The following is a 41204-nucleotide window of genomic DNA, read 5'->3' on the forward strand; positions in this document are numbered from 1 at the left end:
ACCCTCATCACCCTCCTCACCGACACCACACCCACCACCCCAACCCCCCAACCCACCCACCACCACCACAACCGGACGACACCGGAAGCGGGGCTCGTGGCCTCGGCGGCCTGATCACCGGGGCGTGACACGGGGGGCGGGGGGGGGGAACGGCGGCACGGGCCGGAACCCGAGGAGCTCCGGCTGGTCGACCCGGTCGACGTCCGGGGGCGCGACCAGCAGCGCGGCGCGGACGGACGCCGTGGGCGTACGGGCGGCCCAGTGCGCCAGGGTGGTGCAGCCCAAGCTGTGGGCGACGAGCACCGGCGGCCCGGGGCACGCGGCAACGGCCTCGTCCAGCGCGGCGTACTGCCTGATGGGCCCGGGCTCCCACGCCCCCCGCTGACCATCCCCTCGGCCCCGCTGCCGACCCGCACGGGCTGAGGCGCCCGCTCAGGCGCGGCCGTGGGCCGGGGGGAGTCCGGGAGTCGGGGGGTAGCCGGGGCGGGCCGGTATCCGGGGCAGGGCGGGGGGCGCCGCGGGCGGGGGCGGGAGCGGTGGGAGGGACGGCTCGTACAGCCAGGCCGCGAACAGGTCGTCGAGCGGCTCGGCCGCGTAGCGGGACACGTGGGCGGTGAAGCCCGTGGTGGTCACCACGCCGTAGCGGTGCACGGTGGCCCATTCGCGGAGCATGCGGAAGAACGCCTCGTCGCCCAGGGCGCAGCGGATCGCGTGCACCGTCAGACCGCCGCGCTGGTACAGCCGGTCGTCGAACATCAGCTTGCGGCCCGGGTCGGCCAGCCGCAGGTCCTGCGGCTGGAGGGACAGCAGCCGGTGCGCGGTGGCCGCCAGCTCGTGCGCCGTGCGGCTGCCCGAGCGCTCCGACCAGAGCCACTCCGCGTACTTCGCGAACCCCTCGTTCAGCCAGATGTGCCGCCAGTCGGCGATGGTCACGCTGTTGCCGAACCACTGGTGCGCGAGCTCGTGGGCGATCAGCCGCTCCGACCCGCGGACGCCGTCCACGTGGTTGACGCCGAACAGGGAGAGCCCCTGGGCCTCCACCGGGACGTCCAGTTCCTCGTCCGCGACGACGACCCCGTACTCCCCGAAGGGGTACGGGCCGAAGATCTCCTCGAACAGCCGCATCATCGCGGGCTGCCGGGCGAAGTCGCGGGAGAAGCGCGCCAGCAGGTGCGCCGGCACGTGGGCGCTCTGCGGGACGCCGCCGAGCCCGGGCTCGCCGAGCAGCACCGTCTGGTACATGCCGATGGACAGGCCGACCAGGTAGCTGGAGGTCGGCGCGGACTGCTCGTACACCCAGGTGGTCGTGCTGGCCCGCGTCGTCCGGGTGAGCAGCCGGCCGCCCGCCACCACGGTGTAGGGGGACGGCGTGTTGATCGAGATCTGGTACGAGGCCTTGTCCGCGGGCCGGTCGTTGCACGGGTACCAGGAGGGTGCGCCGATCGGCTGGCTGGCCACCAGCGCGCCGTCGGTGAGTTCCTCCCAGCCGATGCCGCCCCACGGGCTGCGCACGGGCTTGGGGTTGCCCGCCCACTGCACCTCCACGGTGAAGGCGGCGCCGGCGGGCAGCGGCTTGGCCGGCCGGATGCGGAGCTTGCCGCCCCGGTGGGCGTAGTGCGGGGCGCGGCCGTTCACCAGGACCCGGCCGACCCTGAACTCCGCCAGGTTCAGGTGGAACTCCGTGAGCGGCGCCCGTCCGGCGATGGCGCTGAGCCGGGCCGTGCCGGCCAGCCGGTTGGGGCCGGGGCGGTACTCCAGAGCGAGTTCGTACCGGTGCACGCGGTAACGGGAGTCGCCGTTGGCCGGAAAGTAAGGGTCCGATACCGCTGTCTTCTGGCCGCTCACTGCCGCTTCCGCTCCCTGCGCTGTGCTCGTACGACGTGCCGGTGTGCCTTGGTCGCCGCTGACGTACCCGGCCTCCGCGGACCGCCCGGAAGCGGGGCCCCGGACCGTACCGGAACGGGTCCGGGACCGCCCCGGGGCCGCCCTTCAGTACCGCCACGCCTCGATCGGATTGCCCAGCCAGCGGGTGTCGGCGGGGACGGATTCCCCGGCCATCACGAGAGAGGCGGGACCCAGTGTGCTGCGGGCCCCGATCGTACTCCCGGGCAGGACGATTCCGCCCGGGCCCAGGGTGGCGCCCTCGCGGAGGACCACAGTATCCGTCCTCAAGATCCGGTCGTGGAAGAGGTGTGTCTGGAGCACGCAGCCGCGGTTCACGCTGACCGCGTCGCCCAGCACCACCAGGTCCGTCTCGGGCAGCCAGTAGCTCTCGCACCAGACGCCCCGGCCGATGCGGGCCCCGAGCCCGCGCAGCCACAGGGACAGCAGGGGTGTGCCGGGTACCGCTCCGACCAGCCACGGCACGGCCAGTACCTCGACGAAGGTGTCGGCCAGCTCGTTGCGCCACACGAAGCCGCTCCACAGCGGGTGCTCCCCGGCCCGGTGCCGGCCCACCAGCAGCCACTTCGCGGCCACCGCGACCCCGCACGCGGCGAGGCCGGCGGCCAGCAGGACCGCCCCGGACAGCAGCGCGCCGCCCGCGATCCCCGGGCCGGCCGTCATCAGCGCGCAGAGCGCCGCCGCGGTCAGGACGGCCAGTGCGGCCGAGCAGAACACCGGGAGGAGCCGGCACAGCTCCACCAGTCCGCGCCCCCACAGCAGCCGCGCGGGCGGGTCGTACGTACGGCTCTGGTCGGAGTCCGCGGCGGAGCGCGGCAGCCGGACCGGCGGCAGGCCCAGGTACGAGCTGCCCTTCTTGGCCTTCTTCGGCGTCGCGGACAGGACGCCGACCAGCCCGCCGTCGGGCACGCTGCGGCCCGGCGCGGTCATCCCGGAGTTGCCGAGGAACGCGCGGCGGCCGATCTCGGAGTGCCCGATCCGCATCCAGCCGCCGCCCAGTTCGTACGGGGCGGTCAGGGTGTCGTCGGCGAGGAACGCCCCCTCGCCGACGGTGGTGAGGCTCGGCAGCGCGAGCACGGTGGACACCTCCGCGCCCCGGCCGATCTTCATGCCGAGCAGCCGGAGCCACACCGGGGTGATCAGCCCGGCGTACAGCGGGAACAGCGTCTCCCGGGACAGGTCCATCAGCTGGGTGACCGTCCAGGCCTGCCAGCCGATCCGGCTGTGCGTGGGGTGGCTCCCCGTCCGCAGCCCGAGGCTGAGCAGCCGTACGGAGACCAGCAGCAGCAGCGCGTACGCGAGCCCGAAGGCGAGCGCCCCGGGCACGACGGCGAGCAGCGCTCCCCGCAGCGCCGCGCCGAGCCCGGCGCCGGAGGGCACGAACCGGCTCACCACGAGCAGGGCGGGCAGGGCGGCGAGCACGGGAAGGGACGTGAGGCAGAAGCCCGTCGCCCCGTACACGGCGCGCCAGTGGAGCGGACGCGGCGGCCGTCCGTCGGGCCAGTTGTGCTTGGCCTTGCCGAGCTTGCCGGCGGGCGCCCCCGCCCAGCGCTGGCCGGTCGGCACCTGTCCGACGACGGCGGAGCCGGGGGCCACCTCGGCCCGCTTGCCCACGCGCGCGCCGGGGAAGAGGATGCTGCGGGTGCCGACCACCGCGCCGGGGCCGACCTTGACGGGGCCGATCACGAGCCGGTCCCCGTCGAGCCAGTGCCCGGAGAGGTCCACCTCGGACTCCACCGCGCAGCCGCGGGCGAGCTTGAGCATGCCCGTGACCGGCGGCAGCGAGTGCAGGTCCACCTCGGGGCCGACCTTGGCGCCGAGGGCGCGGGCGTAGCGCTCCAGCCAGGAACCGGTGAGGGAGGTCGCGCGGACGCACTCGGCCAGCCGCTCGGCCGTCCACAGCCGCAGGTGGACGCTTCCCCCGCGCGGATGGCGCCCGGCCGTGACCCCGCGCAGCAGCAGGCGGGCGCCGCCGGCCGCGATCGCGAGCCGGCCGGGCGGGCTGAACAGCAGTGTCGCGCCGGCGGCGACCAGCCACCATGAGGCGGTCGGCGCCCAGGGGTAGGCCCCGAGGGTGTGCAGCACGTTGCCGAGGGCCAGCAGCGCCACGGTCCAGCGCAGGCCGACCAGGGTGTACAGCGGGAGCAGCAGGAGCGACTGCACCACCTGGGACCGCAGCGGTACGGGCGCGACGGTCCGGGCGGCGCCGTCGTCCTGTACGGACTTCTCCAGCCGCCGGGCCAGCTTGCGCAGGGTGGGCTGCTGGTAGACGTCGACGACGGCCGCGCTCGGATAGCGGGTGCGCAGCCGGGTGGTGAGCTGGGCGGCGGCGAGGCTGGTGCCGCCGATGGCGAAGAAGTCGTCGGCGGGGCCGGAGACGGCCACACCGAGGGTCTCGCTCCACTGCTCGGCGAGCCAGGCCTCGGTGCCGTACAGCTGCTCGGTGGGGCCGGTGGTCTCCAGGTCGGGCAGCGGCCAGGGCAGCGCGTCCCGGTCCACCTTGCCGGAGGTGCGGGTCGGCAGTTCGCCGACCGGGGCCAGCAGCGGTACGAGGGCCGCGGGCAGTTCGGCGCGCAGCCGCGTCACGGCCGCCGCCTGGTCCCAGCCCTCCTGGGTGACGAGGTAGCCGACGAGCAGCTGGTTGCCGCTGCGCGCCGTACGGACGGCGGATGCCGCGCCGGCGACGCCGGGCAGGGACTGCAGGGCGGCGTCCACCTCGCCCAGTTCGATCCGGCGGCCGCCGAGCTTGATCTGCTCGTCGCCGCGGCCGAGGAAGACCAGCCCCTCCGGTTCCGCGCGGACCAGGTCGCCGCTGCGGTAGGCGCGCTCCCAGCCGAGGGATTCCAGCGGGGCGTACTTCTCGGCGTCCTTGGCGGGGTCGAGGTAGCGGGCGAGGCCGACGCCGCCGATCACGAGCTGGCCGCTGCCGCCCATGGGAACCGGTTCGCCGGACTCGTCGACGACGGCGAGCTCCCAGCCGTTCAGCGGGAGGCCGATCCGGATCGGTTCCTCACCGGTCAGGAGCGAGGCGCAGGCGACGACGGTGGCCTCGGTGGGGCCGTACGTGTTCCAGACCTCGCGGCCCTCGGTGACCAGGCGCTGGGTCAGCTCGGGCGGGCAGGCCTCCCCGCCGAAGATCAGCAGCCGGACCTCGCCCAGGTCCTCGGGCTCCCACAGCGCGGCCAGGGTCGGCACGGTGGAGACCACGGTGATCTCCTGGTCCACCAGCCAGGGGCCGAGGTCGGCGCCGCTGCGCACCTGCGAACGGGGTACGGGTACCAGGCAGGCGCCGTGGCGCCAGGCCAGCCACATCTCCTCGCAGGAGGCGTCGAAGGCGACGGAGAGGCCCGCCATGACCCGGTCGCCGGGGCCGATCGGCTCCTCGGCGAGGAACAGGGCGGCCTCGGCGTCCACGAAGGCGGCGGCGCTGCGGTGGCTGACGGCGACGCCCTTGGGCTTGCCGGTGGAGCCGGAGGTGAAGATGATCCAGGCGTCGTGGCCGGGCCCGGGCCGCCCTTCCCCCGCGGGCGCGGAGGCCGGGGCCGGGGCGGGGGCGTCGGCGGCGGCGGTGACGTCGATGCGCCCTCCGGCGCCCAGTACCGCCCGCACCCCGGCCTCGCCGAAGACCAGCTCGGCCCGCTCGTCCGGGTCCTCGGCGTCGACCGGCACGTAGGCGGCGCCCGCGGCGAGGACGGCGAGGACCGCCGCGTACAGCTCGTTCGTCCCGGACGGCACGCGGACGCCGACCCGGTCGCCGAGCCGGACCCCGGCGGCCGCCAGGGCGCGCCGGCGGCGTTCGACCTCGACGGCGAGCGCTCGGTAGGTCAGCCGTTCCGTGCCGTCGTCCAGGGCGAGTTCGTCGGGGTGGGCCCGTACGGAGTCCTCGAAGACGTCGACGAGGGTGCGCGGCGGGGCCGCGGGCCCGGCGGAGAACCGGGCGGACTTGCCGGACTCCTCGGGCGCGTCTGAAGGGTCGGCCTGGGACACCGCCGCACGAGCGACCCGGGGCGCGTCCGCCGGGACTGCCTGGGACACCGCCGCACGAGCGGTCTCGGACACCTCCGCGGGGCCGGTCCCGGGTGCCTCCGCCGAGTCGGCCCGGGACACTGCCGCGCGGTCGCCCCCGGACACCCCCGGGCGGTCCGGCCCGGGGGCCTCCCCGGCGTCGGCCCCGTGGGTTTCCACGCTGGCCAGCAGGGCGGGTTCACCGCGCTCAGGTGTGGCTGCCATCGGCCCTCGCGTCTCGTTCCCGGAGTCGGTCCGGGTCGCCGTCGGAGCCCGGGTCTGCCCAGGTTGTTCCGGTTCAGCGCCAAACAACCCGTCAGTCTAGTGCGCCATCGAGAATCTTCCGGTCGACGTCTTGCCGGTGGCCGGGAGGGAACGGTATGCCGTCGCCTGCGGTCCGACGGTGTACGCGGGCGGGGACACGCGGCGCATCGCTCCGCGAAACGGGCGGCGCCTGGTGAAATGCCTTCCTCAGCGGGCCGGGCGGAGGGACGGGGTGACGAGGGCGTCGTGTCGGAGGACCCGAACGGGCTGGAGGGGCGCCTGCGCGCCGCGGAGGAGGCGCTCGAGCGGATCGGCACGTCCGGCGACGAGCGGGAGACCTGCCGGGAGCTGGCCGGTTTCCTGCTCCGCACGCTGTGCGACGCCGCCGCCGTGGACCTGGTCGTCCGCGGCTCGGGCGTCAGCCGCGTGGCCGAGGCCGGCGCCACGGGGCTGCTGCCGGCGGGCCCGGCGCCCGGCCCGGCGCCCGGGGCGCCGGCCGGGGACCCGGACCGTTCCGCGCGGGCATGGACCGGGCGTACCGCCGGCGGCGGGACCGCGTACGTCGTATCGGTACCCGTGATCGGCCGGGGCGAGGTCTACGGGACGGTCCTCGCCGTGCGGGCCCGCGAGGCGTTCGGCCGCCACGAGACGGCGGCGCTGCACTTCGCGGCCCGCGTGGCGGGGATCCACATCGGGCACGTGAGGCGGCTGGCGGCGACCGAACGGACCGCCCTCGCACTCCAGCGCGCCCTGGTCGCCGAGCCGGGCCGGCCGCACCCGAACGTGGAGATCGCCAGCCGCTACCTGCCCGCCGGAGCGCGCGCCCTGGTCGGCGGGGACTGGTTCGAGACCGTGCGCCTGCACTTCGGCCGGACGCTGCTCGTGATCGGCGACGTCATGGGGCACGGCCTGGACGCCGCCGCGGACATGAACGCCTACCGCGCCACCCTGCGTGAGGTGGCCGCCACCGATCTCGCCCCGCACCGGGTACTGGGCCGGCTGGACGCCCTGGCCGCGGCCGACGGGACCCGGCGCCCGGCGACCTGCCTGCTCGTACGGATCGACCCGGCCCGGGGCAAGGCCGACTACGCCAGCGCGGGCCATCTGCCGCCGGCCGTCTTCACCGGCGACGGCCGGGGCGAGCTGCTGGACGTGCCGGTGGGCCCGCCCCTGGGCACGGGGTTCGGCGGCTACGAGGCGTACACCCGGCCGATCGCGGCCGATCACACGCTGGTGCTGTACACGGACGGACTGGTCGAGCGCCGGGGCGAGGACATCGACGTGTCCCTGGCCAGGCTGGCGGCGCTGCGGATGCCCGCCGGGGTCGCGCCGGCCGGGGTGGTGGACGCCGTGTGCCGGGACCTCGACGCGCCGCACGCCGAGGACGACGTCGCGGTGCTCGCCGCCCGGCTCCGCCCCCGGCCTGCGCCCGGGAGTCCCGAAGCACCGGCCGCTCCCGCCGGGAACTGACGCGGGCGTCAGTGCGGTGCGCCCGGGTCCCGCAGGATCCGGGCGGTGAACGCGGCCAGGCGCGCCCGCATCTCCTCACGCGTCATCCCCTCGTGGCCGACGAGGTGTTCGACCAGGTCGGCGCGGGTGGCGGCGAGCAGGGCATGCGCCGTGAAATCACCGTCGACGAGTTCCGGGACCCGCTCCAGCGCGGCCCGGAGCAGGCCGTGCCAGAGCGCGTAGTGCCCGGCCGCGTAGGGGCTGTCGCCCCCGATGACCGCGTCCGCCGACTCCGCCGCCACGACCTCCTCCACGCCCTTGGGCCCGCGGCGGCCAGCCGGGCGGCGACGCGGCTCCCGGTGGTGCCCGTCGCTCCGATGACCAGGGTCACCACCGGCTGGCCGCCGAGATGCCCGACGGGGTCGCCGCGATGCTCGCCGGCATGGACCGGTCGATCGCCGAGGGCGCCGAAGACCGTACGACCGACACCGTCGAGCGCCTCACCGGCCGCCCCGCGGGGACCTTCCACGCCTTTGCGGAACGGGAATTGACGGGTGGTCACAGCAGCCCTGACCTTCGCGCGGCGGCCCGGCGGCGGCGGAGCGGCGGGACCACCGGTCCCGAGGTGCCGAGTACGACGGGCGCGACTAGCCTTTGTGAGTGAGAGCCGCGATTGCGGAGCACGCCCGCGGTTGCCGGAGTTCCCGCACCCTGGGGAGCCGAGGGGCCGCAGCCCCCTGAACGCGCGTGGCACACCGCTGCGCCATCGGCGGAGGCGTGCTCGATCCTCGAACGCATCAAGCACGCGGCACCGCACACGACCCGCGCCGCGCATTCCGACTGCGGCCGCGGCCACCCCCTCATGCCCCGGAGAGGCGCGCGGGAGGGTGGAAGGAAGGGCTATTCCATGCATGCACAGAGAGCGAAGCGTCTTTTCGTGGTCTCCGCCGCCGGTCTTCTGATGGCTGGTGGCGTGGCGCTCGGCACAGCAGGCACGGCCTCGGCGGCAACTCCCACCGCGGCCGTCAGCTACCTCAACGGCGGCGGCTGCGGCGATGACGACGACTACGGCCACGGCGGCTGGTACCACAACAGCGGCTGGGACGACGATGACGACTACGGCCACGGAGGAGGCCACGGCTGGGGCGGCCACTGACCCGGCTCCCCGAGGACACGGTGCGCGGACCCTCCGGGGCCCGCGCACCGCTGCGTCCGCTCCTGATCCCGCCGCCGCGGCACGAACCGGGCAGGTGACGGTGAAGGACCGGACGCCCCCGATGGTGCGGGATACCCGGCGGATTGTTTCATCCGGTGGCTTCGGGGCACACGTCGTTCACCACGAGTGACCACGCGCCAGGAGGGCCTCATGTCCGGACTACTCGCACGGATCAAGCAGTTCAGCCGCACCCCGCAGGGCCGACAGACCATCGAGTCGATCCGTCGGGCCGCCGCCGACCCCCGCAAGCGGACGCAGGCCCGCGGGCTGCTCGGCCGGCTCCGCGGCCGTCGCTGAGCGCCAGGCGGTAGCGGCGCGCGCCGGGAGCCGAGCGGCCACCGGGAAGCGGGATGCCCACGGGGCATCCCGCTTCCTCCTTGCGGGGCGTCCTACTTCTGGAGCGCGCGGACGGCCTGGCTCTCCAGGTCCACACAGCGGTCCACCCGTTGCGCGCACGCCTCGAAGAGCTCCCGCCGCGTCTCGGCACCGGCGTCCGCGTCGGCGTCCCGGGCGAGCGCGGCCAGCTCCGACCAGTGACGTGCGGATTCCCGGAAGAGGCCGGCCGCCTCCGGGCGCCCGACGAGGTCCAGGAAGTCCGCGTACAGCGGCCGGGTCGCGCCCGGCGCGGTCCACTCCTCCTCCAGGCAGGTGTACAGCCGCCCGGTGCCCGCGCGGAACGCCGCGGGCGAGCCGCCGAACCGGGCCTCCCAGCCCGTCCTGGTGGTCCGGTCGCGCAGCTGCGCCGCGAACTTCTCCATCCCGGTGAAGCCGAAGTTCACGTCGAACTGGTTGCCCAGGACCGGCCCGGTGAGGTGGGTGACGGTGGAGGCTATCGCCCCGTCCACGTCCGGCTCCCCCTCGGGCGGCCCGGTGGGCACGATCAGCTGGTGGCGGCCCTTGCGGTGCGCGGTCCAGGCGGCCCCGAACGCCTCGCGGTCGATCCGGTGCGGGGTTTCGGCGCCGTCCTCGATCAGCAGGTCGTCGCCGTCGTACCCGGCGATGACGACGGTGTAGGGGTCGGCGCCGGTCATCTCGGCAGCCGGGTCGGGCTCGTGCCACGGCAGGGAGGACCGGTCGACGACGCAGAAGGCGGGCTGGCCCTGGTCGAGCGCGGCCCGGACGCGGCCCCAGCGGGGCTTCATCGCGCGCGTGGCGTCGTACGGGACGCCCAGGCGGCCGAGCGCGACCTGCACCCAGGGCTCGGGGTGGGACTGGGCCACGATCGTGGCCATGGGGGTGAGGCCCTCGTACTCGAAGACGAAGTACATGAAGCCGATCCCCCCGGCCAGGCCGGCGACGAGTGCCTCGTCGTGGGCACTGCCCAGGGCGTGCCGGATCAGGGAGGCTTCCCGGTGGCGTCCGGTCCCGAAGTCTTCGTACACGAGCACAGTCATGCGGCAAGCGTAGCCGCGCCGCCGGTACGGTCCCAACGCGCGTCGCGGCAGCGCGCGGCGGGGCGGTGCTCCGGTGGGAGCGCGCCGCCTGCTGCCCGCCGAGGGTGCCCGATCGGGGTGGGTGGGCACCCCGGCCGGGTGGGTGAAGCTCACCGAGGCCGTCCTGGCCGGCCCGCCCGGGTGAGCCGTGGCGCGGGCCGGGGTGCGCGTCCGCGGTTCAGGCCGGGGGCGCGGCGGCCTCCAGCGCGTCGACGGTGCCGGACATGACGGTCCGCAGGTGGGCGGTGAGGTGCTCCGCGGGCCAGTCCCACCAGGCGACGGACAGCAGGCGGGCGATGTCCGCGTCGCTGTAGCGGGTGCGGATGAGCCGGGCCGGGTTGCCGCCGACGATGCCGTAGTCGGGGACGTCGTCGACCACCACCGAGCCGGAGGCGACGACGGCGCCGTGCCCGATGCGCACGCCGGGCATGACCGTGGCCCCGTGGCCGAACCAGACGTCGTTGCCGACGACGGTGTCGCCCCGTCCCGGAAGCCCGGTGATCAGGTCGACGTGCTCGGACCAGGAGCCGCCCATGATCGGGAACGGGAAGGTGGAGGGGCCGTCCATACGGTGGTTGGCGCCGTTCATGATGAACCGCACGCCGGTGCCCAGGGCGCAGAACTTCCCGATGACGAGCCGCTCCGGCCCGTAGTGGTAGAGCACGTTGCGGGTCTCGAACGCGGTCGCGTCGTCCGGGTCGTCGTAGTAGGAGTATTCCCCGGCCTCGATCAGGGGCGAGGTCACCAGCGGCTTCAGGAGCACCACGCGCGGCTGGCCGGGAATCGGGTGCAGCACCGTCGGGTCGGCGGGCAGATGGTTCACGGCGGTCGCTTTCGACGTCGGACGGGCCTCGACGACAGTACCCGCGGGGACAGTACCCGCGGGCGCGGGCGACGGGTACGGGAATACGCCGGTGCGGGCCGGTCCGGTGCCGTCGCACCCGGGCCCGCCCGGCGCGGCCGGTCGCGGAGGTGTTGTCGCCGGACGTCCAGCGCGGTGGCCCCGGCGATACGTCGCCGGCTTCGATCAGCGCGTCCTCGCGCGCGCCGGGTCGGTGACGTCCCGGGCGCCTTCGTACGGTCCGGCCGGTACCGGCCTCTGGCCGAAACCGCCGAGGCCGCAGCGCACCACGCCGTGCCCGGCGTCGGCCAGGGCGGGGGTCTGCGGGTCCCGCATCCGCAGGTCGCACACCGTGGAGTGCAGCAGGACCACCGTCGGACCGCTCCCGGCCACATATCGTGTGCGAGTGTCATCGGGCCACTCCAGATCCGCGGCCGGTCACACACCCGGGTCCTCCCCGCGCCCGCCGGTCCTCCGACTGGCCGGATCGCGCCGGTCCTCCGGGGGCCCACGAACGGCTCCACGTACGGCTGTTGTGGTCGCCGGGTACGGTTCCGGCATGGACGTTTCCGCATCAAGTTCGACCGCCGACCACGCGACGCCGCCTGCGGTGATCAAGGACACCGCGCGTCAACACCTGGTGAAACTGGGCGCCGGGGGCCTGTCGCTGGACGCCGTGGCGCGCGACAGCGGTCTTGCCGCCGCCGATGTCGAAGCCCTGTTCCCGCACCGCGACGACCTGTTGACGGCTCTGGTCATCGACGCCTACAACGCGTCCGGCGCCGCCATGGAGCGCGCCGACGCGGCCGCCGCCGGCGCCGGGGCGTCGGCGGGCGCCCGGCTCCTCGCGGTCACCCGCGCCCTGCGGGCGTGGTCCTTCGACCACCCCGCCGAGTTCACCCTGATCTACGGCTCGCCCGTGCCGGGCTACCACGCCCCGCACGACACGGTCCCGCCCGCCTCCCGCACGCCCGCGGTGCTCGGCGGCATCGTGCGCGCGGCCCTGGAGGGCGGCGAGCTCACCCCGCCCCGCCGGGCGGTGCCCGGTCCCCCGCTGCTCCTGCCGGCGGCCGTGGAGCTCTTCGGCGGCACGCCCGGGGCGCCGTTCTCGGACATCATCGAACGCGGCATCGTCCTGTGGAGCAACCTGATCGGCCTCCTGGTGTTCCAGGTCTTCAGCCGCACCCACGACAGCGTCAGGGACGAGGCCGCGTTCTTCGACTACGCCATCGCCGTCGCCGCCGAGAGCATCGGACTCGAGGTCCCCCCGGGCGAGACCACCGACTGACCCGGACCGCCCGCCGCATCGCGGCACGTGCAGAAATCCAGGACGTGAACACCACCAGAACCCTCTGCTTCGTCATAGCGGCGCTCTCGTCGTACGTCGCGCTCGCCTACCGTCTCTCCCAGGCACGGCGCGGTTGGCGGGACAGCGCCTACCGCGCGCTGATCGCAACGCTGTTGCTGCAGTGCCTCACCTTCACGATGGGCGCCGTCGCGATGGGCGGCGGGAGCTTCCTGGGCGTCGGGAACCTCGCCATCCTCGTCATGCACCTGGCTGCGGTCGCGTTCTGCGTCAGCGCGCAGGTCATCCTGCTGCGGTGGGCCGCCGCGGACGAGGTGGCCGTGCGCAGGACGCGCTACTGGGTGATCACCGGCATCACCCTCGACGTGCTCCTGACGGCGCTGTTCTTCCTCGCCGGCGGCCCCGGGCTGCCCGCCTCCGAGTTCGACGGCACCAGCCGGCCGCTGACCCTCACCTATCTCCTGGTCTTCATCGTGTCCCAGGCGGTTCCCTGCGTCACCATCTTCCGCCAGTGCGGCCCGTACGCCCGGATGACCGACAACGCCTCGCTGCGCCAGGCCCTGCGGATGCTCTCCGTCGCCGCGGTGATCCTCTTCCTCTACTGCACGGCCAGGACGCTCAACATCCTCACCGCGGCGGCCGGCGTCGACATCGGTGCCTGGAAGGTCGCCGCCTCCGTCTTCAGCGCGTCGGGGATCGTCCTGCTCTCGCTCAGCCTGACCATGCCGTCGTGGGCCCCGGCGGCCACCCGGCTCCTGGGCTGGGCCCGCACCTACCGCTCCTACCGGGCGCTCTACCCGCTGTGGCGGGACCTGTACGAGTCCTCTCCGGACATCGCCCTGGAACCGCCGGGCGCCTCGGTGTCGGACCTCGACTACCGGCTCCACCGCCGGATCGTCGAGATACGGGACGGCTGGCGGGACCTGCGCCCGTACATCGAGCGCACGGCCGAGGACGGCGGAACCGGCCAGAGTGGCGCGACCGGTGCGCCCGGTAAGGAGCCGAGCGAGGAGTCGCGGCAGGCGTTCACGGAAGCGGCCCAGATCAAACGGGCCCTGATCGCGAAACGGACCGGCACCGTCCCGCACGACAGCAAGGACGCCGGCGACTTCAACGACCGCGATACGGACAATTTCACCGCAGAAGTGGCCTGGCTCACCCAAGTGGCGTCGGCCTACAGTAAGCTCCACACCGCGAGTTGAGAGCTCCCGCCCGGTTTGCATCCCCCGTCAAACCGGGCGGGTCCCCCGTTCCCCCCGCTTGCGCGGGGCAGAACGAGGGGCTCCCGCCCGGACTGGTCCGGCCCATCCCCCGAGGGCCGGGCCAGTCCGTTTTTCACCACCCGCCAACTTGGCAACCCCCGTGAGTCAAGTTAGCTGGCAGCTATCGGCGAGACCCAACGTTGGCGGAGTTACGGCCAATTGTCAACTGACCGCTAATCTGTGAAACTGGCGCATAGCCAAGGGCTATGCCGAGGAGGTGACGGGAGGAAGATTCACCATGACCGAGACCGAAACCGAGAGTGACGACCGGCCCCTGCTCGCAGTGCGCCTCGACGACCTGTTCAAGACGGTTCGTCCGAAGGGCAAGCACTGGACCAACGCCGAGGTGGCGGAGGAACTGAAGCGGGCCAACCCCGAACTCAAGGTCGGGGGCGTGTATTTGTCGCAGTTGAGGACGGGGAAGCGGGCCAATCCCTCTCCCGACCTCCTGGCCGCCCTGGCGCGCTTCTTCGGCGTCTCGGTCGCATACTTCTTCGATGACGCGGTCGCCGAGTCGGTGCTCAGCGAGATCGCCGCCATCGAGGCGCTGCGGCAGTCCGGCGTCCGAGCCGTGGCGATGCGGGCCGCGGGGATGAAGAAGGAGAACCTCCAGGCCATCACGGCCATCATGGACCAGTACCGGCAGATGCAGGGCCTCCCCCCCGTCACCGACTCCTCGGCCCCCTCGTGAGGGGCGCCTGGAAGGAGCGGTCGGCCGGCCAGGACCGCCGCAGTCAGCTCAAGAAGCTCCGGAAGGCCGGCGCCCGACGGCTAGCCGACCTCGGACTTCCCGAGGTGAACGACGTGGCCGAACTGTGCCGCCACCTCGGCGAGGTGCGTGACCGTCCGATCACGCTGGTCCCGATGCAGATGCCCTCGTCGCATCCGTGCGGCATGTGGGTCGCCGCACGCGACGAGGACCTCATCTTCTACGACGCCAACACGACCGGCGCGCATCAGGAGCACATCATCTTGCACGAGCTCGGGCACATCATCTGCTGCCATCGGGGCGCGGGCGGGCTGGACGAAGCCGCCTCACGCCTCCTCTTCCCCAACCTCGACCCCGAGCTCGTACGCGACATGCTGCTGCGCGCGACGTACGACGACGTCCAGGAGCAGGAGGCGGAGATCATCGCCTACCTCCTCTCCCAGCGGATGGGCAACGCCGAGCAGCGGCACGCCGCGCCCCTGGCGGCGGAGGCGGGCGAGGCCGGTGACCCGGGCAAGACGGCCGTGCTCAGCCGGATCGAACGCACCCTGATCTGAGATGACCCGACCGTTACGCGGTGGCCGCCACCTCTTCGGCCAGGATCGACACGGCCCGGCGGATGTCGGCCTCGCCGTGCTCGCTCGTCACGAAGAAGCGCAGCCTCGACAGCCCTTCCTCCACGGCGGGGTGGAAGATCGGGTCGGCGATGACACCCCGGTCGAAGAGCCGGCCCGCGACCCGCAGGGTTCGCGCCGAGTCGCCGAGGATGCACGGCACGATGGGCGTATCCGCGCTGGGGCCCGTCGACAGTCCGGCCGCGGCGGCCAGCCCGAGGAACAGCGCGGAGTTGCGCCGCAGCGCGCGGACCCGGTGCGGTTCCGCGGTGATCAGCTCGGTGGCGGCCAGTGCCGCGGCGGCGTTGGCCGGGGTGAGGCCGACGCTGTAGACGAACCCCGGGAGGGTGTGCCGCAGCCAGCGCACCATGCGGGCCGAGCCGCCGAGGTAACCACCGCAGCTGGCGAAGGACTTGGAGAGGGTTCCCATCCACAGGTCCACGTCGGACCGGTCGGCGCCGAAGAACTCGCCTACGCCCCGGCCGCGTTCCCCCACGGTGCCGATGCTGTGCGCCTCGTCCACCATCAGCAGGGCGCCGTGGCGCTTCTTGATCTCGATCACGGCGGGCAGGTCGACGAGGTCCCCGTCCATGCTGTAGGCGCCCTCGACGGCGATCAGCACCCGGCGGAACCGGGACCGGTTGATCCGCAGCAGGTGTTCGAGCTGGCCGGTGTCGTTGTGGGCGAACGGCCGCCGTGCCGCCCCGGACAGGGCGCAGCCCTGCAGGATGCTGTCGTGGGCGAGCGCGTCGTGCAGCACGAGGTCCCCCGCGCCGACCAGGTGCCCGATCGCGGTGACGTTGGTGGCGTGGCCGCTCACCAGCGTGATGCAGTCCCCGACGCCGAGGAAGCCGGCCAGGGCCCGTTCCAGCCGTACCGTCAGGTCGCGTTCGCCGGAGAGCACCCGGCTCGCGGAGACCGAGGAGCCGTACCGGTCCACGGCACGGTGCACGGCCTCGGTGACCGCCGGGTGGCCGGAGAGGCCGAGGTAGTTGTAGCTCCCGAAGGACAGGTAGGCACGTCCACCGATCACCGTCGTGTCGCGGATGGTGCCCTCGTGGATGCGGAAGTACGGGAACTCCTCCCCGCTGTCGGCGATCGCACTCAGCCGCTCCTCGATCCGTCCCACCTCCGGGAAGGCGTCGACGGTCGCCGTCTCGGCGCCCCACGGCGGCAAGACCTCGCCGGGCTGCGGTTCGGCGGGATCCACCGGTCCCGTGTGGTCCGGGTCGACCAGTGTGATCAGCCGGCCGACGGTGAGTCCGGGCGAGAACAGTTCTTCGGTCCGGAAGCCCGGTATGCGCTTTCCGATGCCGGCTTCCAGCTCCAGCAGCATCAGGGAGTCGAAGCCGAGGCCGGTCACGAGCGTCATCCGCTCGCTCAGGTCGGCGAGCGGGAAGACCCCGGTCCGGGAGACCTCTTCGAGCACGACGGACGCGACGGGTTCGAGGGACGCGACAACGGTGGCGGGCGCGGCGGGCGCCTCGGCGGGCCGCGCCTCGGCGGGTCCCCGTGCCGGCACCCGCTCGGGCCGGTCCACCGGTGCGGACCCGACGGTCTCCGCCATCTCGCGTGCCGCCTCGTCCACGACCCAGTGACGGCGCGGGGCGAGGGGACTCGGCGGCAGGGTGTACGGGGGGCGGCGCTCCGTCACCGGGCGCAGACCCGAGCCGGTGACGGCGCGCACCGCGAGCCGGGCCGGATCGGCGAAACGTTCCTCCTTGGGCGGCGCCCCGACCGCGGGTGCGACGGCCTCCGCCGGTGCGGCCTCCGCCGGCCCGACGGCTTCCGCCGGTACGACGGCCTCCGCCGGTCCGCCCGGGTGTACCGTGCCGACCGCCAGGCCCGGCCCGAGTTCGCCGGTACGGCCCGCCGCCAGGGCCTCCGCCGCCGCGGAGAGCCCGGCGACGGCGGCGTCGGCGTCCTGCGCGACGAGGGCGAGGCGTTCCGCGAAGGGCGCCCGCCGGGCCAGGGTGTCCGCCACCCCGGCCGGCGGCAGCCTGTCCTCGGCGATGGTCCGCGCCAGGTCCCGCGCGTACCGGGCCAGCCCGTTCCGGTCCCGGGCGCTAAGGACCAGGAGCTGCGGCCCTGCGGCGGGTGCCGGGCGCTCCGGCGCCCGATGCCCCGCCGCGGCGGATTCCTCCACCACCACGTGGACACCGGTACCGCCGAAGCCGAAGGCGCTCACTCCCGCCCGGCGCGGCAAGCCGTCCGCCGGCCACGGGGTCGGCTTCGTCGGGACGGTCAGCCGCGCGGCGTCCAGTCCCGAGCGGTCGGCCGGGTCGAACTCGGGCTGCGGGGGGATCACCCCGCGCTGCACGGCCAGTACGGACTTGATGAGCCCGGCCATTCCGGCGGAGTTGAGCGAGTGGCCGACCACCGCCTTGACCGCGCCGAGGTAGGCCGGTGCGGCATGGTCTGCGCGCAGTTCGCGCAGGACCGCGAGCTCTACGGGGTCGCCGACCGACGTCCCGGTGCCGTGCGCCTCCAGGTAGCCCACCGCGCCCGGGGCCAGGTCCGCATCCCGGTAGGCACGGCGCAGGGCGCGGAGCTGACCGGCCGACTGGGGGTGCATACCGCCCTGGACGGTCCCGTCGTTGGCCGTTCCCACACCCCGGATCGCCGCGTAGACCCGGTCACCGGCCGCCAGCGCGTCGGTCAGGGGCCGCAGTACCAGCACTCCGGCGCCCTCCCCGAGGACGAACCCGTCGGCCTGCGCGCCGAACGGCAGGCACCTCCCGCTGCGCGAGATGGCGCCGATCCGGCACAGGCCGATCAACAGGTCCGGGGTGAGTACCAGTTGGGCGCCGCCGGCGAGCGCGATGCGCGAGCGGCCCGCGCGCAGCGCGTGCACGGCGTTGGCCACCGCCATGAGCCCACCGGAGCACGCGGAGTCCAGGGCGTAGCTCTCGCCGTGCAGGTCGAAGACCGAACTGATCGTGTTAGGGCCCATGTTGAGCAGGAGTCCGGCCACGGACGTGCCGTGCAGTCCGTCGACGGCGCGGACGGCGTCCGGCAGCAGCGGGTCGGTCGCGCGCGCCGAACTCGCCGCCGGCCAGCTGGCGCACGCGTATCGGCATGGTGCTGAGCTCGCGGTAGCCGCTCTCGGTGAGCGCCGTGATCACCGAGGTCTCCTCGCGGTCGAAGCCGTCGGCTTCCCACCCCGTGTCCTGGATCGCCTCGCGCGCCAGGTCGATCAGCAGCCGGTGCTGGGGATCCATCGCCCTGGCCCGGCGCGGCGGGATGCCGTAGTGCGCCGCGTCGAACAGGTCGATCTCGGGCAGCAGCGCCATGGTGTCCGTGTAGGCGGACGAGGTGTCCCGGAGGCTGTCGCCGAGGAACGCGGCGGTGCGCCACCGCGCGTCCGGGACGCGGGAGAACTGCGCCCGCGGGGCCGTCAGCAGCCTCCAGAACTCGTTCACGTCGCGCGCCCCCGGGAACCGGCACGCCATCCCCACGATGGCGACGTCGTCCCGCCGCGCTCCCTCCCGGTCCGCCGCGGGACCGCTCCCCGTGAACGAGGTCATCCGCCCGCCTGCCGCTCGCGCCACCAGTCCACGGTCGCCTTGATCTGCTCGTCGACGAGGGTGGCCCGTACCGCGAAGGCACCCTCGTACGCGCTCGAATCCACGACGAAGGGCCGGTCGAACTGGTAGCGGACCTCTTTGAGTTCGCGGATCAGCGGCGAGACGAGCGCTGCCACGGCCACGACGGCGGACGGGAGTCCGCGCACGGCGACCGGCCCCGTTCCCGCCTGGGCGGCGAGGCGGTCGACCATGGTCCGTACGGACTGCGCGGGAGCCGTCGGCACGTGCCAGGGCCGCCCCCAGGCCCGCTCGTGGCCCGCGACTCCGGCCAGGGCCGCGGCCACGTCGGGGAGGTAGGTCCAGCTGTGCGGCGCGTCCGGGTCGCCCAGAGTGGAGACCGGCTTTCCGCGCAGGAGGCGCGGCACGACCCGCCCGGCCAGGTGGCCGCCGTCGGTCACGCCGGGGCCGAAGAAGTCCGAGGCCCGTACCTCGACGGCCCTGATCCGGCCCTGCTCGTGCAGCGTCCGGGCCTGCTCCCACACCGCGGCCCGCACCTTCCCCTTGGGGCCGGTCGCCGCGAGCGGCAGCTCCTCGGTCAGGGGCCCGTCCACCGGGCCGTAGCCGTAGAGGTTCCCGAGCAGGACCAGTACGGCCCCGGTCGCCTCGGCCGCGGCACAGAGCGACGAGGCCAGCGGCGGCCAGTCCACGGCCCAGCGCTGGTAGGACGGCGCCGCGCAGCTGTGGATCGCCACGGCTCCGCGCGCGGCCTCGATCAGCCGCTCGGTGTCGGTCGCGTCCAGCGCGACGTGCTCGATCCCGGGTTCCGGACTCCGGCCGGAGGTGGTGACGACCCGTACTGAATGGCCCCGCTCGGCGAGCAGCCGGGCAGTGGCGGCCCCCGCGGGCCCGAAACCAACAACGATATGAATGCTCACGTTCGCACACTAGCGCGAACGTCTGACATCGAAGGGCGCGCGAATCAGCGCCGGTTGAGCCCGAGGAGCCCTTACCGCGCAAGGCCCGACCAGCGAAATCCAGCCTCACTCCGAACCGTTGCCAACCGCAACGGGCGCTCCCCTGCGACCGCGGCAACCCGCCGCCCCAGCAGCCCGCGCACCCGAACCGCGTCCACCGGACGAAAGGCCGACCCGCGTTACGCCGCCGTACGCCACCGTGGGGCGTTCAGCGTCGGCTACGCAACGGGCCGTCGTGGCCGGGAACACCCAAAGGGCCTCGGGCCGTTCGCGCAGCCGTACTCGGGGAGGGAGTCCGCGACACCTCGAACACCGCTCACATCAGGCCACCTCCGCGGGCCGTTCTTCGTCCGGTCGGGGAGCATTTCCGGGGTCCGGCGCGCCGCCCCCGGGCACGCCGCGCCGCCCTCGGAGCCAGGGCGAGGCGGGAACACCGCGCCGCCGCCCGGCCGGGTCTCCGCGGCGAGACCGTGGCGGTCAGAGTGTGCGCTCCGGCCGCCGGCTCCTCACAGATCTGCTCGACCAGCTGGTCCAGGCGCAGCGGCACCGGGCGCAGGGTGTCGGAGCCTTCCTGGAGGCGGCCCGGATGAGGACGTTGTCGACGACGTCGGTGAGCCGCTCGGTGGCGCGCCGGATGCGTGGCGGGTGTGGGTCCAGGCCGCGCGGGTCCAGGCCCGCCACGTCCACCGAGCTGCGCATGACGGCCACCGGGGTCCGCAGCTCGTGCGCGGAGTCCGCGAGCATCCGCTCCTGTGCCTCCATCGCCTGCCACGCCGGGGGCGCAGGCTCCTGCCCGAGAGCAGGGCCCGGTCACCGCGGCCAGAGCGATCAGCAGCCCCGACCCGGTCAGGACGGACGTGACGAGGCGCTCGCGCTCGGCCACGCGGTGCGCGGGGTCGCCCACGACCACGACCGCGCCCTCCACGGCCTGCGACTCGTCCTGGTGGAAGAGCGATCGGGTGGCGGGCCGGGGGCGACCGGCCGCCGCCCGGCTACGCATACGGATCGAAGGGGATGCCCGCCGGCTTGGCCTTCGCCAGGTGGGACGCGAAGGACCCGTCCTTCAGACCGAAGTGCGCACTGCCGAAATCGGCCTGGACGAGCTTGTCCCGCAGGTTCGCGGGGTAGCCCGACCACCCGACGAGCGCGGGGAACTGCCAGGCTCGGCGGTGGTTCTCGGGCGGCTCGTCGTTGGCGCTCGCCGCACGGAAGCAGTGCGTGCCGACGCCGTCCTTGTGGTAGACGATCTTGGGGTGGGTTCCGTCCCAGCGGATCTGGTCGCGCGCGCGGAGGTTGAAGTCGCCGTGGGCGGAGGTCGCGACGTACTTCGCCTCATTGCCCTGGATCCACACGACGACGTGTTCCCAGTCGTGGCGGTGGCCGCCGAGGCTGATGCCGGGGATGGCCTGGTCCTTCTCGAAGTACAGCCCGTAGATGACGGCGCACCAGCCGTTGTTGCAGGTCCAGCGGGAGTATCCGTTGGTGTTCTCGAGGTCGGAGGCGTCCCGGCAGTTTCCGTTGAGGGCGCCGGTGGGCTTGAGACCGGCGTTCAGGACTCCCCCGGGCCCGATGGCGGGGGTCGGGTAGCACCCGTCCGTGTCGTAGTCGTAGGTCGGCTGGAAGGTCAGCTCGATCGCCTCGGCCTGGGAGGGAAGCGCCGGGGGCGGGGCCGCGAAGGCCACCTGCGGGACGGCGACGACCAGTGCGAGGGCGGCGCCGACGACGAACAACGATCTCCAAATGGGGCGGTTCGTCCACACAACAGGCCTCCTGAGCGGTCCAGTTCAAGCGTGGCGAGCGAGCGCATCGCAGTCATCGGCGACCGGCGCGCCCGGAGCATCATTCGCGAACCGGAGCGGCACAGCAAGGGCCTGAGCGGCCTCATTTTCTTCCCGGAAGCATGTCCGAACAGGCCTAAACACCAACACAGTTGACGAACGGTCAGCAAGGTGGGGGCGGGGTCGGACCCCGTGGACGCCCAAGGGGTCCGCAGGGGCACGGCGCCGAAGCCCGGGTGGCCGCGCCCCTACGGCTCGAGGGCCCGGACGGGAGGCCGTACGCATCCCACGGCAGCGACCGTACGGAAGCGGATCACGTCACATCGGCGCCCCGGAGGCGGACACACGGCACGCCGCACACCGGAAGGCTCCGCGGCGCGGAACGCGCACGCGGAGGCGGAGGCGGACGCGGCCGTCGCGCGGCCGACGTCAGACGGTGTTCATCAGGATGATGGCCAGGAGGTTCAGGAGGATGACGGTGACGACGATGCCGATCGTCAGCCAGGCCCTGCGTGATTCGTCCATGCCTACGAGTCACCTCCCGCTCGTCCGCGCCTTCGGGCACGGTCCGGCGGCCGCCCGGGAGGCACCGCCGGTCTCCCGCCATGATGACCCGGTTCCACCCGGAGCACAGATCGGGAGCCGGGAGCCGGGGGCCGCGGCAGAGGAGTCAGGAGACCCAGGTGGCGGTCATGCCTAGGACCGCCGATCCGTCCTGGTCGGCCAGCTTGGTCCCGTTGAATTCGCGGGCCCACTGCGAGGTCTGGATGCGGAACGCCGGGCGCTCGGCGGTCAGCGCCTCCATGACGGCCTCGGCCGCGCCGGCCGGGGTCTGGGCGCCGTCCAGGAACTGGCCGGCCGTACGGTCGATGTAGTGGCGCAGTGCGTCGGCGTACGGGCCGGCCGCGGCGATCCCGGACTCGATGTCGAGTCCGATGTTGTTGACGAACTCCGTGGCCACGGCTCCCGGCTCGACAACGGACACGCGGACGCCGACGGCGCCCGCGACGGGGGCCAGGCTCTCCATGTACCCCTCCACGGCGAACTTCGCCGCGCAGTAGACCTCGTTGAAGGGCTGCCCGACGACGCCGCCGACGCTGGTGACCGTGATCAGGCGGCCTCCGGCGACCCGCAGGTGCGGCAGTGCGGCCTTGGAGACGTTCAGCACGCCGAAGAAGTTGACCTCCATGACCTCGCGGACGTCGGCGACGGTTTCGAGTTCGAGGGTGCCGACGTGCCCGGCTCCGGCGTTGTTCACCACGGCGTCCAGGCGGCCGTAGTCGGCGATCACGCCGGCCACGGCGGCGGCGACGGAGTCCGCGTCGACCACGTCGAGCTGCCGGATGTCGAGTTCGACGCCCGCGTCAGCGGCGGCTTGGCGCAGGGCGTCGGCCCGGCCAGTGTCACGCAGGGTCGCGATTGTGCGCCATCCGGCCCGGGCGGCCGCGACGGCGGCGGCCTCGCGAAGGCCCACGACCTCCCCGTGTCCTGGTTCGAGGTCATGCTCTGGCTGGCTTCCAGCCCCGAGCCCGTGCCCGCGTCCGTCCTCGGGAACAGCACGCTGCTCAGCCGCAGCCAGGTGTCCCGGGTCGTGGACGCCCTCCAGACCCGGGGCCTGGTCACCCGTACGCCCTCGGCGCGCGACGCCCGGTCGGTGGAGGTGTCCCTCACCGACGCGGGACGCGAGGTGTTCGCCGCGGCCGACGCCACGCGGCGCGAAGCCCTGGCCCCCGCCTTCACCGGGCTGCTCGACGAGCGGGACCTGGAGGCGCTGGGAGCCGTGTGGCGCAAGCTCAAGGGCGAGGGCGTACAGGGCGGGCGGGACGCGGAGGGCCTGCCGGGCGGAACGGACGCGTAGGGAACGCCGGCGGACGCGGCGCGCCGGGCGGACGGGACGGCGGGGCAGGGGCGCGTGGACTCCCCCGGCCCCCGCCGAGCCCGCGACGCGCCCCGGAGCGGCCGGACGGCCCCTTGTCAGGTCCCGGGTCAGGCCGCGGCCCCGGTGCCCGTGGTCAGCCGGAGTGGACGTCGGAGGTGAGGCCCGCGGCAGCCGCGAAGAGGCGCGCACAGCGCTGCGTCATGGCCGCCGGGGTCTGCTCCGGGTGCTTCACCCACCAGCGGACGAGGGTGGCGACCAGGTCCCGCCAGACGTACTTGAGCGCGTCGGCGTCCAGCGGGTCGGTGGATCCGGTCGCGCGCAGCAGTTCGGCGGTGCCGCCGGCGGCGAGCCGGTCGATGGCCGCCCAGTAGTCCGCGGCCCGGCGCGCGGCCTCGCCGCCGGGCGGCAGGGTGGTGTCGTACAGCACGAACCATGCCTCACGCTGCCCCTCCAGGGCGGTGAAGATGCTCTGCAGCACGCGCAGCGGGGTGTGCGCCGCGGTCCCGTCCGGCCCCATCGCGGCGCGGATGGTGTCCAGGAGCCGGTCGCCGACGGGGATCAGGCAGGCGAGGTACAGGTCCTCCTTGGTGCCGAGGTACTGGTGCAGCAGCGTCTTGGTGACGCCGACGCGCGCGGAACATCACCTCCGGCATCGACGCGCTGCGCACGGTGCTGGCGGTGTGCGAAGGGCTCACGGCCCAGGAGGCCCTCGACCGCATCATGGCCGCGTACACGCCGGAGACTCACGAGGACGACACCTGCCTCGTGGCCGTCCGGCTCGGCCGACCACTTCGCCGGCCTGGTTGTCCGGCTGCCGCGCTCGACCGACGTTTCGAACACGCTTTTGTGGCCAGACGTCTCCCAGAAGCATGCGTTCGATGACCTGGCCGTAGGAGAGCAATGGGGATCGCGAGGGTGTCGCACCTGCCCGGGCGGGCGGAGCACCACTGGATCTGGCAGGCGCAGGCCGCGTGCCGCGGCGTGGGAGCGGACGGCTTCTTCCACCCGGAGGGCGAGGGACGCTCGGACCGCGCGGCGCGCGAGGAGGCGGCCAAGGCGGTGTGCGGGGCCTGCCCCGTCCGCGTGCAATGCCTGGAGCACGCGCTGCGCGTGGCGGAACCGTACGGCGTCTGGGGCGGACTGACGGAGAGGGAACGCCACCTGACCGTCCGCTCCGAACCGGCCGCGGCCTAGTAGCGCTGTGTCAGGTGGTGTCGTCGCGTTCGCCCCTGCCACGCGGCGCCGCGCCTGGCACGCACGCTCGGCGCGTTGCCGGATCGCCCGTGTACATCCGGTACACGGGCGGCACTCCGTCTCGCGAGCGCACGCACCGGACACGGCGTGACCCGCTCCGGCGTACGGAACGACTCTGACTACACCCCCTGGCCGTGACGCGCTCGGCGGCCGAAACGGAGCCGCCCAACCCCGCCCGGGACGGGAAGGCCCTCGGGGTCTGGTCCCGCCCCCGGCCGTCGGGCATGCTCGCCGTCATGGGAGACGACATGAGAGACACGACGGGAGTCGGCGGCCGAGCCGACGTCGGAACCGATGCCGGAGCCGGCCCGCTGGGCTACCAGCACGCGTCGGGAGCGGCCTGGGTGGTCGAGGCGCGCGGAGAGCTGGACCTCGACACGCTCCCGCCGCTGGAGGCGGCCCTCAGCCAGGCCGCGGCGTCCCACCACATCGTGATCCTGGACGCGGCCGGCGTCACCTTCGCGGACTCCACGTGCCTGACGGTGCTGTTGCGCGTGCGCCAGCTCGCCGACCTGCGGATAGCCCGTCCCTCGGCCCCGCTCGCCCGCCTGCTGTCCCTGACCGGTGCGGACCGGGTCGTCACCGTCTACGCCGACCTCGACACCGCAACCGCCCAGACCTGACCCGGAGCCGCACCGGCGGGCGGCCGCGGCCGGCCCACCGGTGCGGTCCCGTCCGCCCACGGGGAATACCCCCGTCGCAATAGTTGCTATATACACAGACCCCTGTGGGCGCATCCCGCAGGGTTCCGCAGAACGAGCGCCGGCACCCCTCCCGGCGCTGCACCACGTCACTGGAGAAACCCATGTCGGAGCACTCGCCGGAACAGCCCGCAGACGTCGTCGCACGGCTGCGCGCCACGTTCGCCACCGACCGCACGAAGCCCTTGGCCTGGCGTACGACCCAGCTCAAGGCCCTGCGGACGCTGCTGACCGAGCGCGGTGACGAGCTGGCGGCCGCCCTCCGCGCCGACCTCGGCAAGAGCCGGAAGGAGGCGTACCGCACCGAGATCGACTTCACCGTGCGGGAGATAGACCACACCCTGGAGCACCTGGACGAGTGGCTCCGGCCGCAGCCGGCCCCGGTACCGGAACGGCTGAGCCCCGCGACCGCCCACACCGTGCTCGACCCGCTCGGCGTGGTCCTCGTCATCGCCCCGTGGAACTACCCCGTCCAGCTGCTGCTCGCCCCGGTCGTCGGCGCGCTCGCCGCCGGCAACTGTGTCGTGGCCAAGCCGAGCGAGCTGGCGCCCGCCACCTCGCGCGCCGTCGCCGACCTCATGCCGCGCTACCTGGACGGCGACGCGGTCGCGGTGGTGGAGGGCGCCGTGCAGGAGACCACCGACCTCCTCGCGCAGCGGTTCGACCACATCTTCTACACCGGCAACGGCCAGGTGGGCCGGATCGTCATGCGGGCCGCCGCCGAGAACCTCACGCCGGTCACCCTCGAACTCGGCGGCAAGTCGCCCGCGTTCGTCGACCGCGGCACGGACCTGGCCGTCGTGGCGGCCCGGTTGGCGTCCACCAAGTTCATGAACGCCGGCCAGACCTGCGTCGCGCCCGACTACGTCCTCACCGACCCCGAGACCGCCGCGCAGCTGGAGAAGGAGCTCGCCTCCGTCCTGCGCGGACTGTACGGCGACGACCCCGCAACCTCCCCGGACTACGGCCGGATCGTCAACGAGCGGCACTTCGACCGCCTGACGGGCCTGCTCGACTCCGGCCGCACGGTCGTCGGCGGCGCCCACGACCGGGCCGGGCGCTACATCGCGCCGACCGTCCTGGCCGGGGTGGCACCCGACTCCCCCGTCATGCGCGAGGAGATCTTCGGCCCGATCCTGCCCGTGGTCGAGGTCGCCGGGCTCGACGAGGCCATCGCCTTCATCCGCGACCGCGACAAGCCCCTGGCGCTGTACGCCTTCACCGAATCCGCCACCACGCGCGAACGCCTGACCCGGGAGACCTCCTCGGGCGGCCTGGCCTTCGGCCTGCCCGTCGCCCACCTCACCGTCTCCGACCTGCCCTTCGGAGGGGTGGGCGAGAGCGGCATGGGCAACTATCACGGCCGCTACTCCCTGGACGCCTTCAGCCACCGCAAGGCCGTGCTGGACAAGCCCCTGGGCTGACGGGCGGAACGGGCTCCCGCCCCCGCGTCGGGACCCCGCGCCCCCGCCGGGACCCCGACGCGGGCCGGCAGATCCGTCGGCCCGCGTCGGGATGGACGGGCCGGAGCAGGGCACGAGCGGGACATGGCTGTCCTTCGAAAGCTCGCCCGCCCCCTGCTGGCCGCCCCGTTCGTCACCGGCGGACTGCGCACCCTGCGCCGTCCCGAGGCGGTGGCGGAGCACGCCCAACCCGTCGTCCGCGCGGTCGGTGACCGCATCCCCGCACTCGCCGGGGATCCGCTGAAGCTGGCGCGCCTGGGCGGCGCCGTCCAGGTCGGTGCGGGCCTGCTGTTCGCGACGGGGCGCGCGCCCCGCGTCGCGGCGCTCGTGCTGGCGGCCACGATGGTGCCGACCGCCCTCGCCGGCCACGCCTTCTGGACGGTGGAGGACCGGGAGGAGCGCGCCCGGCAGCGCGTCCACTTCCTGACGGACCTCTCCGTTCTGGGCGGCCTGCTCATCGCCGCCGCCGACACGCACGGAAAGCCCTCGCTCGCCTACCGCTCCCGCCACGCCCTCGACCACAGGCATCCGGTGCGCGCCGTCCGGCGCCCCGTCGAAGCGGCCGCCGCGGTGACCGCCGCCCGCGCCAAGGCCGTGGCGCGCCCCCTCACCCGCGCGCTCTGAGGCGGTCCCCCCGCCGCCCGCGGCCGGCCGCGGTATGTCGCACGGCCCCGGTTCCCGTACCGCGTACGGGAACCGGGGCCGTGTCGCGTGGAGGTCAGCTCCCGTCGCGGCCGTAGTAGTCGCCGACGCGTCCGCGGTAGCCGGCGTCGCCGCGGTGCTTCTCCTTGTCGTACTCCGGGGCGTTCTTGATCTGCTCCTTGGTGCGGCTGACGTGGACCGTCCGCTCCTCCATGTCCACGCGCCCGACCGTACCGGCGGGCAGCAGGACCTCCTTGCCGAAGATCCACGGACCCGTGTCGACGACGATGTACGCGGAGCCGACGTCCTGGGTGTGCTCGTCGACCGTGCCGATGTGGCCGTCGGCCGCCTCGACCTTGAATCCGATCAGGCTGGCTCCCGCCGTGGAGCGGGAGTCGGGACCGTAGCTCCAGAGTTCTGACATGGCTCCTCGTTTCAGCAATGTCCCCCGCGCCGGGGGACGGACACGGTGTTCTTCTTCCCGTCCCGCGCACCGTCGGCCGCCGGCCCTCCGCCACCTGCGTGGGCCCGCCACCCGGACGGTCCCGCGCCGGCGAGCGCCGCGCCGCGGTCCGCGGAACGCCCTGCCCGCGGGCGCAGCCCCGCGGTCCCGGTCAGCCTTCGCCGCCCGGGAGGACCTCCTTCACCTTGGCGAGGGCGAAGCCCCACCCCTGCGCGACGGTCGGCTTGCCCGGTACGGCCACCTCCTCGGGGTTCGTCAGGACGTCCAGCAGGACCGGCCCCGGGGTGTCGAACGCCCGGCGCACGCTGTCGTGGAGGTCCGCCGGGTCGGTGACGCGGATCCCCGTGATCCCGAGCGCGGTGGCCACCGCGGCGAAGTCGGGGTTGTCGAGCTCCGTACCGAATTCGGGCAGACCGGCCTGCTCCTGTTCGAGCTTGACCATGCCCAGCCGGCGGTTGTCGAAGACGACGAGCTTGACCGGCAGCCGGTACGTCTTGATCGTCATGAGGTCGCCGAGCAGCATGCTGAGCCCGCCGTCACCGCAGAAGGCGACGACCTGGCGGCCGGGCGCCCACAGCTGGGCACCGAGGGCCTGGGGCATCGCATTGGCCATCGAGCCGAGGTTGTACGAGCCGATCAGGCGCCGGCTGCCGCGCATGGTGACGAAGCGGGAGAGCCATACGGTGGCCATGCCGGTGTCGGAGGTGAAGACGGCGTCCTCGTCCGCGTAGGCGTCGACGGCGGCGGCCAGGGCCTCGGGGCGGATCTCGTGGTCGCGGTTGTCCAGCGCGGCCCGCAGCCTCCCGGTCCAGCGGTGCTCGTGCCCCGGATCGGCCAGCCGCTGCTGACCCTCCTGCCAGTGCGCGAACCGTTCCCGGGCGTCGTCCAGGTGCGCCCGGTCCGGGACCGCCTTCAGCAGCGGGAGCAGCGCCCGCAGCGTGGCGCCCACGTCACCGGCCAGACCCACGTCCACGGGGACCCGGCGCCCCAGGTGCTCCTCGCGGGTGTCGATCTGGACCACCTTGCAGTCCTTCGGGTACCAGTCCCGGTAGGGGAAGTCGGTGCCCAGCATGAGGAGGGCGTCGCCGTGGTCGAGGGCGTGGCCGGCGGCGGGGTTGCCGATGAGACCGGTCTGACCGACCTGGAACGCGTTGTCGTCCTCGAACCCCTCCTTGGCCTTCAGGGTGAGCACCATGGGAGCGGCGAGCAGTTCGGCGGTGCGCAGGACCTCGGTCCGGGCGTCGCGTGCTCCGCGCCCGACGAGCAGGGTGACGCGGGAGGCGGCGTTCAGGAGTTCGGCGGCCTCGGCGAGCGCCGGGTCGTCGGGGCGGGTGACGGCGCGGTCGAGGGCGATGCGGGCGGGACGGTCCTCGCCCGTTGCCAGGTCGCCGATGTCGCCGGGGACGGTCAGGACGGCCACCCCGCCCTGGCTGACGGCCGCGCGTACGGCGGACTCCAGCATCCGCGGCATCTGCTCCGGGGAGGTGACGGTGGCGCGGTAGACGGCCACGTCGCGGAAGAGCAGGTCGTTGTCGACCTCCTGGAAGTAGTCGCTGCCCATCTCGGCGAGGGGGACCTGGCCGCAGATCGCCAGGACCGGGGTGCGGCTCTTGGCGGCGTCGTAGAGCCCGTTCAGGAGGTGTACCGAGCCGGGACCCACCGTGCCCGCGCACACCCCTATCGTTCCGGAGAGCTGCGACTGCGCCCCGGCGGCGAAGGCCGCGGCCTCTTCGTGCCGGCAGCCGACCCAGCTCAGGCCGTCCGTGGTGCGGATCGCGTCGGTCAGAGGATTCAGGGCGTCCCCGACGACTCCGAAGACGTGCTGGACGCCCAGGTCCTTGAGTGCGTCGACGATCACGTGGGCGACGGTGCGTGCCACAGGGGTGCCTTTCGGTCTGGTGCGGCCCGCCCGGCGCGGGTGCCGGACGCGGCGGACGTGCGGGGCGGGTGTGCGGGGGCGGTCCGGGTACGGCTGCCTGCCCGTCGGGTGCCCCGTCACCGGGCACTGATGCGGGCGGCGGCCGGGACGGTCACCCGTTCGGCGCATGCGGTCGCCTTGGGTGACAGCGCGCATACACACCGGCGCCACGGCGTCTGCGGCGGTCCGACGCGCCGGCGGACCGCTCCGGCGGGTTGCGGAGACCCGGCGCAGGGTGCGGGCTATGAGGAGGGCACGGGGTGAGCGCGGGACACCGAGGTCGCCGCGGATCGCGTGCCGTACGCACTGGAGGATTCACCGATGAGCGCTGGAAACGGTTTCCTGAGCACCGAGCAGCTGATCAATCTGACGGCCTACGACACGGACGGGGAGAAGATCGGCAGCATCGGTCAGGTCTATCGCGACGACGCGACGGGCCGACCGGAGTGGGTCACCGTCAAGACCGGCTGGTTCGGCATGAAGGAGTCGTTCGTGCCCCTCGCGGGCGCCCGCAGTGACGGCGAGGCCCTGCGCGTCCCGCACGCCAAGGACGTCGTCAAGGACGCCCCGCGCGTCGACGCCGACCAGCACCTGGACGCCGAGGAGGAGGCCCGGCTCTACCGGCACTACGGCCTGGCCGGCTCGAACGGCAACGGCAACGGGCAGAGCAAGGGCAGGGGCAAGGGCAAGGGCCACCGTACGGCCGTGGACGCCCCCGGCATCGCGACCGGTACGTACGTCGACGACCGCGGCGACGGGCGCCGCGGGGACGAGCTGATCCGCTCCGAGGAGCGGCTGCGCGTGGGCACGACCAACGAGGAGGTCGGGCGGGCCCGCCTCAGGAAGGTGGTCGTCACCGAGAACGTCACCACCACCGTCCCCGTCAGCCACGAGGAGGTCCGCGTCGTACGCGAACCCGTCCGCGAGGGCAAGCGCGTACGGGGCGACATCGGTGGCGCTGAGAAGGAAGCCACCCTGCACGCCGAGCGCGCCGTGACCCGCAAGGAGCAGATCCGCTTCGAGGACGACCAGAACCGTACGGGCGAGAGCCGCAAGAGCCCGCGCCGCTGAGCCGACGCGGAACCCGCGCCGCTGATCCTGAGCGGTAGCAGGCGGACGCGGAACGGACCCGAACTCGTCGAGTTCGGGCCCGTTCACGCGCACGGGGTCAGGCGGGACGAACAGAGGGCGACGGAGATCTCCCGCACCCGTCCCCTGACGCGCCTCAGTCGGGCGCGGTCGCGCCGGTGATCAGGCCGACGAGCCCGGGCAGTCCGCCCTCGGTCAGGGCGCGGCGCTGGCGGTCGGCGGGCGTGCCCTCCCGCAGGAGCCGGTGGACGAGTGCGCTCACCTGCCGCAGGTCACCGGCCTCCTCCAGGGCGGGAGTGATGTGGCGCAGGAGCGAGCACAGCACGTCACCGCTACTGTGCCGGCGGCCGTGCGGATCGAGCAGGGTGCCGTTCAGGCCGTGCCGGGCCGCGTGCCAGTTCCCGGCCTGCACCAGCTCCGGCGCGCACACCTCCAGCGGGGTGCCCGCCTTCTCCTCGGCGATCGCCGTGGCGACGAGCGCGCGGACGATCCCGGCGAGCATGACGGCGTCGTCGGCCCTGATCTGGACGTCCGGACAGCGCACCTCGACGGTGGGGTAGCGGTCGGAGAGCCGGGCCTGCCAGTACACCTGTCCCCGGTCGGCGATCACCCCGGACGCGACCAGCGCCTGCAGCCGCCGCTCGTAGTCGGCGTGCCCGTCGAAGTGGGGCGGCGGTCCGCTGACGGGCCAGCGGCCGAAGACGATGGTCCGCCAGCTCGCGAAGCCGGTGTCCCGGCCCTCCCACACGGGCGAGTTCGCCGACATGGCCAGCAGGGTCGGGAGCCATCCCCGGATCCGGTTCAGGACCGCTACGCCCGTCTCCGCGTCGGGCACCGCCACGTGGACGTGCATGCCGCTGATCAGGTGCTCGTCGACCAGTTGCCGGGCCTCCCCCTCCATCCGCAGGTAGCGCGGCGTCCGCGTCACCGGTACGGGGCCGGCCCCCCGCAGCGGGGCGGCGCCCGTGGCGGCGATCCGGCAGCCGTTCGCCTCGGCGGCCGAGGCCACCGCGTGGCGCAGGCGCAGCAGGTGGCCCCCCACCTCCTCCAGGGTGGAGCAGACGGGGGTGGCCACCTCGACCTGCGCCTGCAGCAGTTCGTCCTGCACCTCGGCACGGTCCGCGAGGGGGCCGAGGCCCGCCGTGCGGCGGACGTCTTCCACGAGGGGCGCGGGCAGCCCGTCTGCCGGATCCACCAGCACGTACTCTTCTTCGACGCCAACCGTGATCACGTTCTGCGGCTACCCGGATGCGTCATGATCACCCTCGGCCGTACGGCCCGCCCGCACCGGCCGGGTCAGGCCGCCGACACCCGCGAGAAGGGGCTGCCGCCGAGGCCGGCCAGGAGGTCGGCCGGGTCGCGGTAGACGGCGGTCGCCCCCGCCTCCTCCAGGTCGGCGCGGGGGATCCCGCCACACAGCAGGGCGACGGGGGTCACGCCGGCCCGGGCGGCGGCCTGCATGTCCCAGACGGAGTCGCCGACGAACACCGCGCGCCCGGCCGGCACCCCAGCCCGTTCGAGGGCTTGCAGCACGGGGTCGGGCGCGGGTTTGCCCCGCTCGACGTCGTCGGAGGTCGCGGTGCCGCTGAGGGCGTCGTCCGCGCCGATCGCCCGGCGAAGGGCCTCCAGTTCCCGGTCCTTGGCGGAGGTGACGAGCAGGACCTTCCACCCGGTCTCCGCGAGTTCGCGCAGGACGTCGGCGGCGGAGTCGTAGGCGGAGAGCCGGTCGAAGTAGGTGGCGTAGAGGGTGTCGTGGGCGGCGCTGACGCGGTCGTCGCCGGAGCGGTCGCGGTCCTCGCCCAGGAGGTGGTCGAGGAGGTCCTCGCCGGGGAGGCCGATCGCCCGGTGGACGGCGTGCATGGGCACCCGGTGTCCCGCCTGTCGCAGGGCTTCCCACCAGGAGGTGACGTGGAGGTGGTTGGTGTCCGTGAGGGTTCCGTCGACGTCGAAGAGTGCGGCGCGGTTCATGGGGGCGGCCACCTCACAGGTTCCGAAGGGCGGGCAGCAGCTTGGCCTCGGCCCATTCGAGGAAGGGCTCCTGGTGGTCGCCGCCGATCTGGACGAGGGCGACCTCGGTGAAGCCCGCCTCCGCGTAGGGGCGTACGGCGTCGACGAAGGCGTCCACGTCGTCGCCGCACGGGACGGCGTCGGAGACGTCCTGCGGGCGGGTGTGCTGCGCGGCCTGGTCGAATGCGGCCGGGCCCGGGAGTTCGGCGTTGACCTTCCAGCCGCCGAGCGCCCAGCGGAACTGGTCGTGGGCGCGGGCCACCGCGGCGTCGCGGTCGGGGTCGTAGCAGACGGGGAGCTGGCCGACGCGCGGTTTGCCCGCGCCGCCGTGCGCGTCGAACAGCCGCAGCAGCTCCGGCTTCGGCTCGGTGGCGATCACGAGGTCGCCGTACCGGCCCGCGACCTCGCAGGAACGGGGGCCGGACACGGCGATCCCGATCGGGGGCGGCTCGTCGGGGAGGTCCCACAGCTTGGCGTTCTCGACGTCGAAGTGCGCTCCGTGATGGCTCACGTACTCTCCGGTGAACATCCGCCGGATGATGTCGGCTGCTTCCTCCAGCATCTCCAGGCGTACGTGGGCCGCGGGCCACCCGGAGCCGACGACGTGCTCGTTCAGCCGCTCCCCCGAGCCGAGTCCCAGCCGGAACCTGCCCTTGGAGAGGATCTGCATCGTGGCCGCCTTCTGCGCGACGACCGCGGGGTGGTAGCGGAAGGTCGGGCAGGTCACGTACGTCATGAGCGGGATCCGGGACGTGGCCTGGGCGGCCGCGCCGAGCACGCTCCAGGCGTACGGCGCGTGTCCCTGCGAGTCCAGCCAGGGGAACGAGTGGTCGGAGATCACGGAGAAGTCGAACCCCGCCCGCTCCGCGCCCACCACATGGGAGACCAGCTCGCGCGGGCCGGCCTGCTCGGTCATCATCGTGTACCCGATTCGCACCATGTGGAGCGCCTAGCCGCCATCGGGCCCCGCGAAACCTTCCGGGAGCAGGAGCCCTCGGACGGCGCAGCGCCCTCGCCGGTCCGGCAGCGCCGCGTCGGATGCGCGGGCCGCTCGGGTATCCGCCTCCCTATGCGGGAGCAATTCCAAGCCATCCGGTGAATGCCCGTGAACCCATTGCGCCGCGGGGACCGCCCGGCGGTTCCGCACACCGTTACCCGGGTCGTCCCACGACCCGGACAAGAGCGCCCGAATGGAGGGCGACGTTCAGGCGTCCTGCCTGCCACGGCCGGACCCCGAAAGCCGCGGACCACCCTTTCCGGACACCCCGGCGCGGCGTGCGCCCGCCGGATCCCGAGGGTTCCCCGTACGCCACCAGGGGTCGGCGGAGCCACCGGAGAACGGGCCAATACCCACCAGGAGGGCCCTCATTGACGGTCAATCACCTCAACAGGCCCGGTGATACGATCATCGCACTTGCGGAGCGGCGGATGGACTTTCGACGACATCTCCGACCACGGCGACCATCCGGACGGTGTCCCCGGTACGGATGGTCCGCCGGTCCACCCGCATTGACGGAATGCAGCAACTGGCCGTCAGTCGCCTGAAGAGAGTCTTATGACGTCTTACATACAGAACCCAGTAATCTGGGCGCTTCTCGTCGCCGTCATCGGCGCGGTCTCCGTCATTGTTCGCCAGCGCAGGGCAGCGCGGGCTTTTAGGCGTGAGATCGAAGAGATGAAAGCCCACTACACCCAGCTGGAGAACAGCTTCTCGAAATCCGTCGAGTCCGAGAAGGAGCAGGCGCAGGACGCGACGAAATCGGTCCTCAAGTCCGCGATGCGGACGCTCCAGGGTCTCGCCGCGGAGCAGCAGTCGGTCATCTCCGGTCTGCAGACCAAGTACGGCGAGTCCGTCATCCTCCAGGACCTTCTGGAGATCGACCACACGAACTCGCAGTTCGGGCGGCGTGCCCAGTCCATCGCCGTCCTGTGTGACGGCTGGCTCGGGCGGCAGCGCGAGGTCGCCTCGGTCTACGACGTCGTCCGCAGCGCGCAGGGCCGGATCCGCCACTTCCGGCGGGTGGAGATCCTCTCGCAGGTCGACTTCGGAATCACCAACCGGGCCGTTGAACCCGTGGCGCTGGCTCTCGCCGAGCTGCTCGACAACGCCACCAGCTATTCCAGCCCGGACACCGTGGTCGAAATCAACATCCGTACCGTGCCCAAGGGCATCTGCATCGTCGTCGACGACGCCGGTGTCAGCATGAACGACGAGGAGCGGGCCAAGGCCGAAAAGCTCCTGTCGAGCGAGCGGGTATCGGGCGTTTCCGGACTGGGCAGTCCCCCGCAGTTCGGCTTCGCGGTGATCGGCGTGCTCTGCGAGCGCTTCGGCTTCGAGGTGTCCGTGGACTCCAACTCACCCTACGGAGGGGTTCGTGCCGTCCTCCTGCTGCCGCACGAACTGCTCACCGCCATGCCGGTGAAGAAGGCCCCGGCCCCGGCGCCGGCGGCCCCCGCCTCCGCGGCGGAGCCGGCCGGCCCCCAGTCCGCGCTGACGACGTCCTCGACCGTCGACGGCCTGCCGCGGCGCAGCCGCAAGCGGCCGATGGCGATCGTGCCCGGCAGCGCATCGGCCACGCCGTCGGCGAACCGCTCCGACGCGGAAGCCGCGGCGATCATGGGCGCCTTCCAACGGGGTACGGAGATCGGACGGGCCACCCGCCCGGACTCGGCGAACCCGTCGAGCAGCACACGTGATGCGAGCAGCGAAGGACATGAGGTCTCGTGAACAACGATCTGTCATGGATGCTGGACAGCGCCCTGGAGATACCCGGGGCGCTGCACGCGGTCCTGGTCTCCGCCGATGGTCTGCTGATGGCCCGGACGAAGGACTTCCACAAGGACAACGCCGACACGGTGGCCGCCGCGATGAGCGGTGTGCAGTCGCTCAGCCGCTCGCTCGGGTTCTTCATCGAGAGCGGCCAGCTGCAGTGGCGGCAGACGCTCGTCGAGTTCGACGGCGGCTGGGTCTTCCTGATATCCGCCGGGGAGGGCGCATATCTCGGAGTCTCGGCCTCGCCCGACGTCGACATGCAGGACATCACGTTCCGGATGCAGCAGCTCGTCGGGCAGTTGGGCAAGGCGCTGACGACGCCGCCGCGCGAGAACCTCGGCGTCCGCTCATGAACGGCTTCGACGAGCTGGAGCCCGAGACCGCGGAATTAGTGCGTCCGTACGTCATCACCAAGGGCCGCGGGCTGCCCGACGAGGAGAAGCTGTCCCTCATCACCCTCGTGACGGCGGCGGGCGACCAGCTCCAGCGTCCGACCCAGCTGTCCCCTGAGGAACAGGGCCTGCTGGACCTGTGCACCGCCGGCTTCCTCTCGGTCGCCGAGATCGCGGGGCACACCCGGCTGCCCATGGGCGTGGTGAAGATCCTGCTGTCCGCCCTGACGGAGGGCGGCTACCTCATCACCCGTCCTCCCGTGCAGCGCGCCCCGCTCACGGACCGACGCATTCTCGAGGAGGTACTGAATGGGCTCCGCACCAAGTTTGGCTGAGCAGGCGTACGTGCGCGGCGGAGCGACACAGACCGCCGTGAAGATCCTCGTCGTCGGTCACTTCGCCGTCGGCAAGACCACCCTCATCGGGGCGATATCGGAGATCCCTCCGCTGTCCACCGAGGAGACGATGACGCGCGCCGGCGAGTCGTTCGACGACCTCAAGGGCGTCCGGAGCAAGACCACCACCACGGTGGCCATGGACTTCGGACGCCTGACCATCAGCGACCGCGTGGTCCTCTACCTGTTCGGAACGCCCGGCCAGCTGCGGTTCGTTCAGATGTGGGAGGACATGGCGCGCGGCGCGCTCGGTGCGCTGGTGCTGGTGGATCCGGAGCGGCTGGCGGACTCGTTCGCCGTGATCGACCTGATCGAGCAGTACGGCCTGGACTACGCGATCGCCGTCAACCGCTTCGACGGCACTCCGATCCGCGAGGAGCGGGCGCTGCGCGAGGCCCTGGACCTGCTCGACGACACCCCGGTCGTCACCTGCGACGCGCGCGACCCGAAGTCGTCCGCCGACGCGCTGATCACCCTTGTCCGCTATTTGCTGGACCGCTCTCGCTAGGAACAGACATGGACGCTCAACACACCGCCCCCGTGCCCCCGCCCGGGTGCCCGGCCCACAACAGCGGCGGCCGGGTGCCGCTGCACGGACCGGGGTTCGCGGCCGATCCGCAGGCGTACTACGCCTACATGCGCCACTACGGTCCGACCGCGCCCGTGGAGCTGGCCCCGGGGGTGGAGGCCACCCTCGTGACCGACTACTCGACGGCGCTGCAACTCCTTCAGGATTCCAGCTCGTTCCGCAAGGACGCGCGCCGGTGGCGGGACCTGGCCGAGGGCCGGATCAGCCCGGACAACCCGGCCGTGCCCGTACTGGCGTACCGGCCCAACTGCATGTTCAGCGACGGCCCCGAGCACCTGCGGCTGCGGCAGGCGGTCACGGACAGCATGGCCCGGGTCGACTCGCGCAGGCTCAGCCAGAGCACCGCGCAGGTCTCCAACTACCTGATCGCGCAGTTCGGTCCGCGCGGATCGGCCGACCTCCTCGCCGACTACGCCAAGCAGCTGCCGCTGTTCGTGTTCAACGAGCTGTTCGGCTGCCCCGCCGACATCGGCGACCGCGTGCTGTTCGGCATCACCGGCATGTTCGACGGAGTCAACGCGGAGCGGGCGTTCGAGGTGCTGTTCGGGGCCGTCGGGGAGCTGGTGGCCCTCAAGCGCGCCAAGCCGGGCGAGGACGTCACCTCGTGGCTGATGCAGCACGAGGCGAAGCTGACCGACGAGGAGATGGTCCACCAGCTCGCCCTGCTCCTGGTGGCGGGCAACGAACCGCTGCGCAACCTCATCGGCAACACCCTGCACCGGCTGCTGACCCACGACGCGTACGCCCACAAGGGCGGTCTGATCGACGAGGCGATCGACGACACGCTGTGGGAGAACCCGCCGATGCAGAACCTCGCGGCGCACTATCCGGCAGCCGACATGGAGTTCGCCGGGCAGAAGCTGCGGGCCGGAGACCTCGTCCTGGTCAGCTTCGCGGCGGCCAACACCGGGCCGGCGCTGACGGCAGCGCGCCAGGCCGGCAGCAACCGCGCCCACTTGGCGTGGAGCGCGGGCCCGCACGCCTGCCCGTCGAAGGAGCCCGCCCGGCAGATCACGGTGACCGCCGTGGAGAATCTGCTCAACCGGCTCCCCGACGTCGAACTCGCCGTACCGGAGGACAGCCTCGTCTGGCGTCCCGGCCCCTTCAACCGCGGACTGGCCACACTGCCCGCCCGCTTCACCCAGGTCGCCGCGGCGCGCGGGGCCGCTCCCGCAGCCCGAGCGGAGGCGCCCGAGCGCACGAGTCAGGGTGGCGGGAGGCGCGAACGGTCCGGTATGTGGAGCCAGTTCCTCACCTGGATCACGAAGTGATCCAGGCAACTCCCGTTAACTTTCCCACCACAGCATGAACGTTTCGCCTCAAGGGTAGTGAGCACCGGTTGTTCCATCCTGCTCATGAGGCGAAGGAGGTGTCGTGGACCAGATGTCCGACGACGCCACGGTCATGCACCACCCCACCGAACGCGGCCCCTCCGATACCCGCCCCTCCAGGCGGGTACCTTCTCGGGCGCTCCGGACCGTGCCGGGAGGGCCGGCGGCGGCGGGCTTCCGGCCCGTCGCCCCGAAACCCCCCGACGGGGAGACACTCGGCGGCCATACGGCGAGACAGGTGCTGCGGCTGTGCGAGGCCGCGGGGTTGAACGGGGCCGACTCCGCGGGCTACGCACGGACGCTGCTCTCGGTGCTGGGCCCCGTCGGCGAGCGGCCGCTCGACCTGCCGCCCCCCGAGCGCTCCTTCCTCTCCGACGACCACACGCCGGTGGAGTTCTCGCTCTCCTTCACCGCTGACGCGGAGCCGACCCTGCGGGTGCTGCTGGAGCCGGGGTACGGCGCCGACAGCCTGGTGCAGAACGGGCGCACCGGACTGCGGGTCGTGCGCGACCTGGCCCGCCGGTGGGGGTTCGACACCACACGGCTGGACGAGCTGGAGGACCTGTTCTTCCCGCCGGACCCCGAGGGGCCGCTGGCGCTGTGGTGTGCACTGGAGCTGCTTCCCGGCGGCGTCCCCAAGGTCAAGGTGTACCTGAACCCCGCCGCGTCCGGCCGGGAGCGTGCCGCCGCAACGGTGCGGGAGGCCCTGCACCGGCTCGGCCACCGGCAGGCGTTCGCGTCGCTGCCCGAGGGCGACCGCCACCTGTTCTTCGCCCTGGACCTGGGCGAGTGGGAGGAGCCCCGGGTGAAGGTGTACCTCGCGCACCACGACCTGTCGGCGCCGGAGGCGGCCGGCCTGTCCCGCGTGCCCGGCCCGTCCCGCGCGGCCGACCCGTCCCGCGCGGCCGACGGCCCGGACCGGACGACCGGGTCCGGCGCGGTGGCGGAGTCCGCGGCTCCGGCCGACCCGGCGGCCGAGGTCCGCAGGTTCTTCGGCATGGCGGCCGGGCACGACACCGACGCCGGGGCCTTCGCGGCGGGGGACGGGCCGGACCCGCGGCTCGGCCGCCGACCCGTCCAGTCCTGCCACGCCTTCACCGAGACGGGGACCGGCCGGCCCAGCGGCTTCACCCTCTACGTCCCGGTCCGCGACTACGCCCCGCACGACGGCGAGGCACTCGACCGCGCGGTGGCCGTGCTCGGCCGGCACGGCATGGACCCCGCCCCGCTGGTGCGTTCGCTGGCCGCCGTGACCTCCCGGCGGCTGCACGAGGGCGTCGGGCTCATCGCCTACCTGGGGCTCGCCCACCAGCAGGGGCGGCCGGCGCGGGTGACCGCGTACATCTCCTCGGAGGCGTACCGGGTGAAGCCCCCCGTCACCGCGCCGCCCGTGCGGATCGGAACCGTCGGCTGAGGCTCCCGGGTCGGGGCCGCGGCTACGCGTCCTGGAGCTCCCGGAGCTCCCGCAGGTACGGCCCGACGTCGACCTGGATGGAGGCTCCCTCGGTCCGCCCGTAGCGCTCCTCGATGCGGCTCAGGTACGCGCGGATCTCCTCGCGCATGACGTCCGCCGACGGGAGCGCCACGTCGCCGTCGACGATCCGGGCCACCCACCGGGACTGGGCTTCCACGAGGCGCGTGATCGATCCCACGGGGCGGATCAGGCCGACGAAGTAGAGGCCGGTCCGGTCGGGTGCGACCACGCGCCGGTAGAGCTCGACCGCCCCCTGCCGCGGGCCCGCCGGACACCCGGCGGGCAGGAAGGGAAAGGCCATGCGGAATCCGGTGCAGTAGATGATCGCGTCCGCCTCGGCCGTGGTTCCGTCGGTGAAGCGCACGAGGCCGCCGTCCAGCGAGTCGATCGCGGGGCGCGGGACCACCCCGCCGTGCCGTATCCGGCTGAGGATCTCGTCCGAGATGGTCACGGCCGAGGAGAAGACGGGGTGGTCGGGCTCGGGCAGGCCGTAGTCGGACAGCCTGCCCCGTGCCACGCGCAGGGCCTGCTCGACGAAGCGGCGCTGCTCGGCGAAGGACATCTCGTTCCACCACGGCGCGTCCGCTATCAGGTCCACGGACATGCCGAAGAGCTGCTTGGGCACGACGTGCAGCCCCCGGCGGACGGACAGGAGGGTCTGCGCGGCGTGCCGGGACAGGTCGGCGGCGATGTCCACCCCCGACGCCCCCATCCCGACGACGACGACCCGCTGCCCGGCGAAGTCGCCGCCGTCGTGGAAGTCCATCGAGTGGAGGATCCGCCCGGTGAAGGAATCGGCGCCCGGCGGCAGCGAACTCGGGAGCGCCGCCTCGGTGTTGTGGCCCGAGGCGACGACCACCCGCTCGAAGCGCCGCTCGGTCTCCGTCCCCCGCGCGTCCCGGCTGGTGACTGTCCACGCGCCGTCGCCGTCCTGCCGCACGGAGAGCACCTCGGTGCGCAGTTCGATGCGGGGCAGCAGCCCGGCCCATTCGGCGAAGGACCGCAGGTAGGCGGCGACATCGCTGTGGCGGGGGTAGAGGGGCAGCTCGGCGGGCATCGGGAAGTCGGCGTACCCGGTGAGCTGTTTGGCGCTGTTCAGGTGCAACGAGCGATAGGCGGGGCCCCGTTCCCCCGCGCCGGGCTGGCGCCAGATCCCTCCGACGTCCGGCGCCTTCTCCAGGCAGACGAAGTCGATCCCCCTGGCCGACAGGGCGTGTGCGGTCGCCAGTCCCGCCAGTCCCGCACCGATGACGCACACGGTCGCCGCCGTGCGCACGGCGCCGGCACGTGACCCGTTCAAGGATCCCTCCACAGAACACCCTCCGTCGTCACCACGGGCGTCGACTTCCCGCGTACGGGTGCCCGGACGCCTCACCCTACCCACCGCCCCCACGGGCGAAGGCTCCGAGGCCACCGGCCAACAGGGTCGCGGGCCGGGCCACTTCACGACGAGGTGCCCGCCCCCTCCCTGTGGGTGGTGGTGGGGGTGGCAGGGGGGTTCGGACAAGGGTTTTCCCCGTATCGGGTTCACCTCCGCGTTGCCTACTGTCTGCC

35 protein-coding genes and 4 pseudogenes are annotated in these 41204 nt (G+C 73.3%); 20 read left to right on the top strand and 19 right to left on the bottom strand.

The window, feature by feature from the left end; all coding sequences use genetic code 11:
• Positions 1 to 114: 114 nt before the first annotated feature.
• From ACFWTC_RS31875 to ACFWTC_RS31885, 3 genes and pseudogenes are all read right to left on the bottom strand, one after another.
• A pseudogene (locus ACFWTC_RS31875) lies at positions 115 to 390 on the bottom strand (alpha/beta fold hydrolase); the annotation flags it as partial.
• 42 nt (positions 391 to 432) lie between these two features.
• The gene (locus ACFWTC_RS31880; RefSeq protein ID WP_383929836.1) at positions 433 to 1845 is read right to left on the bottom strand and encodes a M1 family metallopeptidase; all 1413 of its coding nucleotides are present in this window, start codon (positions 1843 to 1845) and stop codon (positions 433 to 435) included.
• A 144-nt stretch (positions 1846 to 1989) separates the two neighbouring features.
• Positions 1990 to 6132 (bottom strand): Pls/PosA family non-ribosomal peptide synthetase, encoded by a 4143-nt coding sequence (locus ACFWTC_RS31885; RefSeq protein WP_384029527.1) that lies wholly within the window; start codon positions 6130 to 6132, stop codon positions 1990 to 1992.
• Between the two features lie 285 nt (positions 6133 to 6417).
• Between ACFWTC_RS31885 and ACFWTC_RS31890 the strand changes: the two genes are divergently transcribed.
• On the top strand, positions 6418 to 7641 hold the full coding sequence (locus ACFWTC_RS31890) for a PP2C family protein-serine/threonine phosphatase (protein WP_384029529.1): 1224 nt from the start codon (positions 6418 to 6420) through the stop codon (positions 7639 to 7641).
• Between the two features lie 8 nt (positions 7642 to 7649).
• On the opposite strand, the pseudogene ACFWTC_RS31895 reads toward ACFWTC_RS31890, so the two are convergent.
• Positions 7650 to 7892 (bottom strand): annotated as a pseudogene (locus ACFWTC_RS31895) (TetR/AcrR family transcriptional regulator); the annotation flags it as partial.
• 116 nt (positions 7893 to 8008) lie between these two features.
• On the opposite strand from ACFWTC_RS31895, the pseudogene ACFWTC_RS31900 reads away from it, so the two are divergent.
• The 3 genes and pseudogenes from ACFWTC_RS31900 to ACFWTC_RS31910 all read left to right on the top strand — a co-directional run.
• Positions 8009 to 8167: pseudogene (locus ACFWTC_RS31900) on the top strand (ergot alkaloid biosynthesis protein); the annotation flags it as partial.
• A 360-nt stretch (positions 8168 to 8527) separates the two neighbouring features.
• Positions 8528 to 8776 (top strand): hypothetical protein, encoded by a 249-nt coding sequence (locus ACFWTC_RS31905; protein WP_384029531.1) that lies wholly within the window; start codon positions 8528 to 8530, stop codon positions 8774 to 8776.
• A gap of 210 nt (positions 8777 to 8986) precedes the next feature.
• A complete protein-coding gene (locus tag ACFWTC_RS31910) occupies positions 8987 to 9133 on the top strand; it encodes a hypothetical protein (RefSeq protein WP_383929848.1) in 147 nt (48 codons plus the stop codon).
• A 92-nt stretch (positions 9134 to 9225) separates the two neighbouring features.
• Here the strand turns inward: ACFWTC_RS31910 and ACFWTC_RS31915 are convergent, their stop codons facing one another.
• The 3 genes from ACFWTC_RS31915 to ACFWTC_RS31925 all read right to left on the bottom strand — a co-directional run bounded on the left by ACFWTC_RS31915 (position 9226) and on the right by ACFWTC_RS31925 (position 11482).
• The gene (locus ACFWTC_RS31915; protein WP_383929851.1) at positions 9226 to 10230 is read right to left on the bottom strand and encodes a BtrH N-terminal domain-containing protein; all 1005 of its coding nucleotides are present in this window, start codon (positions 10228 to 10230) and stop codon (positions 9226 to 9228) included.
• Between the two features lie 217 nt (positions 10231 to 10447).
• Positions 10448 to 11092: a CatB-related O-acetyltransferase gene (locus ACFWTC_RS31920; protein WP_384029533.1), complete on the bottom strand. Its 645-nt coding sequence runs from the start codon at positions 11090 to 11092 to the stop codon at positions 10448 to 10450.
• A 204-nt stretch (positions 11093 to 11296) separates the two neighbouring features.
• On the bottom strand, positions 11297 to 11482 hold the full coding sequence (locus ACFWTC_RS31925; protein WP_384029535.1) for a hypothetical protein: 186 nt from the start codon (positions 11480 to 11482) through the stop codon (positions 11297 to 11299).
• A gap of 187 nt (positions 11483 to 11669) precedes the next feature.
• Between ACFWTC_RS31925 and ACFWTC_RS31930 the strand changes: the two genes are divergently transcribed.
• The 4 genes from ACFWTC_RS31930 to ACFWTC_RS31945 all read left to right on the top strand — a co-directional run bounded on the left by ACFWTC_RS31930 (position 11670) and on the right by ACFWTC_RS31945 (position 14944).
• Entirely contained in the window at positions 11670 to 12398 is a 729-nt protein-coding gene (locus ACFWTC_RS31930) for a TetR-like C-terminal domain-containing protein (RefSeq protein WP_384029537.1), read from the top strand.
• A gap of 44 nt (positions 12399 to 12442) precedes the next feature.
• Entirely contained in the window at positions 12443 to 13618 is a 1176-nt protein-coding gene (locus tag ACFWTC_RS31935; RefSeq protein WP_383929863.1) for an MAB_1171c family putative transporter, read from the top strand.
• Between the two features lie 298 nt (positions 13619 to 13916).
• Complete coding sequence (locus ACFWTC_RS31940) at positions 13917 to 14369, top strand: helix-turn-helix domain-containing protein (protein ID WP_383929865.1); 453 nt, start codon at positions 13917 to 13919, stop codon at positions 14367 to 14369.
• The gene (locus tag ACFWTC_RS31945) at positions 14366 to 14944 is read left to right on the top strand and encodes a toxin (protein WP_383929868.1); all 579 of its coding nucleotides are present in this window, start codon (positions 14366 to 14368) and stop codon (positions 14942 to 14944) included. The genes ACFWTC_RS31940 and ACFWTC_RS31945 overlap by 4 nt, the downstream gene beginning before the upstream one ends.
• A 13-nt stretch (positions 14945 to 14957) precedes the next feature.
• Here ACFWTC_RS31945 and ACFWTC_RS31950 read toward each other — a convergent pair.
• From ACFWTC_RS31950 to ACFWTC_RS31970, 5 genes and pseudogenes are all read right to left on the bottom strand, one after another.
• A pseudogene (locus ACFWTC_RS31950) lies at positions 14958 to 18528 on the bottom strand (aminotransferase class I/II-fold pyridoxal phosphate-dependent enzyme).
• The gene (locus tag ACFWTC_RS31955) at positions 18525 to 19463 is read right to left on the bottom strand and encodes an NAD-dependent epimerase/dehydratase family protein (protein ID WP_384029539.1); all 939 of its coding nucleotides are present in this window, start codon (positions 19461 to 19463) and stop codon (positions 18525 to 18527) included. Before ACFWTC_RS31955 ends, ACFWTC_RS31950 begins: the two are co-directional and overlap by 4 nt.
• Positions 19464 to 19979: 516 nt before the next feature.
• Positions 19980 to 20264: a histidine kinase dimerization/phospho-acceptor domain-containing protein gene (locus ACFWTC_RS31960; RefSeq protein WP_383929877.1), complete on the bottom strand. Its 285-nt coding sequence runs from the start codon at positions 20262 to 20264 to the stop codon at positions 19980 to 19982.
• 230 nt (positions 20265 to 20494) lie between these two features.
• Complete coding sequence (locus ACFWTC_RS31965; protein WP_384029541.1) at positions 20495 to 21262, bottom strand: NPP1 family protein; 768 nt, start codon at positions 21260 to 21262, stop codon at positions 20495 to 20497.
• Positions 21263 to 21950: 688 nt separating this feature from the next.
• A complete protein-coding gene (locus ACFWTC_RS31970; protein ID WP_384029543.1) occupies positions 21951 to 22754 on the bottom strand; it encodes an SDR family NAD(P)-dependent oxidoreductase in 804 nt (267 codons plus the stop codon).
• Between the two features lie 9 nt (positions 22755 to 22763).
• On the opposite strand from ACFWTC_RS31970, the gene ACFWTC_RS31975 reads away from it, so the two are divergent.
• The gene (locus ACFWTC_RS31975) at positions 22764 to 23138 is read left to right on the top strand and encodes a MarR family winged helix-turn-helix transcriptional regulator (protein WP_383929880.1); all 375 of its coding nucleotides are present in this window, start codon (positions 22764 to 22766) and stop codon (positions 23136 to 23138) included.
• A gap of 154 nt (positions 23139 to 23292) precedes the next feature.
• On the opposite strand, the gene ACFWTC_RS31980 is transcribed toward ACFWTC_RS31975, so the two are convergent.
• Positions 23293 to 23676 (bottom strand): hypothetical protein, encoded by a 384-nt coding sequence (locus ACFWTC_RS31980; protein ID WP_383929883.1) that lies wholly within the window; start codon positions 23674 to 23676, stop codon positions 23293 to 23295.
• A 389-nt stretch (positions 23677 to 24065) separates the two neighbouring features.
• On the opposite strand from ACFWTC_RS31980, the gene ACFWTC_RS31985 reads away from it, so the two are divergent.
• The 4 genes from ACFWTC_RS31985 (at position 24066) to ACFWTC_RS32000 (ending at position 27201) form a co-directional block, all read left to right on the top strand.
• On the top strand, positions 24066 to 24353 hold the full coding sequence (locus ACFWTC_RS31985; RefSeq protein WP_383929896.1) for a WhiB family transcriptional regulator: 288 nt from the start codon (positions 24066 to 24068) through the stop codon (positions 24351 to 24353).
• A 308-nt stretch (positions 24354 to 24661) separates the two neighbouring features.
• Positions 24662 to 25036, top strand: a complete 375-nt coding sequence (locus ACFWTC_RS31990; protein ID WP_384029545.1) for an STAS domain-containing protein — start codon at positions 24662 to 24664, stop codon at positions 25034 to 25036.
• Positions 25037 to 25218: 182 nt separating this feature from the next.
• Positions 25219 to 26538 (top strand): aldehyde dehydrogenase family protein, encoded by a 1320-nt coding sequence (locus tag ACFWTC_RS31995; RefSeq protein WP_384029547.1) that lies wholly within the window; start codon positions 25219 to 25221, stop codon positions 26536 to 26538.
• A gap of 123 nt (positions 26539 to 26661) precedes the next feature.
• The gene (locus ACFWTC_RS32000; RefSeq protein WP_384029549.1) at positions 26662 to 27201 is read left to right on the top strand and encodes a DoxX family protein; all 540 of its coding nucleotides are present in this window, start codon (positions 26662 to 26664) and stop codon (positions 27199 to 27201) included.
• Between the two features lie 94 nt (positions 27202 to 27295).
• Here ACFWTC_RS32000 and ACFWTC_RS32005 read toward each other — a convergent pair whose 3' ends face one another.
• The gene (locus ACFWTC_RS32005) at positions 27296 to 27643 is read right to left on the bottom strand and encodes a PRC-barrel domain-containing protein (RefSeq protein ID WP_384029551.1); all 348 of its coding nucleotides are present in this window, start codon (positions 27641 to 27643) and stop codon (positions 27296 to 27298) included.
• Positions 27644 to 27833: 190 nt separating this feature from the next.
• Positions 27834 to 29561 carry a thiamine pyrophosphate-dependent enzyme gene (locus ACFWTC_RS32010; protein WP_383932445.1) on the bottom strand — a complete coding sequence of 576 codons (1728 nt, stop codon included), beginning with the start codon at positions 29559 to 29561 and terminating at the stop codon, positions 27834 to 27836.
• Between the two features lie 360 nt (positions 29562 to 29921).
• Here ACFWTC_RS32010 and ACFWTC_RS32015 point away from each other — a divergent pair, with 360 nt between their 5' ends.
• Positions 29922 to 30671, top strand: a complete 750-nt coding sequence (locus ACFWTC_RS32015) for a DUF2382 domain-containing protein (protein WP_383932444.1) — start codon at positions 29922 to 29924, stop codon at positions 30669 to 30671.
• Between the two features lie 154 nt (positions 30672 to 30825).
• Here the strand turns inward: ACFWTC_RS32015 and ACFWTC_RS32020 are convergent, their stop codons facing one another.
• The 3 genes from ACFWTC_RS32020 to ACFWTC_RS32030 all read right to left on the bottom strand — a co-directional run bounded on the left by ACFWTC_RS32020 (position 30826) and on the right by ACFWTC_RS32030 (position 33636).
• A complete protein-coding gene (locus ACFWTC_RS32020) occupies positions 30826 to 31920 on the bottom strand; it encodes a glutamate--cysteine ligase (protein WP_383932442.1) in 1095 nt (364 codons plus the stop codon).
• Between the two features lie 65 nt (positions 31921 to 31985).
• Positions 31986 to 32657, bottom strand: coding sequence for an HAD family hydrolase (locus ACFWTC_RS32025; RefSeq protein ID WP_383932440.1), 672 nt, complete (start codon positions 32655 to 32657; stop codon positions 31986 to 31988).
• 13 nt (positions 32658 to 32670) lie between these two features.
• Positions 32671 to 33636, bottom strand: coding sequence for an LLM class F420-dependent oxidoreductase (locus ACFWTC_RS32030; RefSeq protein WP_383932438.1), 966 nt, complete (start codon positions 33634 to 33636; stop codon positions 32671 to 32673).
• A 615-nt stretch (positions 33637 to 34251) separates the two neighbouring features.
• Here ACFWTC_RS32030 and ACFWTC_RS32035 point away from each other — a divergent pair.
• The 6 genes from ACFWTC_RS32035 to ACFWTC_RS32060 all read left to right on the top strand — a co-directional run bounded on the left by ACFWTC_RS32035 (position 34252) and on the right by ACFWTC_RS32060 (position 39590).
• Positions 34252 to 35424, top strand: coding sequence for an ATP-binding protein (locus ACFWTC_RS32035; protein ID WP_383932436.1), 1173 nt, complete (start codon positions 34252 to 34254; stop codon positions 35422 to 35424).
• A complete protein-coding gene (locus tag ACFWTC_RS32040) occupies positions 35421 to 35822 on the top strand; it encodes a roadblock/LC7 domain-containing protein (protein ID WP_383932434.1) in 402 nt (133 codons plus the stop codon). Before ACFWTC_RS32035 ends, ACFWTC_RS32040 begins: the two co-directional genes overlap by 4 nt.
• A complete protein-coding gene (locus ACFWTC_RS32045; protein ID WP_383932432.1) occupies positions 35819 to 36196 on the top strand; it encodes a DUF742 domain-containing protein in 378 nt (125 codons plus the stop codon). The genes ACFWTC_RS32040 and ACFWTC_RS32045 overlap by 4 nt, the downstream gene beginning before the upstream one ends.
• On the top strand, positions 36171 to 36764 hold the full coding sequence (locus ACFWTC_RS32050) for an ATP/GTP-binding protein (RefSeq protein WP_351274165.1): 594 nt from the start codon (positions 36171 to 36173) through the stop codon (positions 36762 to 36764). Before ACFWTC_RS32045 ends, ACFWTC_RS32050 begins: the two co-directional genes overlap by 26 nt.
• 8 nt (positions 36765 to 36772) lie before the next feature.
• Positions 36773 to 38116: a cytochrome P450 gene (locus ACFWTC_RS32055; RefSeq protein WP_383932430.1), complete on the top strand. Its 1344-nt coding sequence runs from the start codon at positions 36773 to 36775 to the stop codon at positions 38114 to 38116.
• A 112-nt stretch (positions 38117 to 38228) separates the two neighbouring features.
• Positions 38229 to 39590 (top strand): tryptophan dimethylallyltransferase family protein, encoded by a 1362-nt coding sequence (locus ACFWTC_RS32060; RefSeq protein WP_383932449.1) that lies wholly within the window; start codon positions 38229 to 38231, stop codon positions 39588 to 39590.
• Between the two features lie 22 nt (positions 39591 to 39612).
• On the opposite strand, the gene ACFWTC_RS32065 is transcribed toward ACFWTC_RS32060, so the two are convergent.
• Positions 39613 to 40950, bottom strand: coding sequence for a flavin-containing monooxygenase (locus ACFWTC_RS32065; protein WP_383932428.1), 1338 nt, complete (start codon positions 40948 to 40950; stop codon positions 39613 to 39615).
• Positions 40951 to 41204 lie beyond the last annotated feature (254 nt).

This window comes from Streptomyces sp. NPDC058619 (genome assembly GCF_042717785.1).
In the GTDB taxonomy this organism is placed as follows: Bacteria; Actinomycetota; Actinomycetes; order Streptomycetales; family Streptomycetaceae; genus Streptomyces.

Excerpts from the sequence above, each read along its gene's own strand:
- ACFWTC_RS31885 (WP_384029527.1), bottom strand. The coding sequence starts at position 6,132 with ATGGCAGCCACACCTGAGCGCGGTGAACCCGCCCTGCTGGCCAGCGTG.
- ACFWTC_RS31905 (WP_384029531.1), top strand. The coding sequence starts at position 8,528 with ATGCATGCACAGAGAGCGAAGCGTCTTTTCGTGGTCTCCGCCGCCGGT.
- ACFWTC_RS31910 (WP_383929848.1), top strand. The coding sequence starts at position 8,987 with ATGTCCGGACTACTCGCACGGATCAAGCAGTTCAGCCGCACCCCGCAG.
- ACFWTC_RS31915 (WP_383929851.1), bottom strand. The coding sequence starts at position 10,230 with ATGACTGTGCTCGTGTACGAAGACTTCGGGACCGGACGCCACCGGGAA.
- ACFWTC_RS31930 (WP_384029537.1), top strand. The coding sequence starts at position 11,670 with ATGGACGTTTCCGCATCAAGTTCGACCGCCGACCACGCGACGCCGCCT.
- ACFWTC_RS31940 (WP_383929865.1), top strand. The coding sequence starts at position 13,917 with ATGACCGAGACCGAAACCGAGAGTGACGACCGGCCCCTGCTCGCAGTG.
- ACFWTC_RS31960 (WP_383929877.1), bottom strand. The coding sequence starts at position 20,264 with ATGGAGGCACAGGAGCGGATGCTCGCGGACTCCGCGCACGAGCTGCGG.
- ACFWTC_RS31980 (WP_383929883.1), bottom strand. The coding sequence starts at position 23,676 with ATGGGGCCGGACGGGACCGCGGCGCACACCCCGCTGCGCGTGCTGCAG.
- ACFWTC_RS31990 (WP_384029545.1), top strand. The coding sequence starts at position 24,662 with ATGAGAGACACGACGGGAGTCGGCGGCCGAGCCGACGTCGGAACCGAT.
- ACFWTC_RS31995 (WP_384029547.1), top strand. The coding sequence starts at position 25,219 with ATGTCGGAGCACTCGCCGGAACAGCCCGCAGACGTCGTCGCACGGCTG.
- ACFWTC_RS32000 (WP_384029549.1), top strand. The coding sequence starts at position 26,662 with ATGGCTGTCCTTCGAAAGCTCGCCCGCCCCCTGCTGGCCGCCCCGTTC.
- ACFWTC_RS32005 (WP_384029551.1), bottom strand. The coding sequence starts at position 27,643 with ATGTCAGAACTCTGGAGCTACGGTCCCGACTCCCGCTCCACGGCGGGA.
- ACFWTC_RS32015 (WP_383932444.1), top strand. The coding sequence starts at position 29,922 with ATGAGCGCTGGAAACGGTTTCCTGAGCACCGAGCAGCTGATCAATCTG.
- ACFWTC_RS32025 (WP_383932440.1), bottom strand. The coding sequence starts at position 32,657 with ATGAACCGCGCCGCACTCTTCGACGTCGACGGAACCCTCACGGACACC.
- ACFWTC_RS32030 (WP_383932438.1), bottom strand. The coding sequence starts at position 33,636 with ATGGTGCGAATCGGGTACACGATGATGACCGAGCAGGCCGGCCCGCGC.
- ACFWTC_RS32035 (WP_383932436.1), top strand. The coding sequence starts at position 34,252 with ATGACGTCTTACATACAGAACCCAGTAATCTGGGCGCTTCTCGTCGCC.
- ACFWTC_RS32045 (WP_383932432.1), top strand. The coding sequence starts at position 35,819 with ATGAACGGCTTCGACGAGCTGGAGCCCGAGACCGCGGAATTAGTGCGT.
- ACFWTC_RS32050 (WP_351274165.1), top strand. The coding sequence starts at position 36,171 with ATGGGCTCCGCACCAAGTTTGGCTGAGCAGGCGTACGTGCGCGGCGGA.
- ACFWTC_RS32055 (WP_383932430.1), top strand. The coding sequence starts at position 36,773 with ATGGACGCTCAACACACCGCCCCCGTGCCCCCGCCCGGGTGCCCGGCC.
- ACFWTC_RS32060 (WP_383932449.1), top strand. The coding sequence starts at position 38,229 with ATGTCCGACGACGCCACGGTCATGCACCACCCCACCGAACGCGGCCCC.